The organism is Micromonospora alfalfae (assembly GCF_022230925.1).
In the GTDB taxonomy this organism is placed as follows: Bacteria; Actinomycetota; Actinomycetes; order Mycobacteriales; family Micromonosporaceae; genus Micromonospora; species Micromonospora alfalfae.
In genome coordinates this window covers 1-57671 of sequence record NZ_JAKKFH010000035.1, presented here as the reverse complement: position 1 = coordinate 57671, position 57671 = coordinate 1, and the positions used below count along the sequence as shown (strand labels likewise).

43 protein-coding genes, 1 tRNA gene and 3 pseudogenes (1 of these 47 running past the window's edge) are annotated in these 57671 nt (G+C 67.9%); 28 read left to right on the top strand and 19 right to left on the bottom strand.

Annotated elements, in window-relative coordinates; all coding sequences use genetic code 11:
- The 6 genes from MED01_RS27425 to MED01_RS27400 all read left to right on the top strand — a co-directional run.
- Positions 1–77: the 3' end of a hypothetical protein gene (locus tag MED01_RS27425; protein WP_238671409.1), read on the top strand. 88 nt of this gene lie to the left of the window's left edge; only the last 77 of its 165 coding nucleotides appear in the window; its start codon lies off the left edge, out of view; the stop codon is at positions 75–77.
- 33 nt (positions 78–110) lie between these two features.
- Entirely contained in the window at positions 111–614 is a 504-nt protein-coding gene (locus tag MED01_RS27420; RefSeq protein WP_238671408.1) for a DUF2269 domain-containing protein, read from the top strand.
- Complete coding sequence (locus tag MED01_RS27415) at positions 611–805, top strand: hypothetical protein (protein ID WP_238671407.1); 195 nt, start codon at positions 611–613, stop codon at positions 803–805. Before MED01_RS27420 ends, MED01_RS27415 begins: the two co-directional genes overlap by 4 nt.
- 33 nt (positions 806–838) lie before the next feature.
- Entirely contained in the window at positions 839–1162 is a 324-nt protein-coding gene (locus MED01_RS27410; protein ID WP_238671406.1) for a hypothetical protein, read from the top strand.
- A 377-nt stretch (positions 1163–1539) separates the two neighbouring features.
- Positions 1540–1941, top strand: a complete 402-nt coding sequence (locus MED01_RS27405; RefSeq protein WP_238671405.1) for a hypothetical protein — start codon at positions 1540–1542, stop codon at positions 1939–1941.
- Complete coding sequence (locus MED01_RS27400) at positions 1931–3001, top strand: tyrosine-type recombinase/integrase (RefSeq protein WP_238671404.1); 1071 nt, start codon at positions 1931–1933, stop codon at positions 2999–3001. The genes MED01_RS27405 and MED01_RS27400 overlap by 11 nt, the downstream gene beginning before the upstream one ends.
- A gap of 128 nt (positions 3002–3129) precedes the next feature.
- Here MED01_RS27400 and MED01_RS36380 read toward each other — a convergent pair whose 3' ends face one another.
- Complete coding sequence (locus MED01_RS36380; protein WP_372493731.1) at positions 3130–3264, bottom strand: Imm1 family immunity protein; 135 nt, start codon at positions 3262–3264, stop codon at positions 3130–3132.
- A gap of 49 nt (positions 3265–3313) precedes the next feature.
- Here MED01_RS36380 and MED01_RS27395 point away from each other — a divergent pair, with 49 nt between their 5' ends.
- Complete coding sequence (locus tag MED01_RS27395) at positions 3314–6514, top strand: hypothetical protein (RefSeq protein ID WP_238671403.1); 3201 nt, start codon at positions 3314–3316, stop codon at positions 6512–6514.
- A 265-nt stretch (positions 6515–6779) separates the two neighbouring features.
- Here the strand turns inward: MED01_RS27395 and MED01_RS27390 are convergent, their stop codons facing one another.
- Positions 6780–10586 (bottom strand): DUF8371 domain-containing protein, encoded by a 3807-nt coding sequence (locus tag MED01_RS27390; RefSeq protein WP_238671402.1) that lies wholly within the window; start codon positions 10584–10586, stop codon positions 6780–6782.
- A gap of 822 nt (positions 10587–11408) precedes the next feature.
- On the opposite strand from MED01_RS27390, the gene MED01_RS27385 reads away from it, so the two are divergent.
- From MED01_RS27385 to MED01_RS36375, 4 genes are all read left to right on the top strand, one after another.
- Positions 11409–12410: a hypothetical protein gene (locus MED01_RS27385; RefSeq protein ID WP_238671401.1), complete on the top strand. Its 1002-nt coding sequence runs from the start codon at positions 11409–11411 to the stop codon at positions 12408–12410.
- A gap of 198 nt (positions 12411–12608) precedes the next feature.
- Positions 12609–16178 (top strand): NACHT and WD repeat domain-containing protein, encoded by a 3570-nt coding sequence (locus MED01_RS27380; RefSeq protein WP_238671400.1) that lies wholly within the window; start codon positions 12609–12611, stop codon positions 16176–16178.
- Positions 16179–16880: 702 nt separating this feature from the next.
- Complete coding sequence (locus MED01_RS27375; protein ID WP_238671399.1) at positions 16881–17756, top strand: hypothetical protein; 876 nt, start codon at positions 16881–16883, stop codon at positions 17754–17756.
- Between the two features lie 133 nt (positions 17757–17889).
- Positions 17890–18048, top strand: a complete 159-nt coding sequence (locus MED01_RS36375) for a hypothetical protein (RefSeq protein ID WP_372493730.1) — start codon at positions 17890–17892, stop codon at positions 18046–18048.
- Positions 18049–18095: 47 nt separating this feature from the next.
- On the opposite strand, the gene MED01_RS27365 is transcribed toward MED01_RS36375, so the two are convergent.
- Positions 18096–18590, bottom strand: coding sequence for a hypothetical protein (locus tag MED01_RS27365; RefSeq protein WP_238671398.1), 495 nt, complete (start codon positions 18588–18590; stop codon positions 18096–18098).
- Positions 18591–18934: 344 nt separating this feature from the next.
- On the opposite strand from MED01_RS27365, the pseudogene MED01_RS27360 reads away from it, so the two are divergent.
- A pseudogene (locus MED01_RS27360) lies at positions 18935–19063 on the top strand (IS701 family transposase); the annotation flags it as partial.
- 123 nt (positions 19064–19186) lie between these two features.
- Here the strand turns inward: MED01_RS27360 and MED01_RS27355 are convergent.
- Both MED01_RS27355 and MED01_RS27350 read right to left on the bottom strand, forming a co-directional pair.
- The gene (locus MED01_RS27355) at positions 19187–20746 is read right to left on the bottom strand and encodes a carboxypeptidase-like regulatory domain-containing protein (protein WP_238671397.1); all 1560 of its coding nucleotides are present in this window, start codon (positions 20744–20746) and stop codon (positions 19187–19189) included.
- A 132-nt stretch (positions 20747–20878) separates the two neighbouring features.
- Complete coding sequence (locus tag MED01_RS27350) at positions 20879–21247, bottom strand: recombinase family protein (protein ID WP_238671396.1); 369 nt, start codon at positions 21245–21247, stop codon at positions 20879–20881.
- A gap of 199 nt (positions 21248–21446) precedes the next feature.
- Between MED01_RS27350 and MED01_RS27345 the strand changes: the two genes are divergently transcribed.
- The gene (locus tag MED01_RS27345) at positions 21447–22034 is read left to right on the top strand and encodes a hypothetical protein (RefSeq protein ID WP_238671395.1); all 588 of its coding nucleotides are present in this window, start codon (positions 21447–21449) and stop codon (positions 22032–22034) included.
- A gap of 71 nt (positions 22035–22105) precedes the next feature.
- Here MED01_RS27345 and MED01_RS27340 read toward each other — a convergent pair whose 3' ends face one another.
- Complete coding sequence (locus MED01_RS27340) at positions 22106–23314, bottom strand: PucR family transcriptional regulator (protein WP_238671394.1); 1209 nt, start codon at positions 23312–23314, stop codon at positions 22106–22108.
- Positions 23315–24117: 803 nt separating this feature from the next.
- Here MED01_RS27340 and MED01_RS27335 point away from each other — a divergent pair.
- Positions 24118–25668 (top strand): OmpA family protein, encoded by a 1551-nt coding sequence (locus MED01_RS27335; protein ID WP_238671393.1) that lies wholly within the window; start codon positions 24118–24120, stop codon positions 25666–25668.
- 345 nt (positions 25669–26013) lie between these two features.
- Here MED01_RS27335 and MED01_RS27330 read toward each other — a convergent pair whose 3' ends face one another.
- On the bottom strand, positions 26014–27135 hold the full coding sequence (locus MED01_RS27330; RefSeq protein WP_238671392.1) for an NAD(P)/FAD-dependent oxidoreductase: 1122 nt from the start codon (positions 27133–27135) through the stop codon (positions 26014–26016).
- 207 nt (positions 27136–27342) lie between these two features.
- On the bottom strand, positions 27343–28005 hold the full coding sequence (locus MED01_RS27325; protein WP_238671391.1) for a DoxX family protein: 663 nt from the start codon (positions 28003–28005) through the stop codon (positions 27343–27345).
- Between the two features lie 384 nt (positions 28006–28389).
- Between MED01_RS27325 and sigJ the strand changes: the two genes are divergently transcribed.
- The 4 genes from sigJ (at position 28390) to MED01_RS27305 (ending at position 35111) form a co-directional block, all read left to right on the top strand.
- Positions 28390–29274, top strand: coding sequence for an RNA polymerase sigma factor SigJ (gene sigJ / locus MED01_RS27320; protein ID WP_238671390.1), 885 nt, complete (start codon positions 28390–28392; stop codon positions 29272–29274).
- 193 nt (positions 29275–29467) lie between these two features.
- On the top strand, positions 29468–31582 hold the full coding sequence (locus MED01_RS27315; protein ID WP_238671389.1) for an MMPL family transporter: 2115 nt from the start codon (positions 29468–29470) through the stop codon (positions 31580–31582).
- Positions 31583–31877: 295 nt separating this feature from the next.
- Positions 31878–32420 carry a pyridoxamine 5'-phosphate oxidase family protein gene (locus tag MED01_RS27310; protein ID WP_238671388.1) on the top strand — a complete coding sequence of 181 codons (543 nt, stop codon included), beginning with the start codon at positions 31878–31880 and terminating at the stop codon, positions 32418–32420.
- Positions 32421–32621: 201 nt separating this feature from the next.
- Positions 32622–35111 carry an excinuclease ABC subunit UvrA gene (locus tag MED01_RS27305; RefSeq protein ID WP_238671419.1) on the top strand — a complete coding sequence of 830 codons (2490 nt, stop codon included), beginning with the start codon at positions 32622–32624 and terminating at the stop codon, positions 35109–35111.
- A 173-nt stretch (positions 35112–35284) separates the two neighbouring features.
- Here MED01_RS27305 and MED01_RS27300 read toward each other — a convergent pair whose 3' ends face one another.
- The 4 genes from MED01_RS27300 to MED01_RS27285 form a co-directional block, all read right to left on the bottom strand.
- On the bottom strand, positions 35285–35704 hold the full coding sequence (locus tag MED01_RS27300; RefSeq protein ID WP_238671418.1) for a DoxX family protein: 420 nt from the start codon (positions 35702–35704) through the stop codon (positions 35285–35287).
- Positions 35705–35818: 114 nt separating this feature from the next.
- On the bottom strand, positions 35819–37453 hold the full coding sequence (locus MED01_RS27295; protein ID WP_238671387.1) for an FAD-dependent oxidoreductase: 1635 nt from the start codon (positions 37451–37453) through the stop codon (positions 35819–35821).
- Between the two features lie 114 nt (positions 37454–37567).
- Positions 37568–38107: a TetR/AcrR family transcriptional regulator gene (locus MED01_RS27290; RefSeq protein ID WP_238671386.1), complete on the bottom strand. Its 540-nt coding sequence runs from the start codon at positions 38105–38107 to the stop codon at positions 37568–37570.
- A 306-nt stretch (positions 38108–38413) separates the two neighbouring features.
- Entirely contained in the window at positions 38414–39268 is an 855-nt protein-coding gene (locus tag MED01_RS27285; RefSeq protein WP_238671385.1) for a sigma-70 family RNA polymerase sigma factor, read from the bottom strand.
- 120 nt (positions 39269–39388) lie between these two features.
- On the opposite strand from MED01_RS27285, the gene MED01_RS27280 reads away from it, so the two are divergent.
- Positions 39389–39757 (top strand): DoxX family protein, encoded by a 369-nt coding sequence (locus MED01_RS27280; RefSeq protein WP_238671384.1) that lies wholly within the window; start codon positions 39389–39391, stop codon positions 39755–39757.
- Positions 39758–39969: 212 nt separating this feature from the next.
- The gene (locus tag MED01_RS36205; protein ID WP_238671383.1) at positions 39970–40212 is read left to right on the top strand and encodes an LPXTG cell wall anchor domain-containing protein; all 243 of its coding nucleotides are present in this window, start codon (positions 39970–39972) and stop codon (positions 40210–40212) included.
- 735 nt (positions 40213–40947) lie between these two features.
- On the opposite strand, the gene MED01_RS27270 is transcribed toward MED01_RS36205, so the two are convergent.
- Positions 40948–41388: a hypothetical protein gene (locus MED01_RS27270; RefSeq protein ID WP_238671382.1), complete on the bottom strand. Its 441-nt coding sequence runs from the start codon at positions 41386–41388 to the stop codon at positions 40948–40950.
- A gap of 502 nt (positions 41389–41890) precedes the next feature.
- Here MED01_RS27270 and MED01_RS27265 point away from each other — a divergent pair.
- The 4 genes from MED01_RS27265 to MED01_RS27250 all read left to right on the top strand — a co-directional run bounded on the left by MED01_RS27265 (position 41891) and on the right by MED01_RS27250 (position 45669).
- The gene (locus MED01_RS27265) at positions 41891–42463 is read left to right on the top strand and encodes an RNA polymerase sigma factor (RefSeq protein WP_238671381.1); all 573 of its coding nucleotides are present in this window, start codon (positions 41891–41893) and stop codon (positions 42461–42463) included.
- The gene (locus MED01_RS27260; protein ID WP_238671380.1) at positions 42460–43605 is read left to right on the top strand and encodes a hypothetical protein; all 1146 of its coding nucleotides are present in this window, start codon (positions 42460–42462) and stop codon (positions 43603–43605) included. Before MED01_RS27265 ends, MED01_RS27260 begins: the two co-directional genes overlap by 4 nt.
- Before the next feature lie 751 nt (positions 43606–44356).
- Entirely contained in the window at positions 44357–44494 is a 138-nt protein-coding gene (locus MED01_RS27255) for a hypothetical protein (protein WP_238671379.1), read from the top strand.
- Positions 44491–45669, top strand: coding sequence for a tyrosine-type recombinase/integrase (locus MED01_RS27250; protein WP_308193570.1), 1179 nt, complete (start codon positions 44491–44493; stop codon positions 45667–45669). The genes MED01_RS27255 and MED01_RS27250 overlap by 4 nt, the downstream gene beginning before the upstream one ends.
- Here MED01_RS27250 and MED01_RS27245 read toward each other — a convergent pair.
- From MED01_RS27245 to MED01_RS36370, 4 genes and pseudogenes are all read right to left on the bottom strand, one after another.
- On the bottom strand, positions 45609–46655 hold the full coding sequence (locus tag MED01_RS27245; RefSeq protein WP_238671378.1) for a protein kinase family protein: 1047 nt from the start codon (positions 46653–46655) through the stop codon (positions 45609–45611). The two genes, MED01_RS27250 and MED01_RS27245, sit on opposite strands and share 61 nt — an antisense overlap.
- 301 nt (positions 46656–46956) lie before the next feature.
- Positions 46957–47883, bottom strand: a pseudogene (locus MED01_RS27240) (hypothetical protein); the annotation flags it as partial.
- 55 nt (positions 47884–47938) lie between these two features.
- A tRNA-OTHER gene (locus MED01_RS27235) sits at positions 47939–48067 on the bottom strand.
- Between the two features lie 82 nt (positions 48068–48149).
- Positions 48150–48295 (bottom strand): annotated as a pseudogene (locus tag MED01_RS36370) (transposase); the annotation flags it as partial.
- A 321-nt stretch (positions 48296–48616) separates the two neighbouring features.
- Between MED01_RS36370 and MED01_RS27225 the strand changes: the two are divergent.
- The 3 genes from MED01_RS27225 (at position 48617) to MED01_RS27215 (ending at position 53151) form a co-directional block, all read left to right on the top strand.
- Positions 48617–49480: an alpha/beta fold hydrolase gene (locus MED01_RS27225; RefSeq protein ID WP_238671377.1), complete on the top strand. Its 864-nt coding sequence runs from the start codon at positions 48617–48619 to the stop codon at positions 49478–49480.
- A 1548-nt stretch (positions 49481–51028) separates the two neighbouring features.
- Positions 51029–51703: a response regulator transcription factor gene (locus MED01_RS27220; RefSeq protein WP_238671416.1), complete on the top strand. Its 675-nt coding sequence runs from the start codon at positions 51029–51031 to the stop codon at positions 51701–51703.
- Positions 51700–53151, top strand: a complete 1452-nt coding sequence (locus MED01_RS27215; RefSeq protein WP_238671376.1) for a HAMP domain-containing sensor histidine kinase — start codon at positions 51700–51702, stop codon at positions 53149–53151. The genes MED01_RS27220 and MED01_RS27215 overlap by 4 nt, the downstream gene beginning before the upstream one ends.
- Positions 53152–53313: 162 nt before the next feature.
- Here MED01_RS27215 and MED01_RS27210 read toward each other — a convergent pair whose 3' ends face one another.
- The gene (locus MED01_RS27210) at positions 53314–55455 is read right to left on the bottom strand and encodes an MMPL family transporter (RefSeq protein ID WP_238671375.1); all 2142 of its coding nucleotides are present in this window, start codon (positions 55453–55455) and stop codon (positions 53314–53316) included.
- A 107-nt stretch (positions 55456–55562) separates the two neighbouring features.
- Here MED01_RS27210 and MED01_RS27205 point away from each other — a divergent pair, with 107 nt between their 5' ends.
- Positions 55563–55880, top strand: coding sequence for a hypothetical protein (locus MED01_RS27205; protein WP_238671374.1), 318 nt, complete (start codon positions 55563–55565; stop codon positions 55878–55880).
- Here the strand turns inward: MED01_RS27205 and MED01_RS27200 are convergent.
- Positions 55875–57206 (bottom strand): HEAT repeat domain-containing protein, encoded by a 1332-nt coding sequence (locus MED01_RS27200; RefSeq protein WP_238671373.1) that lies wholly within the window; start codon positions 57204–57206, stop codon positions 55875–55877. The two genes, MED01_RS27205 and MED01_RS27200, sit on opposite strands and share 6 nt — an antisense overlap.
- Between the last annotated feature and the right edge of the window lie 465 nt (positions 57207–57671).

The window sequence follows — 57671 nt, the reverse complement described above, 5'->3', positions numbered from 1 at the left end:
TCGTGTTCGTCGTCATCCAGGTGAGTGGCGTGGCCGGTGAGCATGGTCCTGGCCGGCACCTGCCCGGCGGGCGGTAAGCGGTGTTGCGGCAACGCTGGCGTAAGGCGGCGTTGACCGCGCACGTGGTTGCCTCGTTGGGGTGGCTTGGCGCGGTCGTCGTCTTCCTGGTCTTGGCTTTGGCGGCGCTGCGCACTGACGACGCGATGGTGACGGCGGCCGGATATATAGCAATGGACTTGTCAGTCCGGTTCGCCATCGTTCCTCTCGCAGTCGCGTCGCTGCTCAGTGGTGTGGTGTCATCGCTGGCGTCGCCCTGGGGGTTGGTGCGTCACTGGTGGGTGCTGATCAAGTTGGCGTTGGTTGCGGTGGCTACGGTGGTGCTGCTGCTCCAGCTAGAGCCGATTGCTGCGCTTGCCGACGGAGGGATGGCCTCCGCGCCTGTAGCGAGCGGGGAGCAGTGGCGTGAGGCAGTCGTTTCGCTGGTCGTGCATGCGACCGGCGGCCTAGTCATTTTGCTCGCGGCGACGGTGTTGGCCGTCTACAAGCCGAGGGGTCTGACGGGATTCGGCCGGGCACCGTCACGGGTAGGGCGTGATGCCCGTCACCGTGAGTGATCTGGTCGGCTGTGATCCTGTGGTGCCCGGTCAGTCAGTACCTCAACGACGTAGGTGTCAATGTCGAGCGCGGCGTCGAATTGGTTGGCCTGAAGCGCGTCGGCGATGGTGCGGTGGCGGCGCTGCGGTTCACGGGCGGTCAGGAGGAGCAGGTGGCGGCCCCGCATGCCGGTCGCCGCAGCTGTCACTGACCGTCCGCGCTGCCCCATCCATTGGGTGGCCGGATGAGCACGCAGCCGAAGCCCGGCATGGCCGCCTTCATCGCCTCGTTCGCCGCCGCACGGCACCTGCTCGATTGGGCCCACCAGAGTGGCAGGCTGATCGAAGGCAAGGTCCTCTACGTCTCGCTGATCGACGGCCTCTTGCGAACCGCGATCACCCTCGACAAGCAGCTCACCGGTGACCCGGACGATCTCGACAGGTACGTGCAGCAGGTGCCCGGCGGGGCACGGTTCACCGAGAAGGCGATCTACGACGAAGCCCCTGCGGCGTGGTCTCATCGACGCGAAGCTGAAGGCAGGGGTCGTCGAGCTGTACGAGCACCGTAACGCCGTGGTGCACCGGTTCCTTCTGACCGGACTGCGATACACCGACCTGGAACCACACCTTGGTCGATACGAGCTGGTATTCCGGCGGACCTACGGCATCGTTGCGGAGCTGGAGGACCGGCAGGTACGCGAGGGCAAGGGTATGACCGTCGAGGGCAACGACCCCGAGGCCATCGCCGCGTCCCTCGCCCACATCGCCGGCAAAGCTCGGCTTCCCGAACGGGGGAATGTAGGCCAAGGATCAACTTGTGCAAAGCCACCAGCGGGTCGGGTAGTCACGCGGTTGTCCTGTCATGACACGCCTTACCCGAGTAACCGAGCAACTCATCCGTCCGCTTGTCCCTGAGGCCCTGCCCGCGAGCCCAAGCCCCGTCCCGATGCCGATGCCAGCGCTACCCGCCTGCGTTTGTCCGCCGGCAATCACCGACGCCTCGGGGCTGCTGCTGTGGATGGCTCTCCCCGCTCGCTGCGACCGGGTAACCGCTCAGCATCTCCTGGACGAGACGGGCTGGGCGCCGGGCCATTGCCTCGACATCCAGATGTGCCAAGGCATGCTCGTCATCACCTCCGCGCAGGACGACCGTTACCGGGTGGGCAGCCGAGGCGAACTACCCTTGCCGGCGAGTGCCCGGCAGATGTGCAGGATCGAGCCCGGCCAGCCTGTACTCCTGGCCGCCTTCATCACGCATGACCTGCTCGTCGTGCATCCCGTCAGCACCGTCGCCCGCCGCCTCAGCAACCTGTACTGCCAGCTGGCAGGAGGCGACAATGACCGCTGACCCTTCCGCTATCGCCGCCGCACACCAGGTCCTGGCCCACCTGGGCGTCACCGTGGCCGACCTCCAAGCCCACCCCGGCGCCCGGGTCGCCCTGCCCACGGTCGCGGAGTACCTGCCGCGCGTTGTCGCCGCAGCCGGGCCTGGAGCGCGCCGCACGTACGGCACCTACTGGGAACGAATGGCCGCTACCTGGCCCGACCGACCGTTGGACGGCGTCGCCGCCAGCGACATCGAGGCCTTGAAACAACTGATGATGACCAGCGCGGTGTCGCGGCGCAACAGCCGCAACGGCAGGCACGCCGGCGAGCACGTCGTCGCCGCCGCCCGCGCCTTCTACGCTCGGGCCATCGCCGTTGGCCTGATCGACGCCTCCGCCAGTCCCGCCCACCGGGTCGCGAAACCCCGCCGTCTGCCCAGCACCCGCCGCGCCCTGACCCCACACGAGCTGCAAGAAATCAATATCGAGGCTCGTACCAGCGGCAATGACGTCATCCTCGACGCACTGGTCCTGCGCCTGCACACCGAAACCGCCTGCCGCCGCGGCGGCGCACTGGCCCTGCGCCTGGTCGACCTGGACACCATCAACGGACTCGTCCGCCTGACCGAGAAAGGCGCCACCATCCGGTGGCAACCGATCACCCTCGACCTCGCCGAACACCTGTACGAGCACGCCCGCGCCCGCGGCGCGGTCCTGCTCACCGACCCACTGCTGCGCAACCGTGCCGGCCAACCGATCACGAGCCGCCGCTACGACCACCTGTGGAAACGCCTCGGCGAGCGCCTGCCGTGGGTCGCCGTGCACGGCGTATCCACACACTGGCTACGCCACACCACGCTCACCTGGGTGGAACGCCACTTCGGCTACGGCATCGCCCGCGCCTACGCCGGCCATACCGACAGCCCCGGATCCTCCACCACCACCTACATCAAAGCTGACTTGCACGACGTGGCCAACGCGCTGTCGGCTATGACCGGCCAACCTCATCCGCTGGCCCGCCTAGCGGACCACGCCGACCGGTGGTCGCAGGCGAGCGGCGCCGTGTCACCGACGACCGAGTAAGGAGCGGGTAGCCGCGTGCGGTGCTCCGGGTGAGGCGGCTCCGGGGGGCACCGCACGCGGCAGGGGCCCCTCGACTGACGCCCTACCCTGGTCGCGGCAGCTGCCCTGTGAGCCGTCCACGCTCGGAGCTATTCGGCGGTTTCCCAGGCCAGCGCGTGGGGTCGTTGCCCGCCGCTGGTCAGGAACTGTCGTGCCGCATGCCGGGCGGTCGCGTTGGTGACGCGGGTGCGTTCGGGCCACGCATCAGGCTGCTTGACTCGCACCGGGCGGGCCAGGGATCGGTTCCACCGCGAGCGACCCTAGAGTGTGCAGGTGGCCGCGCACCGTAGCGATGCTGTCCCGGGTGCCCCGGGACGTGAGATCGCGCGCGAACAGATCGTCCGTCCGCCAGCGTCTTTTCCGCTGCCGCCCACCGGCGTCAACGGCAGGTATCTGCCGTTACTGGACCGCGGGGGGACCGGGTTCGAGGGATTCGGGCTGGAGGCCGTCGAACGGCTGGACGCGCTCCGCGACGCCCGGATCTATGGCGGCTCGGGGGACACCCAGGATGGGATCGACGTGTACGGCACTCGCCACGATGGCACCCGCGCTGTTTATCAAATGCGATGCCGCGACGAGAGACTTACGGCCGCCAAGCTACGCAAAGCCGTTCGGGACTACTTTGATCAGGACGAGCCGCCGTTCGACGCGTGCCACTTCGAGTTGTGCTGGGCCGGCGACGTGAACGACGTCGCCGTGGATAAAGAGTTGGCGGCCCTTCGCGCCGCCTACCCAGGCCGCACAATTTCACTGCGGGACCGACGCAAGTTCACCAGTGATCTGATTCAGCACCGGGACGTTACTCTGCGATGGTTTGGCGAACACGTCGTCGCGGCCGTGTACGGCGCCCACCCTCACGCTCCGACGCTGACCGCGGCCCAGGACACGGACGCATTCCTTCGCGGGCCTCTGGAGGGCATGTACCTGACGCAGCGAGTCAACGCCGCCGAACGCCTGAGGAACACGAGTCCGCGCGAGGCCGCCGCCATGTTGAGGGATATCGCCCAGCGGTTGGCGGCGAAGGGCTTCGCACCACACGCCGCGCAGTACCTTACGGAGGCTCGCTCACTCCTGCTTGCCGCCGGCGACGTGGAAGCCGTATACGAAGAGTGCTTGGTGTCGCTGGAGCACCACATTGACTCTGGCCACGCGTCCTCATCATCCCCGGACCTCAACCTAATGCTGTCGGCCCGCTCCGTCCTGACGGCAGGGCAGCTTCGGGCACCTTTCGCTCGCCACGCCGCCAGCGCACCGTCCAGCCCGTCACCGATATGGGCAGTGACCGATCCACGTATTCAGCGATCCATAGCCCTCTTGGCCCTCGACGCCGCCCTCGACGAGCCGGGCGAGGTGCTGACGAGGGCAGCAGAGGCCACCGAACTGCTCGTCATGTCCGACGGGGGCCCGACTAGCGCAGCAGTCGCCGCACTGCGGAGGCTGGCAGAGATCGCGCTCATCAACGCCGACACCATGGTGCTGGGACGGGTCGTACGGATGGCTCAACAGGTTCTGCCACGCTTGCTGCCCGCGGCCGACGCGGTCGAGGCGGAGGACCGCGTGCGGCTGCGCCTCGCGGTGGCGGATGTGACCGGCCAGTACGACGACCTTGTAACGGAAGCGCGATCAGGAACCATTACCCCGCAGTTGAGCGCGGTCGTGCACGCCCGGTACGCGCGATGGCTGATGTGGCTGAGCAAACCGAACGAGGCCAACGCTCAATGGCTTGAGGCGGTCAAAGGCGCCGGTCTCGCCCAGCTCGGAGAAGACGTTCAGGACTACCTGTGGGCATTGCGGGGGCTGCACGCCAGCTTCGGCAACGGACTCACCTTCGAGGTCATGGAGTACGGGCAGCGCGCAAGGGCCGTCGCCCGCGAAGGCCGGGCGCTCTTCGCGGGCTCCCGAACCGAGACGAACGCACTGCAGCAGTTGCGCGCCTTCCAGCATCCGATCCGCCGCTTTCGCCCGGGGGCCAGAGTCGTTCGCCACGCCCTTCGTCAGCAACTGCTCGAATCATGGGTGCGAGGTGACCTGGCGGGCGAGCAGGAGGCGCACACCAACCTGGCCGACTTCCACATGACCACCTCCGAATTCGCTGAGGCGCTGCGCCACGCCGTAGCAGCCGGCGAGGTCGAGATGGCGATCGCGGCAGCCAGGGAACTCGGTGCAGACGCGGCGGGCTGCCTGAATGATCCGCCGCTGGCCCCATGGGCGATCAGGGCAGCGCTGGCAGCGTTCAGTGTCGTCGCCGATATCGTGCCTGCGGACAGGTCCGGCTCGTATGTACCGTGGATACTCACCCGGCTTGAGGTCGCGCCCGCCTCCGGTTGGACCGACAACGGCATTCGCGAGACCGCCATCGGTGCCCTGTCCAACCTGGCTTTCGCGCTTCGAGGTGACAACATCGCGGAGGTGACGGACGCGCTCACCCCGTACCTCAACCATCTGGTGTCCCAGCTGTCAATGCGTCGAGCGATCAAAGCCATTGCCAGGATGCTGCGGGCGAACCCTGGGCACCCTGCGCCCGCGCAGGCGCTCACCGCCGCCATTCGGGACATGCCAGAACCGGGCCATACCGCGCTCCTGTGGGAAGCCGGGCCCGCCCTGCACCGGTTGAGAGACGTCTTGGAGGTTCAGGCCAGCGACCCCAATCAAACTGTTCGGGCTGGCGCCGTTGAGCTCCTGGCTCGGATGCAGATATCTCACCCCGCTGTGAACGAGCAGGCGGTGCGCGCCGTCGAGGAGGTGCATCAGGCTCCTACCGGCCCTCGCGTCACGACCGATGAGTCCGGTGGGACGACGCACGAATCCAGCGGCTACTTCGGTCATGCCCTGTCAGTGGAGGACCGGGACAGGCTCGCCGACAAGCTCATCGAGATCGCTTCGGACGGTTTCACCGCAGAAGACCACCGCGCGGCGGCCATGATTGCGGTGACAGATCTTGCTCCTGCACTTGACGAAGGCAAGCGGCAGGAGGTTTCCGACAAGGCGTGGCTGTTGATCGGCGGGCTGGCCCCCGGCGATCTGGACCTGGGCATCTTCCGTGGTCGACTTGAGGATGCCGTGTTTGGGGCGGTAGGACAGTTGGCTGTCAGGCAGGACCAGGTCCAACGCGTCCACGCCTTGGCTCTCAGTCGCCTAGCGAAACGGAACGGCGTCCAGGGTCTGCGCCACTTCATCGACATCGATCCTGGCGGCACCGACGCGATCCGTGTCCTCGCGAGGCACGAGAGCCCGGCAGCGCGGCAGATGGCGGCCGTCCTCTGGTCGCGTAATCCGGTGAACCGCAATCTCGGTGCAGACCTCGCGGCTGACGCCTCCTCCGAGGTACGTAGGCAGTTGGCGAATGCGCTTGGCCGGATCGGGCAGTACGACGCCGCTCTGCGGGACCAGTTGGCTGCGCAGATGCAGGCGGACTGCAGCGCCCAGATCCGTCAGATCGTCAAGGAGACGATGATCCTGCAAGCGGACGGCTGATCACCCCGATGCGCGAGTGAGGAATCGACGGCGTCCGGGGAACCAGTGCATGATTTGCGCCTGAGTCCTGGGCGTACAAAGCTCGGCTGGTTGGCCTTGACCGCGACACGTACTCGTCCCTGCCGGCAGCGGCACAGCGCGGGCGTGAGCGACCTGTGCATGCAACGCGTCCGCGACGCTCACTACCCCCGTCAGGCCACCCAGTCGTGCGTTGACGTGCTCCAGCAGCGGCCGTCAGAGCTTCCACGTCCGTCGAGCCTCGCCATCACTGGCGCTTCGGCCAACTGACGTCGAGCACGTAGACGCTCACGTCGAACTGCGGCGCCACCTCCGCGGCCCAGCGCCGCATGTCGTCGAGGAGCTTCTGCTTGTCGGCATACTTCCGCGACCCGGAGGTCCGTTGTTCGGGAGGAAGCCAGTACACGAGGTAGATGCCGTGCCGTTGGCTGGTCGCTGCGAGGTATCGCCGCACGAGCTGATCTTGTAGTGCGGTGGGCACCTCGTCGTTGCTGACCAGCTTCGCCTCGATGATCGCTTCGGCGACTTCAACGGGTGTTGTGTTGGTCGGGGCTCCTGCGGTCAGGTCGATCCGTGTGCCGGAGCCCTTGACCGCGATGCGTTCGACCTGAGGCTCCCGGGTGAGGAGGACGCGGTTTCGGCCGAGTTGGTCGGTCAGGCGGCGTCGCAACCAGTCGGTGATGTCGTCCTCGCTGCCGAGGTTTTTGCCGTTCGGTGACCACAGGTCGCGGAAGCCGTTGTTGCGCGAGATTTCATGCTGCAGGTCGTCGAGGTGGTTCAGCAGGGCGAGGATCAGGTCGCCGGAGTTGCGGATGAGCCGTAGATCCGAGCGGCCGAGCAGGTCGAGCAGGCCGGTCGGGTCGAGATGGGCCTGGGCATTGTCGGCCGCGATCTGGCGGGCCTGACGCAGATGGTGTTGGATGAGCGCCTGTGCTTGCGGCGGCTGCCCGTCGGCCAGCACCTTGAGTTCCGTGGAGAGGCCGCGCATAGCCAGCACTTCGACTGCGGAGTTGCACATGCGGGCTTCCCGCTGCGCCGGGCTGTCGAACGAGCCCTCATCTTCCCGTGTGTCGGTGAACGGCAGCCGACCGAGCAGGAGGCGGGCCAGGTCGGCCAGCCGGTCGTCGTCGACCGTGTCCAGCGGCAGACTCTCAACGAGTTCCAGGAATCCGCCGGGCGGCGTCGACTCGCTCAACAGACGGTCGATCGTGCCGCGGGTGTCGACGTGGGCGAGGTGCCGGTTCGCGGCGCGGGACAGCTGCGAGTCGTCTCCGTTCGCCACCGACCGGGCCGCGACAGCCGCCACGTGCGGGTCATGCTCGATCATGAAGACGAGAATGTCGGCGTTCTGGTCGTCGGGGTAGCGGCGCTGCGGCAGGATGGCGGCCAGGTCGGGCACCAGGTCCTGGGCGAAGTACTTGTAGAGGGGTGTGCGCCGCCATTCGGTGCGGCTGTCGAGCGAAGTTCGCACCGCGGTACGGATTTCGGCCTTCGCCTCGGCGGGCGCGAGGTCGACAAGGTCCCCGAGCAGGTCGATGTCGGCGAAGGCCCAGGCGTTCGCGATGGCGGGCGCCCACCTCGCCCACGTCGTCTGCGGGAGGTCGCCGAGGCGCTCCGGCGCATGGCGGGCTAGCGTCGTCAGCAGGTAGACCCCGGACCAGTCGCGGATGGCATCGAGTCCGATCTCGGCTTTGCCCAACCACAGGTCCGGGTTGGGTGGATGCTCAACGAGGTATTCGAGGCCCCGGTCAAGGACCTCTCGCTGCTCGTCGTTCGTCAGCAGCGACCAGCCCTGGCGAGCGCCGAGGTCGCAGAAGAACAACGGCTCCAACTTGTTGCCCAGCACCAGAGCCATCGGGACGGCGGCCCACGCGGCGAGGTCTTGACGGGCAGCCGAGATGGCCGCTCGGAGTGCGGTAGCGTCGGGCCGGTCCTCGGCTTCCTGCTCGTCGTGTTCTTGCTCGTCTTCTGTTGGGGCAGGCGGGGCAATTAGCCGCTGAAGGCATCGAGCCAGGACGTCGTGGCCGGTGGCTCGTTCCTCGTTGACTGCGTCCGTCAGCCAGTCGATGTCGTCGGCGGTGACGAGACCGAGTTGAAGTAGGACGGTCCATCGGTGTTCGTCGAGTCGCGCCGCGACGGCGAGGGTGAGATGTCGACGCTGGGCGGTGTCTAGTGCCCAGTCCGCGTCGACGCGGATGTGTCCGGTCAGGTCGATGACGAGCTCGGCCAAGGGTCCCAGCACTGCGGGGTCATCGGATGCGGCTACGGCTCGCTGCGCGATCCGAACCGGCACATCGCTGGTCCATCGACGGGCCTCGGCGGATCCATGAGGCTCGCGGCTTGCACGCGCCCATGCGAGAATCTCGGGCAGATCGGCGTTCGGAATCCTGGCCGGGAACTCCCAGAGAAATTTTCGATATGCGCCGATGAAATTGGCACGCCGCGGCCGGGTGAGGAAAGGCAGCAGCCGGGTGGTGGTCAGGTGCTGCGGGTAGAGCCCGTCAAGCAGTCCGGCCCGCAGCTCGTCGTCTGGGTCTGCGTCCGGGGTGAGTTTCAGGCCGTCGAGCAGAGCCGCCCGCTCGGGCGCTGAGCCTAGGTCGGTCACCACAGCGATCGCAGGCCGTCGGACCCACGACGGAAGCCGGTCGTCGAGCGCGATCGCCAGCGCCGCAGGGGCGACCGCCGAGATTCGTCCGGCCAGGGCGAGCCGACAGATCCACCACGCCTCGGAAGGCTGGTCGACCCCGGCCGCCAGCCGGTCGGTGAGCTGCCGTGCCAGGTCGGGGTGGACGACGACCGACAGGTCCAGGGACCACCGCGGCGGCGCCTCCTGCTCCCGCGCGTCCGCGAGCAGCGCGTCCACGACCGCCGCCCGTGCGGCCGGCGGCAGGTCAACTTCGGACTCGACCAAGGCCGCTGCGTTAGCGGGTGCTACGACGTCGGCGAATTCCGGGCGCAGTGCCACAATCCACGCCGCGACCGCGACCATCGAGCGCGGCAACACCCCGTCGGTCAGGCCGAGCAGGGCCGCGACCTGGGACCGCGTGGGCGCCCGGTCCACCACGTACCTAGCGGCGAGGTAGTCAACGTACTCTTGGTGCCGGAAGGCGACGGTGTCCTGCGGCGCGGTGTCGAACAACGCGCTGCCCAGCACCTCCGCGTAGACCTCGCCCGCAACCGTGACGTCGGGGCGGTCGGGCTCCGGCCTAGTCGGTAACTCGGCGACCGCGACGGCGGCCTGACCCGCGCCGGTGCGGAACGCGAACCGGCCGACCCCACCGAACGCAGCGAAGACAGCCAGCCGGCCGGCGGTCCGGCGCCGCACGTCCGCGCCCGTCCGCAACGGCTGCCGAAGATCCTCCCGCTCGGTCAGCAGCCGCTGAACCTCCGACTCCAGGGCATCCACGCGCCGGCCCGGAAGACGACCCGTCTCCTGCCACTGCCGGGCCGCCGCGATGAAATGCAACAGCGAGGCGCTCAACCGGCTCCGGCCCGCCGCAGCCAGCGCATCCAAGAAGCCCTTGTCGATATCGAGGGTGGCGAGCAGGCGACGGGCCGCGTCACGCGTCATCGGCAGCAGGCGCAGTCTCTTGACGTTCTTGGCGCCGTCGACAAATGCACTGGTCCAAGCCGAAGGGCGGCACGCGAGCCGCCACTTGACCCCGTCGGCACCGGGACCGGACATCGCCCGGTTTACCAGCCGGACAAGGGCCGGCTCGGTCAGCAGGGCCTCGTCCAGGGAATCGAGGTAAATCGGTTTCCCGCACGCGATCGCCGCATCGATCGCTCGGCCGATATCGGCGCCCCGGAGCCCGACGAGGTCCACCTCGAGGCCGTCCTCCTGCCGCCGCAGACCATCGAGTAAGACCGACTTTCCGACGCCGCCTGGCGCAAGCAGGACAAAGCTTCCCGGACGTCCGGCCAGGTCCCCGGCTGGCGTGATGCTGGCGGCCGCGCCGACGTCGAGAAAGCCGTCGCCGTCTAGCGGCGTGTGCTCCTCGTCCGCGTCTTGGACGTGGCGTTCGACTGCCCCGATGGTCAACAGTCCCTCCATCTGCTTTTCGCATCCATCTTAGAAAGACGGCTAATGGTGCCTGGACCGAGGAATGGCCTCGGCGGTTACCGCCAGCTGACTTGATCTCGGCGAGGGTGTTCGACCTCAGACATCACCCCTGGTCAGCTGACCAGGCTGGCAATTTCCGGGCATGCAGAGAGATCGGGCACTGTGGCAGCGGTGACCTCCGGAGGCGAACTGGAGGCGCGGCACCGGGCGGAGGCGCGGGCCCGGCCTGCCGAGAGGCTCACTTTGCAAGTGTTGGTCTCGCCGCTCCCCCGGATAGGTGCGATGCGCACGCGTGCTCGGGCAAGCGCGGGCACCCGTAGCCGCCGGCGTCGGGCTGGGCGAGCTCGACCAAGGCTCCCTATCGGGAGAGCAGGGGCGCCAGCAGCGTCAAGCCGATGGTCATCCGGGTCCACAGGAGCGGGGCGAGGGAGTGAACCTCAGCGGCAAGACTGCCCAGACGGTGATGCCGGTGGTGAGGACGGGTCCCAAGGTCGGCCAGCTCCCAGAACGCCTGACCTGAAGGCCGTGACCGCCGCCGTCCGCGCGGTCGCCGCCGAAACCCTACGTCGGCGATGTGTCCGGCTGCCGTCAAGATGCTGGCGACGGCGGTCGCGGTAGTGAACGCATGGCTGGTGGCGAGGAGTACACCCGGGATGAGGTAGGCCGCGCCGGCTGGCCGTAGCCGCTGGTGAGCGCAGCGAGCCACCCGCCTGCAGCGTCGGCGTCGGCTGTCGCAAATGCCCATTGCTGCGGATGGCACAAATGGCACAGCTTTCCTGGATGGCACTGTGCCATCTGTGCCATCGTCGTTTCATGACTCCGATCCCACTGTCCCAATGGGCCGACCAGAACGGCGTTCCGCGCCGTACCGCCTACAACTGGGCCAAGAACGGCAAGCTCAACGTGCCGATCCATCGCACCCTCACCGGCCGCCTGGTCGTGCTCGACGACGACGAGACGCTCGGTGATGCCCATCCGTTCGTGGCCGCCTACGCCGAGGCGCTGAGCCTGCCCGTCGGCGTGCACTCCGGCGACCTGCACCACTCGCCGGTCCTCGAGGCTTGGGGTGCGGACCTGTACGACACCGTCGCCGACGACCTGCGTCCCGTCGTGCTTCAGCTGGCCCTCGCGGCGGCCTGCTCCCGCCCAAAGCGAGACGCGTGGTGGCGGCTGACTGACTGGCTCGGGCGCGTCGAGCTGGTCGACTGGTACACCTCGACCGGTTTCTCCGAGGTATCCGCACTCATCGGTGGGCGGCAGCCGATTACCGACCAGGACAGCTATCTCGACTGGTGGCCGTGTGGCGTCGGCTCGCACGAGTTCTGGCAGGACTTTGACGCCGCTGCGGCGCAGGCCGTCGCCGCCGCCGGGCTTGGCCCGTCCGAGCACAATGACGCCGTCTCGTGGCTCACGGAGTCGGCCCTGACGGACAACATCGCGATCGCCGGGCGCCGGGAGAGCCTGCGTAACCGGCTCGACAGGCTGGCCGGCACCACCACCGACCACGAGCAAATTCCCACCATCCCTGACCGCAGCGACCTGTGGAGCCTACGCGGTATGTACCCCGAGCCGGCCTGGGCCATCGCCCGTCCCCACACCCGACGCACCGCGCAGAGCATCTGCGCCATCGTCGGCTGGGATCCCGAGAGCCCGGCACCGCCCGACGGACACCCGCTGCGCGAAATCGGCTACCGCGCCTGCCTGCACGCCGCCGAAACCGCTCTCGTCCCATACGTGCACGACGCCCACCTACGCGAGATCGACGCCTTCCGTCGCGTCGCCCTCGGCAAGCCTTGGCAACTCATCACGTCATGAGGAAGCTGCGACGGTGGGTGATTCGGTCAGCCACATGGAGAGCAGCACGTCACACTGCGAACCATCGGTCGCAGTGCCGCTGATCGAACTCCGAGGTAGTCAAGTCAGGGTCTGAGTCCAGCCCCGGCCACGCTGGTGTCTCTGTCGGCTATCCGCCACGCTCTGGCGAGCGGCACTTTCTCGTAGTGCGATGATCAGGTGGGGCGAGCGCCAGGGGAGTACCGTCGCGAGTCCGCTGCCCTGCTGGGCACGATCGCCGTCGGTCTGGCCATCAACATCGTGACGGCGCGAACGGACAACTGGCATGGGCCGTGGCGGCTTGTCCTTGACTACGCCTACCTGTGGCTCCCGCTCTGTGTTGTCCTGTGGCTCGGCTGGCGGTACTTCCTGCACCGCCGGACGGCGGTCACGTGGCGGAGCGCGGAAAGCCCGTACCCTGGCCTCGCGCCGTTCACGGTGGAGCGGGCGGGCGTGTTCTTTGGCCGCGACCGCGAGGCAAGCGACGTGCTGCACCGGCTGGAGCGCCCGGGGTCGGCGCCAGCGACGCGGATCGTCGCTATCGTCGGTCCGTCAGGAGTGGGCAAGTCATCGCTGATCCGCGCGGGCGTCATCGCTCGACTACCACGGCGGTGGACTGTGGTGGGTCCGCTTCGCCCGACTGCCGATCCATTCATGAGCCTCGCCGCTGCATTGGCGGCTGGCCCGACCGCTGTGCTGCAGACGGCGCGGCTGTTGCGCGAGGAAGCCGCCGCTCCGGAAGCCCCACTGCAAGTTGTGCCGAGCTTCCTCAGCGTCGCCCGCGGACCCGTGCTGCTTGTTGTCGACCAGGCCGAGGATCTGTACACCCTGACCAACGAGCAAGATCGGGCCCAGTGGTGGAGCCTGCTGACCCGGACGCTGACGATGCTGCCGGAACTGCGCTTGCTGGTGGCGATCCGGCCCGAATTCCGCCGCCGGCTCACCGATCAGCAGGCCGGCTTCGTCACCCGACCGGTAGCCATCGGTCTGCTGGATCCGGGCCGCATCCGACAGGCCATAGCGGGGCCCGCCCGGGCTGCAGGAGTCACGTTCGAGGACGACCTCATCGACCGCATGACCGCCGACGCCACGGTCGGTGACGCGCTTCCCCTGCTCAGCCACCTGCTACAACGTCTGCACTTGCAGTCCAACCGCCAACACATCACGGTGGCCCAATACGAACAGGCCGGCGAGGTGGGCGGCGCCATCGCAGCTCACGCGGAGCAGATCTACGAATCCCTCACCGCGCGCTACCCCCAACACGCCGTCGACTCTGCTCTGCTGCTCGGCGTCGGCTTGGAAGGCAAGGAAGCCGTACGACGGACGATCTGCCGAGCCGACCTCGATACCACCGCCGCCCACATCCTTGAAGAGTTCAGGGCAGCTCGCCTGATCATCGACGTTGACGACGGCACCTGCCTCGAACTGACCCACGACGCACTATTTCGCCAGTGGCACCGACTCGCCGCTCTGATCAACGCCAACGAGGAGCGCCTGCACCGCATCACCCGGCTCGAACACCGCGCGGCAGCATGGCAAGCGGACCCACAGACCGACGACCTCTTACGCGGCCAAACGCTCGCTGATGCCCTCGCGCTGGCAGCCGAGGTGCCTCTCTCCACCGCAGCCCGCCAGCTACTCGACGCCTCTCAAGAAACCGATCACCAGGACCGCGCCCGACAGTCCGAGCGCGTTGCCCAGTTCGCACAACAGGTACGCCGACAGGACCACGAACTGGCCGTGGCGCTCGCCCACACCGCGCTACACGAGTTGCCGCCCACGCCGGCAGCGACGATAACGCGATGGGCCCTGACCGCCACACCGCAAACAGGGCGCCTCTCCATCGGACACACCACCGGCATCACCTCCGCGGTCTGGCTGCCCGACAACCAAGGACTGCGCACCGCCGACAAGGTGGGCCGCGTCTGCACCTGGGACGACACCGGCCGCCTTACCGGGGTCGCCTTCGCCCCTGACTCAGAAGCGTGCGGTCACACCCTGCTCAGTGCCACCGGAACCCTTGCCCTCACCGAGCACGATCGAGGCCTCATGCTGTGGCGCGTCGCGGACGGCCGCAACCTGGGCAGGCGAAGAGGGAGTCTCCTGACATCGTTCGACTCGGTCTCGTGGGGCGGTGACCTGTGCTTCGCGGGAACGTTCGACTACCGAACCGTTGACGTCTATCGCTTGGATGATGACATCCCAGGGTTGGTTACGAGCGTCCCTGCCACAAGTGTTCACGCCACGGCATGGTCTCCTCAAGGTGACCGGCTGGCCATCGCCTCAGATGATTTGCTGCTCGTGATCAGCATCGGCGAGCAGACGTCGGAGATCCTGCGACAGCAGGTAGCGTGGTCAGACCCGGTGTTGTGCTGGGCGCCCGACGGAACCCGCCTCGCGGTCTCAGCAGCTCCGGCGTTCTCAATGCGCCGCTCTGCGAACCTCGCACGGGAACGCCGCACTCTGTGGATCTACGACACCGACACCGGCCAGGCCGCCGAAAGCGCGCCTCCCGGCCTGGCCGAAGCAATGGCGTGGTCGCCCGTCGAGGATGTCATCGCGTACGCAGTGCATCGAACACGACACCAACACCGCGTGGCGCTGATCGACGTCGCGACGGGACGGACAGTCGAGCGGCGGGCACGCCCTCACCAAATAAGCACGATCGCATGGTCCTCCGATGGCAAGCGAATCGGCCTGGGAAGCTCATTCCACCAGGTAGAGCTCTGGGATGTTGTCGGCCGAAGCTTCCGCCGCCTGCCCACCGGTAGCCTGCGGGAAGTGTCATGGTCGCCGGAGCACAAACGAGCCGCCATAAAGCGGACGGGAACGACGCCGGAGATCATCGAAACGGACGAGGCGACGCTGCCGCTGAGGCTCGGAGACGACGACTGCATGTCGATCGCGTACTCGCCGCTAGGTGACCTGGTCGCCACCGCCATGCAAGAACAGGTCACGGTGTGGGACGCGCGATCCGGTGTCCTGCGAGCACAGTGGGGCGCTCGTCCAAGACCAACCCCGAAACACGCAACGACAATGACGCCATTACCGTGGGTTTACGGACTTGCCTGGTCTGGCGACGGCTCACGGCTGGTCGTCCACACGCATTGCTTCTTCGGCAGAACGCGACCCGCCCTCTCAGTGTGGGACGTGGCCAAAGCGCAGCGCCTAGCAGTCCTCGACGGAGGCGAAGAAAGCGCGGGAACGCTCACCTGGTCCCCAGACTCAGGCCTTATAGCGGCGGTCGTCAGCAAACACAACGTGAGCTTATGGCGAGGAGACGACTACACCCTCGCCCATCAATGGCGAATCGAAGGTGACGGCGAGGTAGCGGCCCTGGCCTGGTCGAATGACTCCACCGGACTCGCTGCCGCTGTCGGCAACCAGATCGAGATCTGGAACGTCGTGCAGCAGCACATAAGCATGCGTTGTGTCGGCCACACAAATGCCGTCCGTCAACTCAGCTGGTCACCCGACGGAAACCTGATTGCATCTATCAGCGACGATGACACGCTCTACATTTGGCACACCCAAGACGGGCGGCCCCTCGGCGTGCTCGACACGCCAGACGGGATAGTTCGCATCCTGTCCTGGCAAGACACCCTCATTGTCACCTACAACGACGGCAGGATCCTAAGCTGGGACGTATGCGGTGACCAGGCGAAGCGCTTGGTCGAAGACCGAGAACCGCGAGAGCTGACTGCCGAAGAACGCGAGCGATACGGGCTGCCGTCAGCGTCGACCGACTGAGACTCACCGGGACGCGGGCGGGTCGGCTCCAGCCTATGGCCACGCGTTCAAACCTGCCACTCGATGATAGAGCGAGGCACCAGACAAGCAGCGAACCAATGCGCCCGAACTGATATGTATGGTTGCGGAAGGTAATGAGCGTGCGGGCTTGAGTCAACCCTGGCCGTACCGTAATCTATGAGCATGTGCACCCCGAAATGGTGCTCATATGATGCGTACAAGAGTTCGAATCCCCCCTCGGACACAATTCATTTGCTTCACGGTGTGCGCTGAGATCGACTGCAGCGCACACCGTTTGCGTTTCGGTCTGGTAGGTGAGTCGGAGTCCGAGTTGCCGGTAGACGTCGGGCCCAGCAAGCCCATGCCGGCCACGACCGCAGCCCGTGCGAACCCATCCTCATCTGCCGAAGAGAGTGGCGTCGTACTCCGAGAGGCAGTACCAGAAATCCGCAAAATCCGGCAAGCAATTGTGTGCCGAACTTTCGCTGGACTTCGCGCTGATCGGCCAGCGGGTTTTGTGCAGGTCCAGAACCGCAATGGCGCTCAGCAGCAGAGGCCTGTCGCCTCTCGTACTTGAACGACGTTGCCGACCCTACACTCCTGATCATGGCGGTCGAAGTGGTGCTCGGTGAGGTGACGTGTCCATCCGGGCAGTTGGTGATCATGGACGGTGGTTACCTCGAACTGTGGTCCGGCGACCGGGTGCCGGAGGACGAGGAGCGCCCGGCAACCGACTTCGCGATCGTGGGGCCGGACGCCGAGGCCGCGGCGGACTCCTTTGACCGGCAGGCCGGAACCCGGCTGTACGACATCCCCGCCCACGCCGTCGCCGAGTTCACCGCCACGTTCGACGAACACTGCCGCGAGCATGGGCACGGCGCAAGCCTGCGCGCGTTCAGGCAGCAGGTCCCGCACCGGGAACGCGTCCGGCACGCGGTCGCGGCCCGGGAACCCGGATTTATCGTCATGGGCGTACCGGTGCTGCCGATCGAGGTACCAGCTGATCGCCCGCTGCGTGTCACCGCCGTCCCCGGGGAGTACGGCTGGCAGTCCATGCGGATCGAGTTCAGTGATTCGCCGGTGGCCGACTCGTGGGTATTCGGGGAGTTGGGGGTCGACCACGCGCGGTTCGTCTTCGCCGACGCTGACGCACTGAGCTCGTGGGAGCACGTCAGGCCGTTGGACGGGCTGGCCGACCTGGTCCTCTGGGGTCGCGACCAGGAACAGGTCGCCGCCGAGTTCGGCGCGCCCCCGCTCGGTGACACTGCCGACGGGAAGTACGGGTGGGTAGACCTGCCCATCACGGAGGCATACCAGCGAGGGTTGGCCATCGAGACGCGGAGAAACGAACCCGGCGGACCGAAATTCGCGTTCGACTTCCGCCCGCACTCGCATCACTGGCAGGTGATGGGTCTGGTCAGGGCCTCAGAACACGAGGCCGGCGTGATCCAGGTCGGCGGAGCGGACATCCTGATGGCGATGACCTCAGTCGGTGACGGCTTCTTTCCTGTCCATTTGGACGTGGATGTCGATGGTTTACCAGTCGCCCTGCGCATCGACATTGCCCGCGAGGACTGATCCGGCTTCACAGGCGTTGACTATTCCTCGAGTTCGTACGCGCTGCCGCTGCACGTTCGTCCGGCCTCGCTGCATAACTCTGCGCCACACCTTCGTGGCCACCATGCTCGACGCCGGCGTCAGCCTCCGAGACGTGCAGATCGCCGCCCGCCACGCGGACCCCCGAACCACCATGCGTTACGACCGAGCCCGCAAGAACCTCGACCGCCACCCCAACTACATCCTCGCCGCGTACATGGCCTCCGGGACGGAGCAAACGGTCGCGGCTTTGCCGATGAGGGTGCGTTTGTAGTCAGGGAGAAGACGCCGACCGGTGTGTGGAGAATGTTCGAATGGCAGCTACAGATCGCGGAGCTCGGCCACGTGGTCGCGGGAGATTGTGACCGCCCTGATGATGTCATCGAGTGGACGCAAGATTCGGGCATTAGGGATCGGATCGAAATCCTTAATGAGCATGCCCTCGCCGGCGAACTTCTTCTGATCGAATCCGAACTCGCTGAGCAGGCTCCACCCCGCCTGAACCTCTGCGGTAACGCCGTCCGGTGAGGTGACCCTGAGCCAAGCGCTGCACTGGTCGGCGAAGTGGTACGGCAGCATGAGCGTGCCGCCCCTGGTAGTGCGTAGCCCGTGGAGGTGCGCGATCCACTGCTCCAGCATGTACATGCGGGTGCTATGCGGACCGCCGACGTCGAAGACCACCTCGTCCGGTTCCAGGACACACTCGTGACGGCTGGTGCCGAGCAGCAATATAAAGCGAGCAGGCTCCGATGCGCCGCCGGCCTCGATCGACAGACCGATGTGCCGCGCGGTCGTCAGGTTCGCCTCGCCGCCCATCTACGCGTGGCCCCTCACCGTCGCCCGGTCCGCTCGCTCGTTATGAGCCGAGTCAATCACACAGATCTACCCCGCCTCGGATCACCACCCCGTCGGGAACGCCGATGCCTACCTCACGCCCCGGCGCTGGGTCATAGGCGCCGGGGGTACCGGTCCTTGTCATCGGGACAATTGCGCGGCGAGTCGTCCATAACAGCATCTGCTGGCGCCCGAAGAGCCGGACGGAAAGGATCGCGCCGGCGGTGACCCGCTACAGCACCGTCGAAAGAGGTTCTACCCAGCAGTTCCGCACATGGGGTTCGACCAGCCGCAACGTCTCCTCGGCGTCCGCTTCGGCCAAGAAGACCCGCCTGCTCGACCTAGCCCGCATTGCAGGGACACGGTGGGCGATCGAAGAGTGCTTCCAACAGGCCAAGAACGAGGCCGGCCTCGACGAATACCAGGTCTGCGACTGGCGAGCCTGGGGCACCCACCCCTACCTGCGCCTACACGTTCTCCCAGCTTGCCGACCTGCGCACTCGCTTGGCGGAAGTCGGCAATGAACGCTGATCCGGCCCGGACCGGGGTGCGCGGGCGGCGCCGGTGCTCGTCCCGGCTCAGCCCCACCGGCCGGGAAAGTTGACGGTGAACGGCGAGGTGCCCACCCGGATGGCGGACGCGTCGACCTGCCGGACGTAGTTCGGGTAGCAGCGGTCGGGGTGCAGGCAGAGCCGGACCCGCTGGCCGGGCAGGAGTCGAGCGTCGTACCGGCCGTCCTCGACGTTCTCGTCGACCGCGACGATGTCGCCGGTGTCGGCGTTGTAGACGTAGACGGGGTAGCTGTAGCCGTACACCGGGAGGCCGTTGGCTTGGCCGGAGACGGCGGTGCCGGCGCTCATCCGCTCGTTCGCCACGGTGATGCCGCCTGCGACGACCTTGATCCGGGTCGCCTTGACGCTGTTCGGCGCCCCACCGGACCACTGGGTGGCGTAGACGCTGTTGGCGCCGCCGTTGCCCGGTGGGATGAACGCCAGTGACCACTCGTACGGGCCGAGCCCGCTGAAGGTGTACGAGCCGTCGCCAGGAACCTTCCGGGTGGTCTCATACCAGAACGGATCGTAGGTCGTCAGCGCGACGGTCACCGACACCGGCTGGCCGGTGACCGCGTCGGTGATCGACCCGGTGATCGACCCAGCCCGGTCCAACAGGATGTCGGGCAGCGTGGTGATCCCGGGCCCTGGCGCGACCACCACTGCCTTGGTCCGGTCGCCGGTGCCACCGCTCGGGCCGACCCACTGCGCGCCGTGCCCCACGGCCGAGCCGCCGGCCCAGATGTTGTACCGGTCCGGGTGGAGGCTCCGGAACCGCACCATCCCGTTCTCGTCGGAGATCTCGTTGGCGTCATAGATGTCGGGGAACCGCTTGTCCACCGAGATGGCGATGATTCCCGCATTGGGCACCGGCGCGCCGGTCGCCCGGTCTCGCAGTGTCACGCGTAGTTCGTTACCGGGCGGCTGGACCGGCAGCGTCGCGTGGGTCACCCGCCCGGCGACCGCGTTCGCCTCGACCATCCCACCCTCGTGTACGCCGTCGTTCGCGGCACCGGTGAATCGGTAGTGGCCGGGCGGCACCTCCAGGTCGACGTACCCGTTCGGGAAGGTCCCGGCGGGGTTGGTGCAGATGAGGCCGAGCTCCATCGGGTCCTGCACACAGAAGTTCCGCACCTCGGCGCCGGTGGCCGCGTCGGCCGCGACGAACCGGATCCGGCCGGCCGGAGGAAGCACGTCGTCGACGACCAGCCGGCCACGGGTCGGCACGGTGACAGCTCCCCAGGGGAATCCGAGCCGGCTCGGGTAGTAGCGGGGCCGGAACACGCCGGGCAGTTGGTTGGTGATCCGGTAGCGCCCGGCCGACACCCCGGACACCCGCCACCGGCCAGCCCGGTCCGTGGTGGTCGAGTAGGTCGGATGCTCGGCGCCGGAGTCCGGCGCGAGGGTGACCCTGACCTGGCCAGCCGGTCGGCCGGACCGTTCGGTCAGAGTGCCGCTGACTGTCGCGGTGGCGCTACCGGCCCGTACCGGCGCGACCGTACCCAGCACCGCGTCGACGCCGAGCAGCAACAGTGCGCACAGCGCCGCCAACAGGAGGGTCGCGGGACGTGCTATTCGGCTGTCCATCGTGGTGGCACCTCCGGAATCGGCAAAGCTCGGCTCGCTCGCGCACGTCAGGGCAGCGTAACTTTGGCCATCATCACCTCAAGTCATGTGATGAACACGGACAGCGTCGGTTTTCGAGGCATCTGCAACTCGCTAGCGACGGTCAGGGCGCCGCCAGCCGCTCAGCGTGAGGAGGACTTCGTCGGTACGGGGCTTGTTCCAGACCTGCCGGCCGGTGTAGCGGGGGTTGGTGAGGATGACGCGGACGGTGCTTTTGGACCAGGCGATGCCGCTGCGATGTCGGTTGCGGGCGCGGTCGTGCGCCGAGGGGCAGGGCATCGTGTTCACGATTCCGGCGCTTGCCCGGGTCGCGGCCCGGGCCAGTGCGGAGCCTCCGACCAAGGCGATGTCGCCGTCGCCGGTTGCCCTCAACGTCTCGATCGTGGTGGCCAGATCGGTGGTGGCCAGTCGCGCGCCCGACCAGCCGAGCGGTTCCCGCGTTCGCCAGCGGCCGAAGCCCAACGATCGTCCGCCCGGGGAACATCAGTCCACATGTCACGGTGCGGTGCCGGCCGTTGTGCGTCATGACAAGTCAGGCGTCGATTAGGGGGAAGGTTTGCGATCGTTCACGAAGACGTCGGCACGCCCGTCGCTGAATAGTTTCCCCACCATGTTTTTCCGATTCCCCTGCTACTGCGGGGAATGATTGTAGGAGGGGAAGATGCTCAGACGTCACGTGCTCGGCATCGGGCTTGCCGCACTGCTGGCGGTCTCCGTGGCCGCCGTTGCTTCTCCGGCCAGTGCAGCAGGGTCTGCGATGGCTGCCGGGGCGATCCCCCAGCCGGTGCTCGATGCGGCGGAGGCTCTGGCCGGAGGGCAGGTCGTAGCGGTAACACCTACGTTCAGCCGGAAGCCGACCACTCGTAAACCGGTCGCGGCAGCCGCCGAGAATGTGATCACCTGCACCGCGCGGGCCCAGTATCCACATGCGTCGACCGGCGGCAACGGCATCCCGGGCAGCATCGACGGCAAGGCGGATTCGTGGTGTGACGCGCCAATTCCGTACATCGGTGCTCAGGCCGAGTTGTACCAGTACGTCCCAGGCAGCGGCTTCTACCTGGTGTCGGTCGGAAGCCTGAACTCCGGCCCGGGGAACAAAACGTACACCGGTGTCGCCTTCACGATCTGCCAGAGTGTGCCGAACTACTACGTCACCAAGGGCATCCACACGTACACCGCTCCCGGCGGCTACTACCCACCGTCACTGACGCTGACAACACAGTCGCCCATCGTGCAGGTCACCTGCTGAGGAGGCCGCACGGATCAAACCGGCCGGCCACCGCAGTGCCAGCGGGGGCCGGCCGGGTACGCCCGGCCCCGTCAAGCCTGCCGCAGCCGATCGGCGATCGTCCAGGCGACGGCGGCGGTCAGGATCCGCACGCCGCGGGTCGAGGCGGGACGCAGCCCGATCAGCTCTTGGACGCGCCGTAGGCGATAGTCGAGCGTGCGGGCGTGGACGCCCAGCGCCCGTGCCGTCGCCGGTCGGGACATGTCGTGCAGGTAGTACGCGTCGAGGGTGCGGATCAGGTCCGGACCGGCTTCGAGTCGGGTGACGAGCTCCCGCAGCCAACTGTCCATGTGTGGCGAGTGGGCGGCTCCGAGTTCGACGAACCTGTCCGCGACGCTGTAGAGGTGCTGGGGTCTGCGCTCCGCCGACGTCAATCGGCTGATCTGTCGAGCCTGGTCCAGCACACCGGCCAGCTGGCCCACCGCTCCGAGGGCCGCGCCGGCAGCGCACCCACGGCCGGAGTCCACGGCGACGCCACGGACCAGGTCCAGGGTGCGATCCGCCACCCGACCGTGGACCCCACCGTCGACGAGCCAAGCCGAGGTGGCCGCCGGTGCGTCGACCGATGCCGGCGTGACCAGTACCAACTCCGCCGGCCCGAGCCAGGACATCGGGATCCGCCAGGACGCCAGGGCTGTCGCGACGATGCGTTTCCGCTCCGGGGCGGCCAGGCCCGGCGGGTCGAACCGAACAACCGTCACTAGCCACCGATGCCCGAGACGTACGCCGGCCGCCCGAGCGATGCCCACCGGCGGTGGTTCGTCGGCCAGCAGCGACCGCGCGAGCAACTGGACCTGAGCCGACATCGACCAGGTCTGTGCGACGCCACCAAGGTACCCGTCCAGGTAGGCGCAGCGGGCTCGGTTGCCCTCCCGCCCGAGCCAGTTGGCCATGTGGAGCACGTCCTCGGTGTTAGCCGGAGCAGCGGTCTCCACCACATCGCGCAGCATCAGTGCGGTATGGGTGCTGAGCGCCTGCCGCTGCGACGCCAGCGAGAGCCGATCCTCGCCTCGTCGTCGGCCGACGTCGCCGATGGCCGCCAGGTCGTCCTCGTCGAGCGACGTGTCGTCCCGTACGCGCTCCAGACTCACCCGTCGGATGAAACGCGCGAAGTCGAGCATGTGCGCGAGCTGCTCCGGTGACGGCGACGCGTACTCGGGCACCTCGCGCTGGTAGGTGTTGACGGCGCGCAGGGCATTTACGTCAATCCGCCGCTGGAGCGTCACGATCAGGTCAGGCACGACACCTCCTGTGTGGGACGTCGGACGCCTTTCGATTGATGTTCGCCGATCGTATGGCCTCGCTGAGGGTCGACTTCGGTAAGTATTGCCCGTTCCGGTCGGCCGCTACGGCGATGGCCCGCAGCGTCGGAGAGCCCACCTGCCGCCGTAGCGCGCGGAGTCGATCGCGCAGAGCTGGGATCGGGTCACTCACCGTCACATCAGCAGAGTACTGCCACGGCTCCTCGAGGGCGTCCGATGTTCGGTTGCGTTCGACCGGACCACCTCGGACACGTGGTTCGCGATCGTGACGGCACAGACACACGCCGAGCTTGCTGAGGAGTAAGGATGACGGAGATGCGCGGTGTTGCCGTCGCAATAAGCCGACTTGGTGCGGCTGGCGCGGCATGGTGGCGGCGGCGGAAGCGCCGACAGTGAGCGCGATTGTGGCCGGCGCGGTCGTCGTTCTCGTCGGGGCCTTGTCGCTCGTGGGGTGCTGCGCCAAGGACCGCGCCGCGATCTTGACGATGCCGTCGCCACAAATCTACCCGTAGCGATCGTTCTAGTTGTAGTGAGCGCTACAGGATGCGCCGGCAACCTTCACCCTGGATAGCCCCGGCGCGGAGGTGGTCGTGGCTCGTGGCTGTCACAAAACGGGGTGGAGCTTCGTCGAGTGCGTGTGGTGAGACCAAGGTTGAAAGCCAGGAGTCGGGCATAGGCCGGAACAACGGACGCCGCCCGATCCGAACGACCCCGTGCGTAAGAACCTGCTGCGCCACCCTGGGTCCACCCGCGACCAACCGCACCGACCGCAAACGAGGATCATGACCAAGCTCCGTCATTTCCGACGTCAGGACGCCTCCCCCAGGTCTAGCCGGAGGCTGGCCCTGAGCGCCGTACTCACCCTGGCAATGATCGGGTGCGGGGGACCGCCGAACAAGGACTCCCCGCCGCCGCCCGCCTCAAACACTCCGTCCGCCACCTCCACCTCCACCGCCACCACCGGCACGGCCCTGGCCGAAACCCGCAGCACCATGACCGAGAACCTGAAGGTCGAGGTCGTCGGCCTCAACCGCGTCGAGGGCAGGCACCTCATCGCTCAGATTCGCCTGTCCAACACCGGCACAGAGAAGCGTCTGTCCTGGGCTGGCGAGATGGGCGACCACACGCGCCCGCTTGGCGAGATCAAGTGGGCCTCCGGCATCGGCATCCTTGACGCGCAGGCCCGCACCTGGCTCCTGCCGTACAAACCCGCCGGATCCCCCTGTCTGTGCAGTGGCCTGGACCGCGACGGCCTCGGCCATTTCATCGACCCCGGCCGGTCGATCACCGTCTACGCGGTGCTGCCCGCGCCGTCGGGCAACCCCGCGACGACCGTCGTCGTCACCCCAGTGGGCCCGCCGATGCTCGACGTGCCCATCAGCGACGAAGCTCCGGTCGGTGACTTTCCCGACCCCGATGCCGAACCCGTCACCCCGGTCACCCGCCGCCTCATCCTCCCCTCCGAATCACTGGACAAGTCGGAGGAGACCGCCGACGACGGCAAGGACCTGCAGGTCAACCTCTCCGCCGACGTGCTGTTCGCGGTGGACAAGGCCACCCTCACCCCCAAAGCCAGGTCGGTCATGGCCCGCACGGCGAAGCTCATCGACGCCTCGCCCGCCACGGTGGTGACCGTGGCGGGCCACGCCGACTCCTCCGGCACTGACGCCATCAACGACCCACTCTCGCTGCGCCGCGCCCAGGCTGTACAACACGCCCTGTCCGCGCTGCTGACCAGAGACGGGGTCCGCTTCCAAACCGAGGGGTACGGCTCACGCCGCCCGCTCTACAGCAACGACAGCGACGAGGGAAAACGCCGCAATCGCCGCGTCACGGTGACCTTCCCCAAACCTCAACCCGCTGCCCAGGAACCGGTGGCCACGACCACCACCGGCGCGACCGACCTGACCGGCAGCGCCAGGGCCGACGGTCAGCCCATCGCGATGGAGGTCACCGGCCTGCGCCGGCTACCCGGAGGCCTCGGCCTGCTCACCTACAAGATCACCAATGAGGGCTCGTCCGACGCCTGGTTCAGAGACCTACACCACGCTCAGGACTGGGAGGCGTACAAATACCAGGCCGCCACCAACGTCCGCGTGACCGACCTCGTGGCCCGCCGCCAGTACCTGCCCGGCCGCATCGAGGTCCCCACCGACGACGGCGTGGACTTCTACTGCGCATGCACAGCCGTCTCCGGCGTCCGCATCAGCACCGAGAAGTTCCCACCGGGCCAGACCCGCGAGTTCTGGAACCTCTTCGCCCTGCCCGACACCGCCGCCACCCTCAAGGTCAAGATCGGCCCGTTCCGCGATTTCCAGGTTCCCGTCCAGTAACGGCATCCCGCGCTGCCTGCCACTTCAACCCATCAGGACGATCACCCTGTTGACCATCAGGAAGGACCTCGTGAAATCTCGATACATCCTGTCCGGACTGGTCGCGGCGGTGCTCACCGGCGCTGCGTCCCTGACGCTCGCCGCCTCGAGGTCGCCGGTGGGTGACGGGTAGAGGTACACCGATGACGCCAGCTCGGGAATGCCTTGCTAACGGCGTTCCCGGCGATCTTGGTTAGTAGGGGTCGGCGGGAAGGAAACGATCGGCATCAGCCACGTCATGCTTGCCGTCAGCGTGCGCCACAACGTCACCTCCACGATGACCGACACCACTGCCGAATCTTCCCCTCAGCGCACGGGGCCGGGGTGGCGCAGGCGGTGCATCGTGCTGCGGCTGATCGCCTCCTTGAAGGCGATGGCGGTCCGGCCGGTGAGTACCGCATCGATCGGGGTGTCATCGGCTCGGGTGAACTGGGTGATCCCGTCCCGTCGGCCGAGGCTGATGTTCTGCCAGACGTAGCGGATCCGAAGCGACCGCGGCGTCCGTCCGTCCAGCACGGCCGCGATCGCGTCTGCCACGTACAGACCCATCGGAAGGCCGGTCTGGCAGGACATCCGGGTCTCACCGCCGAATGCGGGTGCCGCCGCGGCGTCACCGATCCCGTACACCTGCGGGTGCGACACCGATCGGCAGGTCTCGTCAACGATCATCCGGCCACGGCCGTCGACGGCGAGACCGGCCCGATCGGCCAGCGCGGACACCCGGAAACCTGCCGTCCATACGACGACCTCCGCGTCGAGATCCCGCCCGTCGTCGAGGCGCAGGCCTGCCGCCGAGACCATCTCGACCTGAACACCCTGGTGGACGCCAATGCCCATCCGGTCGAACGCCCGTCCGAGGTGGCGCCTGGCGGGCGGAGACAGCCAACCACCGACGGCGTCATTCGTCACCAGTTCGATCCGTAGCCCCGGATATGCCTCGGCAAGCTCGGTGGCGGCCTCGATGCCGGTCAGGCCACCGCCGACGACGGTAACGACATCGCCGGCCGAGGCACCGAGCAGATGCGACCGGAGCCGCTGCGCCTGAGCCGCCTCGGCGATCGTGAACGCGTGCTGCCGTACCCCCGGCACGCAGCTGACGTCCGCGCCACTGCCCAGTGCGTACACCAAGGTGTCGTAACCGACCGTGTACGGCTCGGCGTCCAGTCGGACGATCCTGGCGTCGACGTCGATGGCGGTGACCCGGGCCACGACGAGTTTCACGTCGGCACCGTCCAGCATGGTTCGCAGCGGCCGGTCTCGCAGGGCCTGCCCTGCGGCGAGCTGGTGCAACCGGATTCGTTCCACGAATCGGTCGGTGGCGTTGATCAGCGTAACCTCGACGTCGGTGCGGCGCAGCCGGCGGGCGGCGCGCCTGGCGGCGCCGAGGCCCGCGTACCCGGCGCCGAGTACCACCAGGCGGTGAGTCATGGTCGTCTCCTTTGATATGCGCTGGTTGACGGGTGACGGGGCAGATTCGTGACCGTCTTCCAGTGCAGGCGTGATCTTCCACGGCACTGCGGGGTGCTGCGCGATCTGTCAGCCGTGGCATCACCTAGCGTCCTGAACGGTTCTGACACGGATGTCGTGCGTCCACGACCGGGCGAGGAACCGTCGCGCAACGTCGAGGCCTACTCGTTACCTGTCGATCCAGCCGAGCTCAACTGCCTGCTCGCGCATGACGTCTTCCATCACGGGCAGCGTCAGGAACGAGACGGCATACAGAACAACGATGAGACCGATCGGGACAACCCAAGCGCGAGGACGGGTTGCCCAGGTGCGGGGACGGATCTCCAAGGGTCCGACGCCATCCGGTCCAGCGTCGGCACGGCCGGCCCGACGGACCCGAGTCTCCGGAAGCCGGCGGTCGGCTGGCCTCAGCACCCACGACGCGATGGCGCACGTGCCGAACATCAACGGCACCCACCACGACTTGAGACCGTCACCGACTGCCAGATGCGACGCCACGGCACCCGACCACAGGAAGAGAGCGCCCACGTACGCCCATTCCTTGAGCAGCGGGAGCCCGGGCGCGATGATCGCGACGGCCGCGCCAGCCTGCCACGCGCCGAGAATGTAGGCGAAGAAGTGCGGGTACCCCAGGTGGTGCAACTGCACTTCCACCCATTCGATCGTCAGCAGGTTCCACACGGATCCAGCAGCCAACTCGAAAACGATTACAAACGTCGTGGCCCAAAAGGCGATGGCGCGGATCCGGCTCCAGGTCCAGCTGCTTCGTGTGACGGTCGCCAACTTCTCGTCGGTCGCTTCCTGGAACTTTCTGGTCGCTTCAGTTCGCATCTCAGTCGCCTCGTCAAATCGGTCTGATGTGTTGGAAATTGCAGGCTCGCAGTGGCAGTACACAGCCGGGGCCGGAAGCAGCTGTCCACGCCGGCGGTGTAGTCGGTGCCGTCGGGACGGGCCAGGGTTCCGGTCAGGTGCGATCGCCGGGACGGAGGGAACGGTCACGGTCTCACTGCGCTTTTGACCCGCTGGGTGGGGTGTTCGTCTCAGTGGTACGACAACCGGGCGCCTCGGAATGTGAGGCGACGCGCGAACCTCACAGTTCGGGGTGCTGTCTTGTCGAACCAAGTGAGGCAGATGCGACCGAAGGGAGTCGGCGACACCATGACCAGACGAACCGAGCCAGGACACGCCCGACCCGATCCGAGCCTGACTGCGGTCATGAATGAACGGCGTCAGCTGATCAATCTCGCCTACCGGCTCCTCGGCTCCCTGGCCGACGCCGAAGATGCCGTCCAAGAGACCTATGCCCGCTGGTACGCCATGGCCCACCAACAGCAGGAGGCGATCCGATCCCCCGGCGCCTGGTTGACCAAGGTCGCCAGCCGGATCTGCCTCAACCTGCTCTCCTCGGCGCGGGTTAGGCGGGAGACCTACGTGGGCGAATGGCTCCCCGAGCCGCTACCCGAACCCACAGAGTGGATCAGCGGACGGTCCGACGCCACCACCATCGACCCGGCCGACCGCATCACCCTCGACGAGTCGATCAACATGGCCTTCCTCGTCGTACTCGAATCGATGACCCCGGCCGAGCGCGTCGCGTTCATCCTGCACGACGTCTTCCGCTACTCCTTCGCGGAAGTTGGCGACGTTGTCGGCCGTACCCCGGCGGCGTGCCGGCAGTTGGCTTCCTCGGCCCGCCGTCGCGTTGCCGCGGCACAGACCCGCGGGACCTCGACAGCCCCACGCGCCGACATCGTCAGGAATTTCAAACAGGCATGGGAGGCCAAGGACATCAACGCCCTCATCGGCCTCCTCGACCCCAACGCCACGGCGATCGCTGACGGCGGCGGCATTGTCGGCGCCGTGCTCCACCCGATCGAAGGCGCCGAGCAGATCGGCCGCTCCCTGATCCACCTCGAGGGCAGACTTCGGAATCTGACGCTCCTGGAGCGTCTGGTCAACGGCCAACCCGGCCTGATCGCCCAGCAGGACGGCCTCACCGTATCGGTGTACGCCTTCGAGGTGGTAGGCGACCGGATCAAGCGCATCTGGGCGGTACGCCACCCCGACAAGCTCCGGCCGTGGACGGTGGGACGCCCGTAAGGGCTCCCCGCTTCGGCACGGCTCTCAACGACGTCTACCGCAACGTCAACGGCGCGCTGCTGTTCGCCGACAGCGACACCCCCTCACCGGCGTCGTCCTCGACGTCATTCCGGCCTGCGGCCAGGTATGCGGGATCGACGCGTCAGGAATCCCTACAAGCGTTCTCACGTCGACTGAGCACTGAGGAATCCCCATGTTGCGAAAAGTGATGACCTTGCCCAGTGGCAGGATTGCGAAATGGGCAATCGTGGCCATCTGGGTCGCCCTGATGGTGCCGGCCTTCCTGCTGGCCGGCAACCTGGGCGATGTTGAGAAGAACGACAGTTCGGCCTGGCTGCCCAGCAACGCGGAGGCGACCAGGGTCCTCGACCAGGCAAAGAAGTTCCAGCCCGCCGAGACCCTGCCCGCGATCGTGATCTACGACCGGCCCGAGGGCGTCACCTCTGCGGACATGGCCAAGGCCCAAGCCGACGCCGAAGCCTTCCAGGGCATCGAGAAGGTCATGGGGCAGCCACAGGGGCCGTCGAAGTCCCAGGATGGCAAGGCCATCCTGACCGTGGTCCAGGTTGACGACGGTAGTGAGGGCTGGGACGGGGCCCACACGGTGGTCGGCGAAATGACCACGATAGGTCGACAGAGCGCCAATGGTCTTGGGTTCCACGTCACCGGACCGGCCGGCTACGCATCCGACTCAATAACGGCCTTCAGCGGAGGAGGGGCCCTGGGGATGATCACGGCTTTGGTGGTGGTCGTCATCCTGCTGCTCACCTACCGCAGTCCACTGCTGCCAGTGCTGCCGCTCCTGACCGCAGGCGGCGCCCTGGTCGCGGCAGAAGCGGTGATCTACCTGCTGGCAAAGAACGCCGGACTCGTCGTCAACACGCAGACCAGCCTCATCCTGACCGTACTGGTGTTCGGCGCCGCCACCGACTACGCGCTGCTTCTCATCTCGCGGTACCGGGAGGAGTTGCGGCGACACGAGGATCGGCACGAGGCGATGGCTGAGGCCCTGTACCGCTCCAGCCCCGCGATCGTCGCCAGCGCAGCGACGGTCGCTGTCAGTCTGCTGGTGCTGGTGCTGGCCACGCTCAACTCCACACAAGGTCTCGGCCCGGCCTGCGCCATCGGCATACTCATCGGGCTGCTCGCTATGAGCACACTGATGCCGGCCCTCCTGGTCATCTGCGGCCGTTGGATCTTCTGGCCAGCCAAGCCGTCGTACGGTTCGGTCGGGACGGCTAAGGGCAGCATCTGGACGCGGATCGGCACCGCCATCTCCAGCCGGCCGCGAATGGTGTGGGTCGGCACCGCACTCGTCCTCGGCGTGATGACGATCGGAGTGACGGGGCTCAAGGCCGATGGGATCCCGAGCAAGGGCCAGTTCACCAACGAGGCGCAGGCGGTCGTGGGGGAGGAAATCCAGTCCAGGCACTTCCCCGCCGGATCGGGTGACCCTATCTACGTCGTGGCCAAGGCCGCCTCGGCGGAGCAGGTCAGGAGTGCGCTCTCAGGCATCCCGGGGATCGCCGACGTCGCGGCGCCAACGATCAGGGATGGCGACGTGTTCGTGCTCGGGACGCTCAATGACCCTCCCGGCAGCAAGGCCGCGATGCGCACTGTCGAGCAGGCCAGAACCGCGATTCACCAGATCGAGGGTGCGGATGCCCGGCTCGGCGGCAGTACGGCGATAGCACTCGACACGCAACAGGCGGCGGCCCGCGACGCCAAGGTGATCATTCCCGTCGTACTGATCGTGGTCTTTTTCATCCTCGTGCTGCTGCTCCGGGCCATCGTCGCACCGCTGCTGCTCATGGCAACGGTGGTGCTGTCGTTCGGAGCGGCCCTCGGCGTAAGCGCGTTGATGTTCAACCATGTGTTCGACTTCGCCGGGGCGGACGCGAACTTCCCACTCCTGGTGTTCGTGTTCCTGGTCGCCCTCGGGATCGACTACAACATCTTCCTGGTTACCCGCGTGCGGGAAGAGGCGCAGCTGCAGGGAACCCGATACGGCGCGCTGACCGGACTGTCCGCCACCGGCGGTGTGATCACCTCGGCGGGTCTGGTGCTGGCCGGTACCTTCGCGGCGCTGGGATCGCTGCCGTTGGTCTTCGCGGCGCAGCTGGGGTTCGCGGTGGCGTTTGGCGTGCTGCTGGACACCATGATCGTCCGCTCGGTCCTGGTCACCGCGCTGACTCTGGACGTGGGTCGATGGATGTGGTGGCCCAGCAGGCTGTCCAAGCACCACGAGCCCCTGCCGGCGACGGGCGGATCCAACCCCGAACCCGCCCTCGCGGGCGCGGGCGGGTGACATCCGTCCGGCACCGGCCCTCTGGCGTCGGCTGGGAGGTCCGGTTCCGGGGGTGACGCCGCTCGGGAAGCCAGCCGTGCGGTGCGCGGCCGGTAGCCGCAGGAGGCGGACGGCCAGTAGGCCGCGGCAGGGGCGGGCGGCCGCGTGGTCGCCCGCCTCCTGCGGCTGCGTCCGGTGGCATCCGCAAGATCGACGAGGATATGTGACACAAGGTGTCAGGTTTCGGATTGAGGATGGGGTTCATCGGACCGGCGTCGACGGCCCGCGTAGACCGACACCATGGACGGATAGATGGATGAGGAACAGCGTGCGCGAAACTCCAGAAGAGCTCAATGAGCTTCAGGCCCTCCTTGACGACTCCCTCTCCCGCTCCGCCGAGCACCTCCGCTCGATCATCAGCACCGAGCGCACCCTGAACGCTCAGCAGCTCACCCAGGTCCTCGCCGGCATGTGCACTCTCGCCCTGTCCACGGTGACGGCGAAAGGCGAGCCCCGGATCAGCGGTGTGGATGGGCACTTCCTACACGGAAAGTGGCACTTCGGCACAGCGCGCGGTGCCGCCAAGGCCCGCCACCTCGCGGCGCGGTCCGCCGTCAGCGCCGCACACATGCGCGGTGAGGACCTGGGCGTATTCACGCATGGCAAGGTGGAGACCCTCAACCCTCGGGACAGTGAGCCGGCCGCGGACTGGCCGGAACTGTTGGCGTACCTCAAGGATTTCTACGGCGATGACTTCTTCGACTGGGACAACGACGTCGTCTACTACCGGCTGCATCCGCACTGGATGACCGTCTTCGCCCCGGACACCGCGAAGCTCACTGCGGAATCCGAGACCTGAGCCGCAGTACGGCCGTATCGGGGTCGGGCGACGGGCTGACAGATCTAATGCAGCGACCGCTCAGCGCCACCGATGACGGCCTGCCGGGTAGTGGCGTGATCGACGTGTTCGGCACGGGTGGATGGGCCGCTGCGCCCAGGCCATGCCGCGTCGCGAGAGGGTGAACAAAGGTTGACCGCATTCGCACGGGACTTCGCGAGTATGGGACGCGAGACGATTGACGTGGTGGGGGCTCGTACCAACAATTTGCGGGACGTGTCCGTGAGCATTCCCAAGGGGCGGCTCGTCGCCTTCACCGGCGTGAGTGGCAGCGGCAAGACTTCGCTGGCCATCGACACCCTGCACAACGAAGCCCAACTGCGGTATCTGGAGGGGCTTTCGCCGTTCGTACGGCAGTACATAACGCAGCGTAATCGGCCGAAGGTCGACCGTATCCTGGGCCTCGGCGCGACGCTCGCGGTCGACCAGCGCCGTCTGAACCGTAACCCCCGTTCCACGGTTGCGACGATCACCGGCATCGACGGGCACCTTGGGCTGCTGTACTCGCGTCTTCCGGGGATCGGCACAGATTCGGCGGCGGCGGTTGAGGACGGGCATCTGACGACCGCTCACTTCGACCGCAATACACCGGAAGGGAGCTGTGCGGACTGCCACGGGGTGGGTGGGCGCTGGCAGGCGCAGGAGGACCTGGTCATCACCCACCCGGAGCTTCCGCTCTTCGAGGGGGCCTCGCCCTGGTACGCGAAATGGCGCTCGGGGGAACACGCGTTCATACCGGCGCTCGCCGAGAAGCGGGGCGTGGACCTCGGCTGGTCGTGGCAGTCGCTGCCTGAGGAGTTCCGTCACTGCGTGCTCCACGGCACGGGTGACGAGAAGATCGAGGCGACCATCGACATGACGAACAGGAATGAGACGGCCCTGGTGACCTACACCTCGAGCCAGCCGCTGCGGGGCGCGCTCGCCGAGGTGGAGCGGGTGTTCGTGAACGCCCAGACGTCCAGCGCCAAGCAGCGCTACCTGCCGTACATGCGCAAACAGCCCTGCGGCACCTGCGGCGGCAGCGGATACGACCAGGTGGCCCGGTCCGTGCGGCTCGGTGGACTGACCTACCCCAACCTGCTCGAGGTGGAGGTGCGGGAGGTGCGCGACTGGGCGAAACGCGTGGCGGACGAGCTGGACGCCCGGCAGCGTGAGGTGGGTGATCCGCTGCTGCAGGACCTCGGCCGCAGGCTCGGAATCCTTGACCGGCTCGGCCTGGCCCATCTTCAACTGTCCCGGAGCGCAGCGACACTGTCCGGGGGTGAGTTGCAGCGGACCCGGCTCGCCGCGCAGCTCAGCACCGAGCTGAGCGGCATCATCTTCGTCCTGGACGAGCCTGGCACCGGGCTGCATCCGGCGGACAAGGCACACCTGCTCGACATCGCCCTGGAGCTGCGCGAGGCCGGCAACACCGTACTCCTCGTCGAGCACGACCCTGAGCTGATCGCCCGAGTCGACTGGGTGATCGACATGGGGCCCGGCGCGGGCCGATTTGGCGGTGAGGTCCTCGTGTCCGGGCCTCCCGCCGACGTGGCCGCTCATTCCAAGTCACTGACCGGGCGCTATCTGGCCGGCGAGGGGCCGCGGCTGCACCGGGCCCGCCGCCCGGCCGGGGATGACACCGGCTGGGTGGAGCTGCACGGCCTGCGTGCGCACAACGTGTCCGCGAGCCTGGTGAGGTTCCCCGCCGGGCGGCTCACCTGCCTGACCGGCGTGAGCGGCAGCGGAAAGAGCAGCCTCCTCGCCGCGCTCGGGGCGAGCGTGGAGGCCGCCTTGAACGGGACGGCGACCGACACGGTGCGGGAGGTGACCGGCATCGAGGGTTTCAGCTGGGTCGCCGTCGTCGATCAGGAACCGCTCGGGCGGACGCCGCGATCCAACCCGGCTACGTACAGCAAGGCGTTCGACATCGTCCGCAAGCTGTTCGCCGAGACCGACGTGGCGCGCGGGCGCGGGCTCAACGCCTCCTGGTTCAGCTTCAACACCGCGGATGGCGGTCGCTGCGAGAGCTGCACCGGTTATGGTCGCAAGCTGGTCGACATGCACTTTCTGCCGGACGTGTGGGTGGTTTGCGACGCGTGCGAGGGTCGGCGCTACAAGCCGGAGGCGTTGGAGATCACGTACCGGGGGCTGGCCATCGATCAGGTGCTGGAACTCACCGTTGCCGAGGCCGTGGAGCAGTTCTCCGAGCCCCGGCAGCTCGTAGAGACCCTGGGAGCTCTGAACCAGGTGGGGCTCGGCTATCTCCAACTCGGCCAGAGCGCCACAGAGTTGTCCGGCGGCGAGGCGCAGCGGCTGAAGCTGGCGACCGCGATCCAGCGAGGTGCGGCGAGCCGCAAAGCCGGCCTTGTCGTTCTTGACGAGCCCGTCTCGGGCCTGCACCCGTCTGACATTCAGCGCGTGGTGGACGCGCTCGACGTGTTGCTGGACTCGGGCAACACCGTCGTCGTGGCCGAACACGACATCCCCGTCGCCGCATCCGCGGACTGGGTGATCGACCTGGGGCCAGGAGCCGGTCCGGACGGGGGCACGGTGATCGCGGCGGGCACGCCGGAGGCCGTTGCGACAGCGGACACCCCGACTGCCGGCTTCTTCCGGCGGTACGCGGCGGGCCTGCCGCTCCTGGCGGTGCGGGACGGCGCGCGCTGCTGAGGGGTCGGGACGCGCACTACGTCACGGCTGCGCTGTCGCCCGCCTCTCCACATCGACCTGGCATTGGACGCGCTGTGGGCTGCGATCCGGCGCAGGCACGTCAACGTCCCACCCGCCGAATACGAAGCGTTACGCGCGATGACCCAACCCCTGCGCCATCGTCGCGTGTTCGATCATGCGGCCTGGACGGTAAAGGCCAGCGCCGCCGAGCAGATGACCAACATCGCCGTCGCGTTCAGGAACAGGTTGCGGCCGAAATCGTGGGCGCGGACATGCGCCGAGACCGCCACCACGAAGTAGCAGACCAGCGCCGCACACACGAGCACCGCCAACGGCGGAACCCAGATCCCGACGATGAGCCCAGCCGCTGCGGCAGCCTTGAGCGGAGGGAGAAACTTCCAGAAGCGTTCGGGGAACCGGACGTCGATCAAACACTGCCGAATGAAGGCGACCGGCTTTGCGCATAGCACCGCATCGCAGAGCTGGATCACTGCCAACAAGGCCAGCGGCCACCAGGGTTGCACCATCTCGAAGGACTCCTGAGGGTAATGGGTCACAATCAACCACACTGGACGTGATTCGAGCCTCACCATGTCGGACACCGGTGACCCGCCATCGTCTGCGAACCGTGCCCGACTCCTGCTGCCGTGCCAGTCAGCCACCCTGCCTCAGCGGAAAGGCTCAGCCCTCCTTCGTGTCTTGGCTTCTCACGCGCCCGGGCTGTCGTCGGGTAGCGGCAGCGGGTGGGCGTACCCGCCTGCGCCGAGGACGTGCTTGGCCACCGCGTCGGCGCAGGGAGTGCGTGCGCGCCAGTGGAGGTAGCCGTCCGGGCGAATGAGCAACGCGGTACCGGGCTTTGCTCGGTAGGCCCGGCGAAACGTCCCGTCGCGGTCGATGACCACCCGGCCGGAGGACGACGTCGACCGCGCGGGCGTGATCAAGCAGGTGTGCACCTCGTCGGGAAGAGCATCACGGTCGAGGCGGCTGGCGGATGCGTCGCCGATGAGGAGCAGCATCCATTGTGGCCCGCGGAGCAGGTCGAACAGCCGCAGCGGTTGCCCGGTTGCGGCATCGACGAGGTGCGCATCGGGGGCCCGATCGCCGGGTCGGACGCGGCCGCCGGACAGCTCGTCGTCTGCCAGGGGCCCGTCGCGGTAGCCGATGTCGATCTGGGACACACGAGCGGTGAGCCTGCGGTTGATCGAGGGTCGGCTGAGTAGCGGCAGGAGCAGTCGTTGCACGGCGAACCGGACGAGTGGGTTGCGACTGGTGACCACGTCGAGGATGTCGGTGCTCTGCGCCAACGCACGACGGGCGACGGGAAGGCGTTCGGCCGGGTAGGTGTCGAGCAGGGTGTCATCGTGGCCGTTGAGGCAGGCGGCAAGCTTCCATCCCAGGTTGTAGGCGTCCTGGATGCCGGTGTTCATTCCCTGCCCTCCGGTGGGCGGGTGCACGTGCGCGGCGTCGCCGGCGAGCAGGACCCGGCCGCGGCGGTAGTCCTCGACCATGCGGACGTTGACCCGGAAGTTCGACAACCAGGTCGCGTCGGACAGGCGGACCTGCGGGTGGCCGGTGCGTTCGTCCCATAGCCGCTGGAGGGCCTCCAGGGTGGGCTCGAGGTCGTCGCCGGCGGTGATGCTCGCGCCGATCTGCCACTGCCCGGTCTTGGGCAGGCCAGCCAGACCGAGGAACGACCCGTCTGTGCCGAGCCATGCATGTGAGCGAACGGCTCCGTCGACTTCGGGGTGCCAACCGGGAACGGTGACATCACCGAGCAGGTAGCGCTGCGTCTCGTCGGAGGAACCGGCGAACTCGAGCTCGAGTGTGCGGCGCACGATGCTGTGCGCGCCGTCGCAACCGACGAGGTAGCGAACGGTCAAATCCTCCCGGCCGCCGTCCGGTGTGGTGACCACGGCGCGCACCGCGTCGTTACCAGCGGTGAACGACTCGAGGCGAGTGTTGAACCGAATCGCGGAACCGAGTTCGTGCAGCCTCCGTGCGAGCAGCGTGGTGGTGCGCCACTGAGGAATCATCACGATGTTCGGGTACGGCAAATCCGCGCGCGGCTCGGCGAGACCGGCGGGTATCCGCGCAAGGCGCCGGCCATCGCGGTACAGGGTGATGTCCTGGCGCGACTGGCCGTGTCTCAGAACCGCGTCGATAACACCGAGATCGTCAAGCACCTCCAGGCTTCGAGGTTGCAGGCCCTTGCCTCGGGACTGACGAGGCAGTGTGGGCGCGGCCTCTATCAGCACCGCGCGAAATCCACGGCGGGCCAGATCGACCGCGAGAGTGAGCCCGGTCGGGCCGGCCCCGACGATCAGCACATCGACAGCGGGCATTTGTCTCCTCTTTCTAGGCGATGAACCCCGGTAGCAGTCACGATGCTCGGCGCGAGCGCAACAGCGACGGCAAGCACGGCGCCTGCCCGCAGGCGGGGGCACCCGAACGGGACCTCAGACATGGGGAATCAGGTCTGGCAGTAGGTCGAACACGGCACGTCGACTGCCAGCGTCGAGCGGTGGGCGAATGGCGTTCGCTCCGATCAGGACAAGAAGCGGCAGCAGGGCCGCGGCACGCGCCCGGGCCGGGTCGGGCACAGCGCGGTTCCAGAGGGTCTCGAGGAAAGTGAGCCGCGCGCTGTCGACGCGCTCCACCACGCCACGCGCACCGTCGTTCCCGATCGCCCACGCCCGGAGGGCCCGATCCAGCTCGGCGTCGAACAGCTCGTCGAGTCGCGAGGGGAGGGCCCGCAGGGCGTCGACCGGATCGGCGGTCGCGAGCTCGTCTGACAGCCCATGGAGCAGGGTGACCTGTCCATGCTCGATATGAGTCAGCAACGCCGCGTGGTAGTCGGCGACCCCCGTGAAGTGGTGATGGAACGACCCCTTCGTCAGGCCGAGGCGGGCAGCCAGACGGTCGATCCGCACACCCGCCGGTCCCTCGTCGGTCAATACCACGACGCCCTCGCCGAGCCAGAGATCACGTGTTCCCATCAATCGAGCATACCATACGGTATGGTATGCAGATCTTTCGGCAAGGATCCCGATCACCGCCGGAGACAACGCTCATCCGCGAAGACCTGCGCGTAGATCGGATCACCCGCTTTCTTCGAGGAGCGAGTGTTCGGCCCCCACCCCCACGCCGGCACCCTCCGGCTGGCCTTGGACGACGAGGCCGCTTCTACCAGTCGACACAGGAAGCCGAGCGCAGCAGACCGAATGGCCGCTGCTCTCGGCCGGCTTAATGACCTGCGTGGGTGGGCACCAGCTATCACTCGGATCCTTTGAGCGAACTGAGAATCACGCACCCAAGGCAGCGGGGAGGGACACGGTGCCGCGCTCGTAGGGCGTGATGTCGATGCTCGTGACGAGGCCGTCGTGGACGCGGATCCGGATTAATGCGAACGGGTGCCCACCAGGGGCGATCACCGCTCCTGGGTAACCCTCAACGAGGACCGGGGCGGCGGCGGCGATGCGGTCCACGAACGCCCTGGTCTCCTTCGCGACCGCCCAGGCGCCCCGAACGACAGGCGCGGCGCCGTTCGCGAGGAATCCGAGGTCGGCCGTGCGGACGACGTCAGGCGCCAGGAGCGTGACGAGCCGCGCGATGTCGCCGCCACGCGCCGCGGCGAGGAACGCGTCGATGATCTCCATCTGGTGGGCGGACCCCGGCAGGTCGACCGCACGAGCGTCCCTGAGCCGGATCCGCGCTCGACTCGCGAGCTTCTTCGCCGCGGCCACCGTCGTGTCGAGCACGGGCCCGATCTCGTCGAACGGGACGGCGAAGAGGTCATGCAGCACGTAGGCCACCCGCTGCGGGGGAGACAGTTCGTCGAGCACGACCAGCAGCGCCCGGGAGACGTCCTCACGCCGGACGAACGCCTCGTCGGCCGCGAGCTGCTCGCTGGGGATGTCGTCGGCCTTGAGCGGGACCTCGCGCCGGCGATGGCGGGCGCGAAGCTGGTCGAGGCACAGGCGTGCCGTCACCGTGGTGAGCCAGCCCTCGGGGTTGACCAGTTGCGCCGGGTCGGCCGACGTCGCGCGCAGCCAGGCGGCCTGCACCGCGTCTTCGGCATCGTTGCGCGAGCCGACGATGCGATAGGCCAACGACATCAATCGGGCCCTCGAAGCCTCGAAGTGTTCGACGAGTTCCACGTCTGGTCACCTTTCATCCGTGCTGGGCGTCAGAAGGGGCGAGAGACCACAGCCTGATGAACCCGCGCACGTGGAGGCACCTATGAGTTTACCGATTGCTCAATCGCGCCGACGCGCGTCATGATCGCCGTACTGGAGGGCGTCCTGGTCGTCGCGACCGTCCTTTGCGCCCTTGCCAACGCCATCGAGGTGACCGCCAAGGTGATCAGGGCGGACTTCGTGATGCGCAACTGTGCCGAGGTCGGGCTGTCCGCGCGGTGGATCCCCTACCTCGCGGTGGTCGAGGGGGCCGGCGTCGTCGGTCTGGTGCTCGGCTTTCTCGGCGTACATCCCGTCGGATTGGCCGCAGCCGTTGGCCTCGTCCTGTTCTTCGTCGGCGCGATCCTGGCTCACGCCCGCGCGCGGGTGTTCCACAACATCTCGTTTCCCGCGGTCTTCCTCGTCCTCGCCGTCGCCGCCGTGGGGCATTTCGCGTCGACGACCGCCTGATCAACCGCCGATCGGCCTTGGCGGTGCAGGGGCCGAGGGTCCGCGTGTCGGGGTCGCCGATCTGTGCCGCCGGAGGGGATGAGGCGGCTGCACGCCCCCTGCACGTGCCCGAAGGGCGGAGTTCACGCCGATCCTGCGCGACCTCGACCACCCGGCCGGCGAGGAAGATCCTGGCCGGCGAGAACGGCGAGGACGACCACACTCTGGCGCAGGTGCGCGCCGACGACAGCGACGAGCCAAGCGTCTTCGTGCCAGCGAAGAAGATCGGCGTGAGCTCGCCGAGCGTCTCGGCGTCGGCGTCGGCGTCGTCGTCGTCGTCGTCGAGCGCCGGCCCGGGCCTGCCGGTCACCGGCGACGACACCATGCTCTTCGTCGGCGCGGCTGCGATCGCCGTCGCGGTCGGCACGGTGCTGGTTCTCGTCGCACGGCGCCGCCGTGTACGCCTGCAGGCCTGATCGACCGAGATCGCTCCAGCGGCCGAACACCCGCACGCTGTAGCGTCCCCCGCTGTGTCGAGCAAAGCGAAGCGCGCCGAGGCCCCAGCACCACGCTGGAGCCTCAGCGCCGCGACTCCGGCCGCGACAACGCCCTCGACGCGGCGATCGCCGGGTGTTGACGTTCGTGGTCCTCGTCGGCCACTCGAGCCTCTTCGGCTTCGTGTCCGCCACCCCCACACGTCCGGGACAGTGACCTCGCACTGGTCGCGGCGTCGGCCAAGACTTCGGCCAGCTGCGCCACAGTGCTCACCGTCGGCCGCCGTGGAGCAGGCGATGCCATGAGCAGTGAGAAGACTGGCAGCCGGACGGACTCGTGTCTGCGGACCTCTACGGTTCGGACGTTTCCATCGACGACCCGACCTGTACGCCCGAGACACCCTGGCCCCGCCTGCGCCACTCGATCAGAGCGCGTGGGACCCCCGTACGGGAGGCAACCCGCCGCGGGTGCGCCAGGCGGGAGGCCCCGCCCGCCCAACCCCGTGCCGACGGCCAGCATTCTGGCCTTGGCCGGGGGTGTCGTCGCGGCACTGATCGTGCGCCGCCGGATCGCCGTGACCACTGTCGCCCGGGCCCGCAGCCTGTGGGTGCCGGCCCGCTTTGAGCATTGAGTAGCGCCGAGAGCAAGCGTCCCCGTGGGGGCAGCCGAACTCACGGGGACAGACACGCCCGACCGCGAAGTGTCGGCCCGGCCGCTCAGGCCGGGCTGAACTGGATGAGGACCGACGCGGTCGGCAGCTCGTCCGGAGCGGGTGGCGCCTCGGTTCGCCAGGCCAGCCGTACGCGCCACCGGCGGCCCGGCGGAAGGCGGTAGGCGTCGGCGATGCCGCCGGCCGTGCCGCTAGAGAACCCGAGGATGCCCGACTCGAAGACCACCTCGAGCACGTGGCTGCGGTCCCAGCCGGCCGGATCGAAGTCGGCCGGCCCGTCCCAGGTCTCCAGCCGGGTGTCGCTACCCAGCACCACGGTGTCGTCGATGTTCTCGACCACCACGTAGCCCGGCGCCGAGCTGACCCATTGATCGAGCTCGTGCGGTGAGGGTGGAACGTTGCGCCGGTCGTTGCTGTCGCCGATCATCGCGAACAGTCGATAGTCGACATCGACGTACAGCTCGGTGTGCTCGACCAGCGCCGCCATGCTGGCCCCTCCCCGCTCGGTGGACTACGAGGGTAGCGATCTCCCGCCGACCGTGAGTGTCCGCACACTTAGTCGCCCTTGCGTCGGCAGCAGCGAGTATCCCGAGTGCGGTGTGATGGCGATGGTGATTGCAGGCGTAGAGCCAGGCAGGTAGGGCCGCTCGTCGGGCGGTCTCGGATCGGTAGGCCCGGTCGCCGCGACTAAATCGGGTGAGCCACCACTTCTCGGTGCCCCTGGCAGCCCCATCGAGAACCAGATCCGGCCCTGAAACGGCGGGGAGACTGCCATGTGGGCTGGGAGCCTCGCTGCCGCGACGCTGCCGCTACCTTGCAGCTTCGACTCCCGGCCCCTGGCCTGGGCCCCACGCTGACGGCGTCGCAGCCGCTCATGCCGCCGAGAGGTCGCTATTGGGCGACCGCATGCCGTCGGCCCTCGGCGTCTGAACACTTTCCCGCCTGATCGGCAATGTCAGGGTGAAGCACGGACTTTGCCGAGGAGGGCCATGGCTTCGGATGCGGATTTGATAGGCCGGTCGCTGGATGGCGATGTCGACGCCTTCGTAGAGGTGGTCGAGCGTCATGAGGCCGCCGTCGGTGCGTACCTCGTTCGCCGGGCTGGGCGGGATGCGGCTGAGGACCTCCTGGGCGAGGTTTGGGTTGCGGCGTTCGAGTCGCGGCGATCGTACGACCGGTCGTACAACGATGCGCGGCCGTGGCTGTACGGGGTGGCATTGAATCGCTTGCGGCGCTACTGGCGGTCCCGGCCGGCCGAGGACCTGGTGGCGGACGTGCCGGACGTGGCTACTGGATGGGATCCGTGGTTGGCGGTGGACCTCGGCGTGGACGCCCGGGCGGTGCTCCGGTCGGCCCCGACGCGGCTCAAACCCGAAGAGCGGGAGGTCCTGAGGCTCGTCGCCTGGGAGGACCTGACCGCAGCCGACGCCGCGCGGGCCCTCGGCATACCGGCCGGCACCGCGCGGCGGTTGCTGAGCCAGGCCAGGACGGCGTTGCGCGACGCCCCGGGGGTGTCCGCGCTTCTGAAGGACCGCAACAGCGCGAAGGAGAGACACCGATGACCGACGAGCTTGATCTGGTCGGTGCGTTGGGCAGCGCAGAACCACTACGCCCGGAGGCGTATCAGCGGGCGCGGGCGGTGCTGCGGGCGGCTATGGCCGACCCCGGAACCGTGCGGCTGCTGGGCGCGAAATCAGCGGAGGACACGACTATGGAGGCGACTTCAACAATGGAAACGACGACAACCACGCGGGACCACGAATCCAGTCCGGCGCTTCAGCGCCGCCGCAGGATCGGCGTCGCGGGCCGATTGGGCATCGGCGCCGGGGTGGGGGTTGCCGCGGCGGCGGCAGTTGTCGCTGTGGTGCTCAACTCGCCGGCGACCGGGGGAGTGGAGGCCAGCAAGGATTCGCCAGCCGCCACCTCGGGCTCGACCACCGTCGACGGGTCCGCCGAGCGCGCGCCGCTGATGACCCTGGCTGGGTCCATCAAGACGGTCACCCCGTCGACGGGCGACGCGTGGCTGGTGAAGGCGACGCAGGTCCACGGCACCAAGACCATGCAGGTCGTCTACACGCTGTACACCGATGGTCACGCGATCTACACGGGCAACAGCGTGAAGGACATCAAGCGTGCGATCGCCCGTCACCAGGACCAGATGACGGACGGCGGCTACGCTCCGCTCCTCAAGGCGGCCGTCGCCGCGGCGGACAGCAGCCCGGCCGACGGCCGGATCCAGATGCTCAAGGCAGCCAACGATCCGCTGGTGGGCCTCGACCCCGCAGCGCAGAAGGCGGTGTGGGACAAGCAGCAGGCGGATGTCCAGGTGATCATCAAGCAGAAGGGCGGTAACGCCGAGCCGAAGCCGTACAGCCCCCAGGCCGTTCAGCGGCACTTCGACAACGCCCTGTGGACGTACAGCACCCAAGCGCTGTCCGCTGGCGACGGCAACACGCAGGTCCGGGCCGGTGTGCTGCGTCTGCTGTCCACCATCTCCGCGGTCAGCGTCAAGAACTCGACGACCCACGGCAAGGCCACGCTGACGATCACCGCCGGCCCCGAGGTGTTCGGCGGCGAGGGCAGCGAGGTGCTGACCATCGACGCCACGACCGGCATGCTCGTCAAGGACGTCTCCACCGTGCCGGGCCTCCCTCAGGCCTCCACGACGTACGAATCCTCCCGCGTGACGAAGGCCGACCTGTAGGCCGGGAGCTCCCATCCACCAGCATTCGGTAGACGGGCGTCAGGCGCCCGGCGTTCGATGATCCCGGTCGCCGACTACCTGGTGCGATCCCGCCGCAGGCGCCGTGACCAGCGCGTCCTTGGTGGTGACCTCTTCGGAGGTCACCACCACAGCTAGGCTTGTGCGAGCTTCAGAATCGCACTGAGCGTTATCGGCGGTGGGGCAACGGGTCGTGTCGCCCTCGGACACGAACCATTACCGCACGGTGCGCGCTGAGATCGATTGCAGCGCGCACCGTTCGCGTTTCAGGCTGGTAGTTCAGCCGCGCTTGTCTCGCCATCGGCCAGGGGACGGGCCAACTCCGACGGACCCGATAATGCTGTGATCTCTCGGTGCAACTGGAATCGTGACGTGCCAAGCACCGCGTCGATTCCCTCTTCCAAACCGCGAATGCGTCACGGATCGAAGACAGCCGGGCCCCGGCGGGTCCCCAACAGGGTGGCGCTGAGTACGGTCTCCCATAGGGCATCCGGCCTGGGAGCAAAGCGGATACAGGGTGCCGATGTGAGTGCGTTAGGTGATACCGCTCGCTGCGACGAGCGGACGTCAGCCGTTGCCGTGCTGCCGTTCCTGCTCCGCCAGAGCAGCCGCTGCCCTGTCCAGGTCGTAGTGAGGAAACACTGCATGCCGGCCGCGGGTTCACGACCTCCGGCATAGTTTCGCCGTCGCGACGCTGCTGGACGCCTACCGCAACGGCGACGACGTCCAAGCGATGCTGCCGCGCCTGTCGACCTACCTGGGGCACGTCAAGCCGAAAGACACGTACTGGTACCTCTCGGCAGCTCCGGAGCTGCTCGCCCTCGCCGGCGAGCGACTGGAACGCCACCTCGACACCGGAGAAGCCGCATAAGCACCCTCGGTCCCACCCTGCAGTCGTTCTTCACCGACAGGCTGGCCCGGCAGCGTCACGCCAGCAGCCACACGACCGCCGCCTACCGGGACACCTTCAAACTCCTGCTGACCTTCGCTACGGCCACCACCGGCCGGGCACCCTCCAACCTGCAGATAGCCGACCTGGACGCGCCCATGATCAGCGCGTTTCTCGATCACCTGGAAACCGGGCGCGGCAACAGCGCCCGCACCCGCAATGCCCGCCTCGCCGCGATCCGTTCCCTGTTCAGCTACGCGGCTCTGCGCCACCCCGAGGACGCGGCCGTCATCCAGCGCGTGTTGGCGATCCCGACCAAACGTTTCGAGCGTGCGATCGTCACCTACCTCACGGACCCGGAGATCGACGCCCTGCTCGACGCCCCCGACCAAGGGACCTGGACCGGGCGGCGCGACCATGCGCTGCTCGCCCTCGCCATCCAGACCGGTCTGCGCGCGACGGAACTGACGACCCTGAAACTTCACGACACACACCTGGGCACCGGAGCGCACGTCAGCTGCATCGGCAAAGGCCGCAAACAGCGGATCACGCCGCTGACCAAGGACACCGTCACCACGCTGGAGAACTGGCTCAAAGACCGCGGCGGAGTACCCGCCGACCCACTGTTCCCCACCCGCTCGGGCACCGCCATCACCCGGGACGCGCTCGAACGGCGAGTAACCAAGCACGCCGCGACCGCCGCACTGGCCTGCCCGACCCTCGCCGAGAAAAAGATCTCCCCGCATGTCCTGCGCCACTCCGCAGCCATGCGGTTGTTGAACGCCGGAGTCGACACCACCGTCATCGCCCTCTGGCCGGCCACGAAAGCGTTGCCACAACCCAGATCTATATCCACGCCGACCTCGCACTCAAGGAACGCGCGCTGGCCCGAACCACGCCGCTCGGCACTACTCCAGGGCGCTACCAGCCCACCGACACGATCGTCGCCTTCCTGGAGAACTTGTGATTATGCCGACGCCACCCGCTGGCTCGCCGACGAGCCAGCAGGTCGGCTGCACACAGGAATCCTCGATTCAACGAGGGGCTCGTCGACCCGACGATGTCCGGAGCCGAGAGGAGGGTTTTGTCCGCTTCCTCAACTTGCCCGATCCGCATTGATCCGGACCGTGGTTTCACTGCCGGGATACTCGGCGTGAAGGTCGCCGTCGAACAGGCGCCAGCAGAAGTCGTTCATCCGGGCGGCTGCGGGGGCGTGTCTGGCGATGATTTCCGCGACGGGTAGCGGCACGTCCGGTGGGATGTCGCCGGACGCGCATCGCCGCACAAACTGATTGCGGGCGACGGGACCACTGTCGGGCGGCACGGGCACCCCACATGCCGAAGTGACCAGCCAGTTCACCAGCCGCATGGAAGCATAGTCGGCATCGTGACCGGCGTTGCGGGCAGCGAATTCGCGCTCGGCGTCCGACAGGTCGAAGCGTGGTGAGGTGGCGAGCCCGAAGTCGACCAGATAGAGCCGGTCGTCGTCGGCCCGGATGTTGCCGAAGTGTCCGTCCAAGTGCAGCACATCGCGGTGACGCAGGAACGCCACCATGTCGAACAGTTGCCGCTCGACCGCCGCGGCTCTGCCGACCGGGTCGCTCAGCCAGCGAGGCAGCCCGTCGGGGAGAGCCTCGAAAAACAGCACGAGGCTCGCGGTGGCGCCCGCCAGCGCTTCGAACCGGGCACGCACGGCCTGGTTACCACCGAACTGAGCGACGACGGCGTCAATGTCGAGGTGCTCAGCCGCGACCGGCGGGCGGCCCGGCAGCACCCGCCAGTGGTGCAACAGCGGGAACGATTCCGTCTCCCCGGCGAGGACGCCCTCGGTGACGCTCTGGTTTGCGGCCAGCTCGCGCCACGCGCCGAAGCCCGGACCGGCCAGGCGGTACATGCCGTATTGGCAACGGACCGGCAGGTCGAACAGGTTCGCCGTGCTGTGCGGATGATCCAGCTCCCGGTCGGTGATCGGAACCCGCTTGACGAACACGGGCGTGCCATCGACATCGGCGATCGAAGAGCCGCCTCCCACGCCTACACCCACGGGTGACGCGGCCTGCAACAACGCCGACAGTTCACCGTCGGCGCAGGCGGCCAACGACGCCGCGACGCGGTCATGAAGGGAACGGCGGGTAGGGAGCATCGCTGCATCATGCCATCGGGCGACAGCCCTCTTGGTGCAGTGCCGAGCGCCTTCCTGCGGCAGGCGTCGATGATGCGCCGAATGCGACGGTGACGGCGCCGCAAAGGTTGGAAGAGTACTGGTACAGAACGTGACGACTCACTGTCATGCGCGATCCGCGCGTCATCTCACGCCAACGATCCCTCGCCGCTGGCAACGACGGCGGGTTGTCCGGCTCACCCGGCGTCGCAATACCGATGGCCCGGGTGCCTCACGTTCCTGAGCGGGACGAGACTTCTCCGGAGGCCCCATCGGCATAACCGTGAGGTCCGCATAAGTGCGGATGCAGCCGTTCCCCGAGCCGCTTCCACCGCTCCGCGTAGCGCACGACATCGCCGAGCTTGCCTGGACTCGCGCCGACGACATCGTTCAGCGCGGCGAGAAGCACGCGCCGCTCCGGGCGTCGGAAGGCGCGGAATCGCGTGGGTGTCACGAGCGATGCGTCCCCGCCGGATACCTGGCAGGCGAGGCGCAGCACGTCGGTCGTCGTGTCCACGTCAACCAGCGGCCGGCCGAGAACGAGCCGGATCCCGTTGAGCACGGCACGGTTCTCCCGTACGGGGATCTCGGCCGGCTGCGCGCCGTCCACGCACGCGACCGCGAGCTCGCTGAGGATCGCGAGGTCCGCTTCGCCGAGCGGCGTTGAGCTACTGGCCAGGGCCAGATACAGCAGCGTTGCCTCTACGGCGACAGCGTCGCCGAGGCGTAGCAAGGTCACCCGGTCACCGGCTGCGGCGATCAGCTCGTCGTGCGCGGCCAACAGCTCGGCATAGGTGTGCTGGTAGGTCCCATAGGTCGGCAGGTCCAGCAGGTTCAGCGCACCCGAGGCGGCGACGTCCCGCAACTGCTCGTCGGTTGCCGTGCCTCCGCCGGTGAAAACGGCCGCCCGCAGCCGATCCGTCCAGAACTCGGCGGTGTCCGGCACGTCATCAGGGAAGCCGATGAAATAGGCGTTGTGCTGGACATGGTCGCCCACCAGTTCGCGCACCGCCGAGACGACCATGGCTGCCAGGTCCATTGCCGGCGCCGGGGCCAGGGCGCCGATGTGCTCCAGCAGAGCGCGCGACGCCGAAAACCCGACATCGAGCAGCGCCACGTCCAGCTGTCGGGCCAGCGCCGTGCTATCGCCAGCCGCGCCAGTGCTGGCCGGCACGCGCAGGGTCTTCTGGATGATCAGCTTCTCGAGCACGTGGTTCCCCGTTCCGGCCAACTCCGGCAGTTGCCCCTCGGCAGCTGCGGCACAGTGGGTCGCCGGGGACTCGAACCCCGAACCCTTCGATCCAACTAGGAGAAGGAAGCGCACCCATCACCGTGCAAGCGGGGAGCGGACACGCTACTCAGTCGAATGCTCTATCCAGTTGAGCTAGCGACCCAGATGTCGATCATCGCACCGGCCGGTCCGACATGGCTATCCCGTTTCGAGGGGTGCCATCGGACGCGGCGGACATGGGAGTGCCGGAGGAGGTCGAGGTTCGCGCGGCCGTACATCTGTCGCTTCATGGTTTTGATGCGGTTGACATGGCCTTCGACGGGGCCTGAGCTCCAGGGTTGGGTGAGGCGGCGGCGACCGCGTCGCGGTCGCTGGCCACGCCGGCGGCGAAGCCGCGTAGTTCGGGGTATCCGGCAGGCCCCATGGATCCGACCGCCTCGCCGGTTCGAGCCGGCCGTCGGAACGGATCATCTCTGGACAGAGTTATTCGGCTTTTGTCGCTGCGCGTTGCCGTTCAGAAGGCGGCACCCGTCCTAACGGCTGGAACATCAATCCCACCGACAGTGCGTTGAGCAGGGCTCTCTGTTCGGTGACCTCTTCGGCGGACCCGAAGGCGTCAGCGCTGGCGCCTTCCGCGGAGGGGGTAGGGCGGCGTCCACTCATGCCGATGAGTAGATGTTTTTCTTGGCGGGGGCCTGGATACTTTCCGCGCATGTTTGACGGTTTCGAGGACGAGCGGGTCGATGTCGGGGAGGTGGAGCTCCGGGTCCGGTATGCGGGGCACGGGCCTCCGGTCCTGCTCATCCACGGGCATCCGCGTACGGGATCGACGTGGCATCGCGTCGCGCCGCAGCTGGTTGATCGCGGGTTCACCGTCGTCTGTCCCGATATGCGCGGCTACGGGCAGTCCAGCAAGGCGCAGATCCTCGCGGATCACTCGCAGCAGTCCAAGCGAGTGGTTGCCGCGGACATGGTCCAGCTGATGGAGAAACTGGGCCACCCGACGTTCGCAACGGTCGGACATGACCGTGGGTCGTACGTGGCGTTGCGCCAAGCGCTTGATCATCCCGACACTGTCGGTCATCTTGTGATCATTGACGGCGTTCCCATCAGTGAGGCTCTTGCCAGGTGCGATGCGAAGTTCGCCCATGACTGGTACCACTGGTTCTTCTTTGCTCAGCCGGACAAGCCAGAGCGAGCCATCGCCGCCGACCCCGATGCTTGGTACGCCAACAAGGCCCGGTCCGAGAGCATGGGAGCCGCGAATTACCAGGAGTTCCGGCAGGCCATCCACGATGCGGCCACGGTTCGGGCAATGCTGGAGGACTACCGAGCCGGCCTCGGCGTTGACCGAGCGCACGAGGAAGCCGACCGGCGTGACGGTCGTACTGTCCGCTGCCCAACTCTCGTGCTGTGGTCGACCCGGGACGACATGGAAGACCTGTACGGCGACCCGCTAGCCGTCTGGCGCCCGTGGGCCCCCGATCTACGCGGGCACTCAATTGAGTCCGGCCACCACGTCGCCGAGGAGAACCCCGACGACTTGACCGCAGCCCTGCACCGCTTCTTGTCCTGAGCCTCCCGCCCCCACACGGCACCAGCCGGGCCTTATCCAGGGCACACTTCCCGTGGTGTCGAACTGGTCGAGAAGCTCGACGGATCACCATGGTCGCGCAATGTAGCCACGGGTTTCTCCCATGACCAGGTGCGCACATCTGCCGCCGACCGGGCGTCACCCCTCAGCGCTATGCGACGGGCGGGTCGACTGTGCCGAGCGGTAGGCGCGTGCGACCGTTGAGGACATTCCCAGCCGTAGTCTTGCTGACCCAACTTCGACTTGTCGTCACCGCCGACCACCGGCGACATCCTGATCTGCCGCTGGTCGGGCGCCCGCCTCTGCATCCCAGTCAGGAGCGCGCGTCGCCGGCCTTGAGACTCCGCAGCTGTTCGACCTTGCGCTCGGCGTCCCCCCAAGTCCGCTTACCCGCTGATCAATATGACAGTTGACGACACCGCCCGCCGGGGTCGCTCGGTTGAGCACGGCCTCGGCGGGCGGCTCGGGGTTGCGCTGACCTGTGGAGATGCGGTCGGGCGGTGCGGCATGACCTTCCAGTAGAGGTCGAAGTGGTCAGCGGAAGGAACGAGTTCCACGGAGGCGGCCGGACCACGGCAGGCAGGGGCTGCGAAGGCGAACGACGCGTGGTCGATGGCCGGTTCGCCGACCTCAACCCTCACTGCGCGGTACCACGACAAAAATGGGTGGCCTCGCCAGCCCGTCCGGCCCTACCTTGCAATTGGATCTATCTTTCCCATCCACTCACGAGAGGACTTCACTCCGCGTGACGCCGCCTGCCCTTTAGACCTGACACCTTTTCCGTGCATCGGTCGCCGACGTCGCCGTCGGCTCTTTTCCCATGCCTTCCGTCAGGTCTTCAGAGGGATCATGTCTACGCGTCCTCATATCGTTGCGTCCTGGACCCTTCGGCGCACGTACTCTCCGCTGCTCGCGTTCCGCTGCGTCCGCTGCCAATCCGGCCTCGCCAGCACCGGCGACGACACGTCCCGCATCAATGCCAGCGGCGAACTCCTCGACATCCCGCCCCTGGCCACCTACGTTTCCTGCGACCCCACCAGCAGAATCACGGGTCGCGATCGCGTCCCGGTCCGATACCTGGATCCGATCCGTCTGGAGGGCTACTCCGGAAACTCCTCCCGCCGTGGGCCTGATCTGGGGCGACAGGCAAGGTGGCCTTGCCCCGGACTGCATCATGCGGCGGTCCGCGCACGGTCGCTCATGACCGGGCGCGAACGAGGATCAGGGCCGGCCCGATACCGGCGACGAAGGTGAACGGCCGGGTGCGTGCATCCGGTGCGGTTGTTGGACAACCCGACGTGCAGCGACCGGTACGGTCGCGCCTCGCCGACGTCCGCTCATGGCCGATGAGCGTGCCCGGCCGGGTATCCGTGACAGAAACTGAGTGGCAGACGTTGCCAGGAGGCGCGATGCGCCACAGTAGCCCTCGTATTCGCCTATTGCCGTTGCAGCATTAATCCTGCCCTCAGGTTGATCGGGGAGGATGAGCCCAAAAGCATCAACGGGAGGGAGCGGGCCGGCGTGCGAATCATGATCGCCGATGACGAGGCGGCCATCCGTGAGTCGCTGGAGCGGGTGCTTCAGGTCGAGGGCTACGGCACCAGCACCGCCTCCAACGGTCTCGCCGTGCTCGACGGGATCGGTGGCGCGGCGCCGGATCTGCTGATCCTCGACGTGATGATGCCCCGCCTCGGCGGGTTGGAGACCTGCCGGCGGTTGCGGGCGGCGGGTCGAGATCTGCCGGTACTGATGCTGACCGCCCGGGATCAGGTCTCCGACCGGGTCGCGGGGCTGGACGCGGGCGCCGACGACTACCTGCCCAAGCCGTTCGCCACCGAGGAGTTGCTGGCCCGGGTCCGGGCCCTGCTGCGCCGCCGCGCGCCCGGCGACGACGAGTCGCAGATCCTGTCGTTCGCCGACGTTCGGCTCGATCCGGACAGGTTCGAGGCGTGGCGGGGTGGGCGGCCGCTGTATCTGACCCGGACCGAGTTCTCCCTGCTACAGGTCCTCATGCGCAATGCGACCCGGGTGTTGACCCGCGACGCGCTGTTCGAGGCGATCTGGGGCTTCGACATGAGCACCACCGCCAACAACCTTCAGGTGTACGTGAGCTATCTGCGCCGCAAGATGGAGGCCGAGGGTGAGCCGCGATTGATTTACACGCTGCGCGGCTTGGGGTACACGCTGCGGGAGACTCCTCCGTGAGCAGGCCCGCCGGGCGGGTACCGCGCCGGCTGACCCGATGGTGGCGCCAGCGGTCCCTGCGGACCAGGCTGACGGTGATCGCGGCGACGGCCATCGCGGTCAGCGTGTTCGTGGCCTTCCAGGTGGCCAGCGAACTGCTGGACTCGGAGCTGCGGGACAACGCCGAGGATCAGCTACGCGCGGACTCCCGCGTCCTGGCGACGACAGTGGAGCGCACCGGTCTGGCGCAGTTCCAGCTGCCGCCGTATCCCGGATCCGGTCGGCTGGTGCGGGTCATCCTGCCCGACGGTTCGACCCGGACGCCGGCCGGCCAACCCGCGCTGCCCCCCGTCAGTGGGCACGCCGGGCGGGTGGCGCAGGGCGCGTCGGCCGACCTGATGGAGTCGAACGACAACGATGAGGACGGCTACCTCATCTACACGCTGCGGGCGGGCGACGGCGCGGTCCAGGTGGCCCGCAACAGCGACGACAGCCCGATCAACCAGTTCGGACTGGGCATGCTGCTGATCGGACTGCTCTGCGTGGTCGGGGGTGCCCTTGTCGGGCGGACCGTGGCGCGGACCGGGCTGGCGCCGATCGACCGGCTCACTGCCGCCGCGGTTCGTGTCGCGCAGACGCGGGACCTCGACGCCGACATCCCGGACGAGGGCGGCGGGGAGATCCGGCGGCTGATCCGGTCAATCAACGACATGCTCGCCGCGCTCCGGGACTCCCGGCGGGCGCAGCGGCTGCTCGCCGAGGACGCCGCCCACGAACTCAAGACCCCGCTCACCAGCCTGCGCCTCAACGTTGAGCTGCTGATCCGGCTCGATCGGCGCGGCACCCTGGACAGCGCACTGCCGGCGGAGAGCCGGACCCGGCTGCTCAACGATCTCGGCGCCCAGGTGGCCGAGTTGAGCACCCTTGCCGCCGAGCTGACCGACCTGGCGCGCGGCGACGTCAGCGACGAGAGCGCCGAGCTGCTCGATCTCGCGGACGTGGTGGTGGCCGCCGCGGCCCGGGCGCGTTCCCGCGTGCCCGACATCGAGGTCACGCTCGACGTGACCTCCGTGTGGGTCAGCGGGCGTCCCGCTGCGCTCCAGCGGGCGGTGCTCAACCTCATCGACAACGCCAGCAAGTGGTCCCCCGCTGACCAGCCGGTCCAGGTGCGGCTCCGTGCCGAGGGCGCGTCGGCGGTCCTCGAGGTCGACGACGCCGGGCCGGGCATCGACGCCGCCGACGTACCGCGGGTGTTCGACCGGTTCTACCGTGCCGACAGCGCCCGGGCGCTGCCGGGATCAGGTCTGGGGCTGTCGATCGTGCAGCGGGTCGTCGACGCCCACGCCGGCCGGGTCACCGTCGCCCGGTCGGCACGCGGTGGGGCGCTGCTGCGGATCATCCTTCCGGCCGCCGCCCCGCCCGCTCGGATCACGCAGCTCACCGCGGGGGCGGACACGGTGGCTCGCTGACCCGCTGCGGCAGGGCGCCGGGACCGCCACGACGCGCGGTGCCAGGACCCGCCGCAGCGGGCGGCGCAGGACAAGGGCGGCGGACACGGTGACGGCCGCGGGCCATGACAAAGATCCGGGGCGGGCAAGGGCCCGCCCCGGATCTCGACTGTGCCGCCGCGCTCACCGTTGCGGCGCGGGCCCCTCCACGAGCGGCCGTTGATCGTCCGGCTGCTCCACCGGTCGGGACAACCGGCTCGGCCACCACATCCGCCGGCCGATCAGCAGCGTGAGGGCGGGCACCAGGACCGACCGCACCAGCAAGGCGTCGAGCAGCACGCCGAAGGCGACCAGGAACCCGACCTCGATCAGCATCACCAGCGGAAGTGAGGCGAGAACCGCGAACGTGGCCGCTAGGACCAGCCCTGCCGAGGTGATGACGCCACCGGTGGCGGAGAGGGCTTTGAGCATGCCCTCTCTGGTGCCGAGGCGCACAGTCTCCTCCCGGGCCCGGCTGGCCAGGAAAATGTTGTAGTCGATGCCGAGCGCCACCAGGAACAGGAACGCCAGCAGCGGCACCGAATAGTCGACGCCCTCGAACCCGAGGATCGTGTCGAAGACGAACACGCTGCCGCCGAAGGCTGCGGCGAACGAGACGATCACGGTCGCCATCAGGACCAGCGGGGCCACGATCGCGCGCAGCAGTAGCCCGAGGATGATCAGGACGACGGTGAGCACCAGCGGGATCACCAGCTTCTCGTCGCGGGTGGTGGTGACCTCGGTGTCGAGGTTCTCCGCGCTCGGCCCGCCGACGATCGCCTCCGCCCCGTTCACCGCGTGCACGGCGGTACGCACCCGCTTGATCGTGTCGTACTCCGCGGCGGTGTCCGGCGCGTCGGTCGGGAACACGGAGATGTCGGCCCAACCTCCGCTGGTCTGCCCTGGGACGGCCAGGGCCACGCCGCTGGTGCCCTGGACGATGTCGAGCACCCGCTCCTGGTGCGCCGGCCGCGTGAAGATTGTCATCGGCTGGCCGCCGAGCTCCGGGAAGTGCTGGCGGAGGACGGTGAAGCCGGTGACCGACTCCGGCGCGGACAGGAACTGGTCCTGCTCCCGCAGGGCGCCGGTATTGCCCGCCACCCCGATGGCGAGCACGCCGAGGACTCCGAACGAGCCGAGCGTCGCCACCCACCGGCGGCGGCTGATGGTGGTGCCGAGCCGTCCCCACAGCCCCGGCTTCTCCTGAACGGCCGTGTCGAACCGCGGGATGGCCGGCCAGAAGATTCGCCTGCCGAGCACCACGAGCAGCGCCGGGAACAGCGTCAGCATGGCCACCAGCGCGCACAGGATGCCGGCCGCGCCGATCGGGCCCAACCCGCTGGTGCTGTTCAGGTCGGCGACGAGCAGGCAGAGCAGGCCAGCGATCACGGTGGCCGCGGACGCGACGATGGCCGGCGCCGCGCCGCGTAGCGCGTGGACCATCGCGACCCGGACGTTCTCGTGGTGGTGCAGTGTCTCCCGGTACCGGGCGATGAGTAACAGCGCGTAGTCCGTGCCGACGCCGAATACCAGGATCGTCAGCAGCGCCGAGTTCTGGTCGTTGATCACGATGCCGAAGCCCTTGACGAGCAGGTAGACGGTCGCCATCGCGGTCAGTGCGGCCGCGCCCACAGCCATGAGCGGGATGAGCCACAACACCGGGCTGCGGTAGGTGAGGATCAGCAGGAGCGTGACGACGACGACGGTGGTGAGGAAGACCTGCAGGTCGACGCCGTCGAAGACGGCGTCCATGTCGCCGTCGACCGCGGCGGGTCCGGTCACGTCGAGTTCCAGGCCGGCGGGGCGGTCCTTCGCAGCCTCACGCAATGGGCCGACAAGGGTCTCTGGTGCGCCGTAGGTCGTGCTCACGTCGAGGGTGAACATCATCGCCTTGCCGTCGGTGGAGGGTCTCGTCGCTGGGCCCTCGTCGTCCTCGCCGCCGGCCGCGGTCGCCTTCGGCGGGTACCGCTTGGCAAGGGTGTCGTGGTGGCGCTCGACCGACGCGCGGTCGGCGTCGGTCATGCCGCCGGCGCGGTGGTACACGAAGACGAACGTGTTGTCCTCACCGCCGGGGAGGCTGTCCTCCAGCACCGCCACCTTGGTGGACTCGGCGCTGGCCGGCAGCGTGTCCACGGCTCTGTCGGTGGTTACCGAGCTCAACTTCCCGCTCAACGGCACCATGACCGCCGCCAGCGCCACCCACAACCCGATCACCAACCACGGCACCCACCGGCCTGCCAAGCGACCGGCCGGCGCTTCCCCGGGCGGCGCTGCCTTGACTGCCATCACTAGCTTCCTCCATACGGGTCACATCGCTTATCTGATGCCGACTTCGTACCGAGCGAATCTGAGACGACAGTTAATGCGCCGCTCAGGCCGGGTGGCCGAGCCAGATGCCGAGCGCACGCACCAGCGCGGTGGTGTGCAGATCCTGCGCGGTGGGCAAGGCCCGGGCGACGCAGCCGTCGGGCCGGATCAGCTACGCGTCGACGTCCATCCGGTCCGTGCGGGCGGTGACGGCGTTGACCCGTCCGGTCGCTGTCGGCGCCGACGGCACGGCCGCGCAGATCAATCTGTTGCTGAACACGAGCCCGTACTCGAACTCGGCGCTCGACCTGGCCGGTGGCAACCTGCGGGACGTGGCCCACGAGCGCGCCCCGGCTCCGGAGGTGCGCTCGCTCGACGACGAGGCGTGTCGCCGCCGGTCATAGCGCCGTCTGATGGGGCAGGCCGGCGTGGAACCGCAGCAGTCGCACCGTGTGCTCGCCGAGGATCGGGCGAGCGTCCTCGATCAGCTCGTCAAGTTCGGCCGCATGCTTACGGGACGGCCCGTGATAGGTCGTAGCCGCTTGCCGACCGAGCCACGCGCTGAGGTCCGCTCGCGCACTGCCACGCAACCGGTCGTCGGGATCATCGATCAGCCTTAGATTGGTGACCAGCCGTTGCCAGGCGTTCCCCGCGATCAGTAACCGGTACCCCGCGAACCTGACATGCGGCGCGTTGCCCGGACCGAGCAGCGCCTCCAGCATCCCTGGGTCAAGGACGCCGAGGTCCTGGCGCAGGGCCACCACCACCTGGCGGGTCACCGCACCGGACTCGTCGCGCAGCAGCGACACCAGGTCGGCCGACCTGGTCACGCCGAGGCGACGCAACGCCCGGACCGCTTCAACCCGACCACGCGAACGTGGATGCGCCAGCCATCGCCGAACCAGGCCGGCATCCTCGGCGTCACCGGTCTCGCCCAGCCCGGCGATCACCCCCGGCGCCGGTGGCCCCCACCCGGCGGCGAGGCGGCGATAAGACACTGCCGGATCCCCGCCGCTACGGCGCAGCGCGGCCTGAGCGATCGCCCGCACCAGCGGATGCCGATCGGGCAACGCGGCCTCAGCAGCATTCAGATCACCGACCGCGGTCACGGTCTGCAATGCCTCAGCCCGAACCAGCGCCGTACTACTAAGCAGCAACCCACGCAGCTGAGCGGGGTCGGTCGCGACTTCAACGGCGCCTCGGGCGCACAGGATCCGAATCGGCAGGTCGTCGTCTTTCATCGCGGCGGTTGTCAACCGGTGCAAACTCAACAGACCACCGGTCGTCGCGGCGCGGTATGCCGCTCGCCGGGTCCGACGATCCCGCGCTGCCAGCAACGGCTCCAAGCCACTCAACGGCAGGGTCCGCAGGGCACCCTCGACGTGTTCTGCCAACCAGGCGCCCTCACCCCGCCCGCGCAGGGCGAACGCCATTTCCGCGAGCTGGGTCAACGAACCCCGCGATGACGACCACCAAACCTCCACCGCCCCTCTTGCCCGCTGGCGCACCTCAGCCACCCAGTCGACGGTCCGAAGCGCCAGCACCGCAAGCGCCGCCGGGTGTGCGTGATCAGCCAGGTGAGCGACCGCCGCCTCGCGGATCCGCCCGTCGCGGTGGCAGCCGGCCATGACCAGGTGGAGTAGCTCCACCTCACCGTCTGCAAGGTCCGCCGCGAGGCTCCGCGACCAGCGCGGCGCCGACCACCACTGCCCCCGCAGCGCTTCATCCACCGCCAACCACCACCGTGCCTCGGCGGAACCAAGCGCATCCACAGCCACGGCCCGGATACCCGGCTCACCATCGCGAGCCACAGTCATCAACCCGGCCGAGAACTCCGCCGGACTAACGCTTCGATCGAACCCGCCAGCTCCAGCCCGCACCCACTCGACGGTCGGCAGCTCAGGCAGATAGTCAGGTTCAGGCAACTCGTCCGAGCCGCCCGTCAAACTTCGCAGCCGCCCCCGCAAGACCGTCCCCAGCGACATCGCGCCCACCGACGCCTCCGCCCCCACCGCCGATCACCATGATTGCAGCCATTCTGTCGCCCATGAGTCGACCGAGCGACCGCATTCCCTGCGCGTGACAGCGACGCCGCAGCGGCGACCCGGGAACCAACCGCCGGGCATTCAGCAGCGAATCGATGGCCTTCACGCTGGGGAGAATCCTCGCCCTGAGTGCGTGTTTGACAAGGTCGA

Excerpts from the sequence above, each read along its gene's own strand:
- MED01_RS27255 (WP_238671379.1), top strand. The coding sequence starts at position 44,357 with ATGCTGCCGCGCCTGTCGACCTACCTGGGGCACGTCAAGCCGAAAGAC.
- MED01_RS27210 (WP_238671375.1), bottom strand. The coding sequence starts at position 55,455 with ATGGCAGTCAAGGCAGCGCCGCCCGGGGAAGCGCCGGCCGGTCGCTTG.
- MED01_RS27205 (WP_238671374.1), top strand. The coding sequence starts at position 55,563 with ATGCCGAGCGCACGCACCAGCGCGGTGGTGTGCAGATCCTGCGCGGTG.
- MED01_RS27290 (WP_238671386.1), bottom strand. The coding sequence starts at position 38,107 with ATGGGAACACGTGATCTCTGGCTCGGCGAGGGCGTCGTGGTATTGACC.
- MED01_RS27390 (WP_238671402.1), bottom strand. The coding sequence starts at position 10,586 with ATGGAGGGACTGTTGACCATCGGGGCAGTCGAACGCCACGTCCAAGAC.
- MED01_RS27345 (WP_238671395.1), top strand. The coding sequence starts at position 21,447 with ATGCTCAGACGTCACGTGCTCGGCATCGGGCTTGCCGCACTGCTGGCG.
- MED01_RS27280 (WP_238671384.1), top strand. The coding sequence starts at position 39,389 with ATGATCGCCGTACTGGAGGGCGTCCTGGTCGTCGCGACCGTCCTTTGC.
- MED01_RS27305 (WP_238671419.1), top strand. The coding sequence starts at position 32,622 with ATGGGACGCGAGACGATTGACGTGGTGGGGGCTCGTACCAACAATTTG.
- MED01_RS27325 (WP_238671391.1), bottom strand. The coding sequence starts at position 28,005 with ATGCGAACTGAAGCGACCAGAAAGTTCCAGGAAGCGACCGACGAGAAG.
- MED01_RS27400 (WP_238671404.1), top strand. The coding sequence starts at position 1,931 with ATGACCGCTGACCCTTCCGCTATCGCCGCCGCACACCAGGTCCTGGCC.
- MED01_RS27220 (WP_238671416.1), top strand. The coding sequence starts at position 51,029 with ATGATCGCCGATGACGAGGCGGCCATCCGTGAGTCGCTGGAGCGGGTG.
- MED01_RS27260 (WP_238671380.1), top strand. The coding sequence starts at position 42,460 with ATGACCGACGAGCTTGATCTGGTCGGTGCGTTGGGCAGCGCAGAACCA.
- MED01_RS27410 (WP_238671406.1), top strand. The coding sequence starts at position 839 with ATGAGCACGCAGCCGAAGCCCGGCATGGCCGCCTTCATCGCCTCGTTC.
- MED01_RS27330 (WP_238671392.1), bottom strand. The coding sequence starts at position 27,135 with ATGACTCACCGCCTGGTGGTACTCGGCGCCGGGTACGCGGGCCTCGGC.
- MED01_RS27270 (WP_238671382.1), bottom strand. The coding sequence starts at position 41,388 with ATGGCGGCGCTGGTCGAGCACACCGAGCTGTACGTCGATGTCGACTAT.
- MED01_RS27295 (WP_238671387.1), bottom strand. The coding sequence starts at position 37,453 with ATGCCCGCTGTCGATGTGCTGATCGTCGGGGCCGGCCCGACCGGGCTC.
- MED01_RS27265 (WP_238671381.1), top strand. The coding sequence starts at position 41,891 with ATGGCTTCGGATGCGGATTTGATAGGCCGGTCGCTGGATGGCGATGTC.
- MED01_RS27385 (WP_238671401.1), top strand. The coding sequence starts at position 11,409 with ATGACTCCGATCCCACTGTCCCAATGGGCCGACCAGAACGGCGTTCCG.
- MED01_RS27300 (WP_238671418.1), bottom strand. The coding sequence starts at position 35,704 with ATGGTGAGGCTCGAATCACGTCCAGTGTGGTTGATTGTGACCCATTAC.
- MED01_RS27245 (WP_238671378.1), bottom strand. The coding sequence starts at position 46,655 with ATGCTCCCTACCCGCCGTTCCCTTCATGACCGCGTCGCGGCGTCGTTG.
- MED01_RS27315 (WP_238671389.1), top strand. The coding sequence starts at position 29,468 with ATGTTGCGAAAAGTGATGACCTTGCCCAGTGGCAGGATTGCGAAATGG.
- MED01_RS27310 (WP_238671388.1), top strand. The coding sequence starts at position 31,878 with ATGAGGAACAGCGTGCGCGAAACTCCAGAAGAGCTCAATGAGCTTCAG.
- MED01_RS27335 (WP_238671393.1), top strand. The coding sequence starts at position 24,118 with ATGACCAAGCTCCGTCATTTCCGACGTCAGGACGCCTCCCCCAGGTCT.
- MED01_RS27225 (WP_238671377.1), top strand. The coding sequence starts at position 48,617 with ATGTTTGACGGTTTCGAGGACGAGCGGGTCGATGTCGGGGAGGTGGAG.
- MED01_RS27355 (WP_238671397.1), bottom strand. The coding sequence starts at position 20,746 with ATGGACAGCCGAATAGCACGTCCCGCGACCCTCCTGTTGGCGGCGCTG.
- sigJ (WP_238671390.1), top strand. The coding sequence starts at position 28,390 with ATGAATGAACGGCGTCAGCTGATCAATCTCGCCTACCGGCTCCTCGGC.
- MED01_RS27405 (WP_238671405.1), top strand. The coding sequence starts at position 1,540 with ATGCCGATGCCAGCGCTACCCGCCTGCGTTTGTCCGCCGGCAATCACC.
- MED01_RS27365 (WP_238671398.1), bottom strand. The coding sequence starts at position 18,590 with ATGGGCGGCGAGGCGAACCTGACGACCGCGCGGCACATCGGTCTGTCG.